47 protein-coding genes, 2 tRNA genes and 5 pseudogenes (1 of these 54 running past the window's edge) are annotated in these 57,671 nt (G+C 44.9%); 33 read left to right on the top strand and 21 right to left on the bottom strand.

Annotated features, from left to right (window positions below):
- Positions 1-92, top strand: partial view of an SDR family oxidoreductase gene (locus V5G28_RS21550; RefSeq protein WP_332990918.1) — the 3' end only. Its footprint begins 763 nt before the window's first position; only the last 92 of its 855 coding nucleotides appear in the window; its start codon lies off the left edge, out of view; the stop codon is at positions 90-92.
- A gap of 191 nt (positions 93-283) precedes the next feature.
- Positions 284-541, top strand: coding sequence for a hypothetical protein (locus tag V5G28_RS21545; RefSeq protein ID WP_096569703.1), 258 nt, complete (start codon positions 284-286; stop codon positions 539-541).
- A gap of 59 nt (positions 542-600) precedes the next feature.
- On the opposite strand, the gene V5G28_RS21540 is transcribed toward V5G28_RS21545, so the two are convergent.
- Together V5G28_RS21540 and mgtE are read right to left on the bottom strand one after the other, a co-directional pair.
- The gene (locus V5G28_RS21540; protein ID WP_332990915.1) at positions 601-762 is read right to left on the bottom strand and encodes a hypothetical protein; all 162 of its coding nucleotides are present in this window, start codon (positions 760-762) and stop codon (positions 601-603) included.
- Positions 763-1,248: 486 nt separating this feature from the next.
- Entirely contained in the window at positions 1,249-2,649 is a 1,401-nt protein-coding gene (mgtE, locus tag V5G28_RS21535; protein WP_332990913.1) for a magnesium transporter, read from the bottom strand.
- 650 nt (positions 2,650-3,299) lie between these two features.
- Between mgtE and V5G28_RS21530 the strand changes: the two genes are divergently transcribed.
- Positions 3,300-4,475 (top strand): PAS domain S-box protein, encoded by a 1,176-nt coding sequence (locus V5G28_RS21530; RefSeq protein ID WP_332990911.1) that lies wholly within the window; start codon positions 3,300-3,302, stop codon positions 4,473-4,475.
- Between the two features lie 77 nt (positions 4,476-4,552).
- Here V5G28_RS21530 and V5G28_RS21525 read toward each other — a convergent pair whose 3' ends face one another.
- Together V5G28_RS21525 and V5G28_RS21520 are read right to left on the bottom strand one after the other, a co-directional pair.
- Entirely contained in the window at positions 4,553-6,100 is a 1,548-nt protein-coding gene (locus tag V5G28_RS21525) for a mercuric reductase (RefSeq protein ID WP_332990909.1), read from the bottom strand.
- A 248-nt stretch (positions 6,101-6,348) separates the two neighbouring features.
- On the bottom strand, positions 6,349-7,053 hold the full coding sequence (locus V5G28_RS21520; RefSeq protein WP_332990906.1) for a TIGR04283 family arsenosugar biosynthesis glycosyltransferase: 705 nt from the start codon (positions 7,051-7,053) through the stop codon (positions 6,349-6,351).
- A gap of 55 nt (positions 7,054-7,108) precedes the next feature.
- On the opposite strand from V5G28_RS21520, the gene ttcA reads away from it, so the two are divergent.
- From ttcA to mtnC, 3 genes and pseudogenes are all read left to right on the top strand, one after another.
- Positions 7,109-7,903: a tRNA 2-thiocytidine(32) synthetase TtcA gene (gene ttcA, locus V5G28_RS21515; RefSeq protein ID WP_332990903.1), complete on the top strand. Its 795-nt coding sequence runs from the start codon at positions 7,109-7,111 to the stop codon at positions 7,901-7,903.
- A 66-nt stretch (positions 7,904-7,969) separates the two neighbouring features.
- Positions 7,970-8,486 (top strand): annotated as a pseudogene (locus tag V5G28_RS21510) (pentapeptide repeat-containing protein).
- Positions 8,487-8,587: 101 nt separating this feature from the next.
- Positions 8,588-9,316 (top strand): acireductone synthase, encoded by a 729-nt coding sequence (gene mtnC, locus V5G28_RS21505; protein ID WP_332990901.1) that lies wholly within the window; start codon positions 8,588-8,590, stop codon positions 9,314-9,316.
- Positions 9,317-9,456: 140 nt separating this feature from the next.
- Here the strand turns inward: mtnC and V5G28_RS21500 are convergent, their stop codons facing one another.
- Positions 9,457-9,603 carry a ribbon-helix-helix protein, CopG family gene (locus V5G28_RS21500; RefSeq protein WP_073630747.1) on the bottom strand — a complete coding sequence of 49 codons (147 nt, stop codon included), beginning with the start codon at positions 9,601-9,603 and terminating at the stop codon, positions 9,457-9,459.
- A 63-nt stretch (positions 9,604-9,666) separates the two neighbouring features.
- Here V5G28_RS21500 and V5G28_RS21495 point away from each other — a divergent pair, with 63 nt between their 5' ends.
- Together V5G28_RS21495 and V5G28_RS21490 are read left to right on the top strand one after the other, a co-directional pair.
- Positions 9,667-10,845 (top strand): RNA-guided endonuclease InsQ/TnpB family protein, encoded by a 1,179-nt coding sequence (locus tag V5G28_RS21495; RefSeq protein ID WP_332991056.1) that lies wholly within the window; start codon positions 9,667-9,669, stop codon positions 10,843-10,845.
- Positions 10,846-11,036: 191 nt separating this feature from the next.
- Positions 11,037-12,272, top strand: a complete 1,236-nt coding sequence (locus tag V5G28_RS21490; RefSeq protein ID WP_332990898.1) for an LL-diaminopimelate aminotransferase — start codon at positions 11,037-11,039, stop codon at positions 12,270-12,272.
- 163 nt (positions 12,273-12,435) lie between these two features.
- Here V5G28_RS21490 and V5G28_RS21485 read toward each other — a convergent pair whose 3' ends face one another.
- From V5G28_RS21485 to V5G28_RS21475, 3 genes are all read right to left on the bottom strand, one after another.
- A complete protein-coding gene (locus V5G28_RS21485; protein WP_332990896.1) occupies positions 12,436-12,666 on the bottom strand; it encodes a hypothetical protein in 231 nt (76 codons plus the stop codon).
- Between the two features lie 679 nt (positions 12,667-13,345).
- The gene (locus tag V5G28_RS21480) at positions 13,346-13,693 is read right to left on the bottom strand and encodes a DUF5615 family PIN-like protein (RefSeq protein ID WP_332990894.1); all 348 of its coding nucleotides are present in this window, start codon (positions 13,691-13,693) and stop codon (positions 13,346-13,348) included.
- 5 nt (positions 13,694-13,698) lie between these two features.
- Positions 13,699-13,971: a DUF433 domain-containing protein gene (locus V5G28_RS21475; protein WP_332990892.1), complete on the bottom strand. Its 273-nt coding sequence runs from the start codon at positions 13,969-13,971 to the stop codon at positions 13,699-13,701.
- Positions 13,972-14,162: 191 nt separating this feature from the next.
- Between V5G28_RS21475 and V5G28_RS21470 the strand changes: the two genes are divergently transcribed.
- Entirely contained in the window at positions 14,163-14,357 is a 195-nt protein-coding gene (locus V5G28_RS21470; protein ID WP_332990890.1) for a DUF2281 domain-containing protein, read from the top strand.
- Positions 14,344-14,586 (top strand): type II toxin-antitoxin system death-on-curing family toxin, encoded by a 243-nt coding sequence (locus V5G28_RS21465; RefSeq protein ID WP_332990888.1) that lies wholly within the window; start codon positions 14,344-14,346, stop codon positions 14,584-14,586. Before V5G28_RS21470 ends, V5G28_RS21465 begins: the two co-directional genes overlap by 14 nt.
- Here V5G28_RS21465 and V5G28_RS21460 read toward each other — a convergent pair.
- Entirely contained in the window at positions 14,563-15,531 is a 969-nt protein-coding gene (locus tag V5G28_RS21460; RefSeq protein ID WP_332990886.1) for an orange carotenoid protein N-terminal domain-containing protein, read from the bottom strand. The two genes, V5G28_RS21465 and V5G28_RS21460, sit on opposite strands and share 24 nt — an antisense overlap.
- A gap of 623 nt (positions 15,532-16,154) precedes the next feature.
- On the opposite strand from V5G28_RS21460, the gene V5G28_RS21455 reads away from it, so the two are divergent.
- On the top strand, positions 16,155-21,830 hold the full coding sequence (locus tag V5G28_RS21455) for a PAS domain S-box protein (protein WP_332990883.1): 5,676 nt from the start codon (positions 16,155-16,157) through the stop codon (positions 21,828-21,830).
- Between the two features lie 35 nt (positions 21,831-21,865).
- Here the strand turns inward: V5G28_RS21455 and V5G28_RS21450 are convergent, their stop codons facing one another.
- A complete protein-coding gene (locus tag V5G28_RS21450; protein WP_332990882.1) occupies positions 21,866-22,084 on the bottom strand; it encodes a hypothetical protein in 219 nt (72 codons plus the stop codon).
- A gap of 581 nt (positions 22,085-22,665) precedes the next feature.
- Between V5G28_RS21450 and V5G28_RS21445 the strand changes: the two genes are divergently transcribed.
- Positions 22,666-22,914: a hypothetical protein gene (locus V5G28_RS21445; RefSeq protein WP_332990880.1), complete on the top strand. Its 249-nt coding sequence runs from the start codon at positions 22,666-22,668 to the stop codon at positions 22,912-22,914.
- On the opposite strand, the gene V5G28_RS21440 is transcribed toward V5G28_RS21445, so the two are convergent.
- Positions 22,901-23,545: a TetR/AcrR family transcriptional regulator gene (locus V5G28_RS21440; RefSeq protein WP_332990878.1), complete on the bottom strand. Its 645-nt coding sequence runs from the start codon at positions 23,543-23,545 to the stop codon at positions 22,901-22,903. The genes V5G28_RS21445 and V5G28_RS21440 overlap by 14 nt on opposite strands.
- A 191-nt stretch (positions 23,546-23,736) precedes the next feature.
- Between V5G28_RS21440 and V5G28_RS21435 the strand changes: the two genes are divergently transcribed.
- From V5G28_RS21435 to V5G28_RS21425, 3 genes are all read left to right on the top strand, one after another.
- Entirely contained in the window at positions 23,737-24,084 is a 348-nt protein-coding gene (locus V5G28_RS21435) for a hypothetical protein (RefSeq protein WP_336231284.1), read from the top strand.
- Positions 24,071-25,078: an efflux RND transporter periplasmic adaptor subunit gene (locus tag V5G28_RS21430; RefSeq protein WP_336231283.1), complete on the top strand. Its 1,008-nt coding sequence runs from the start codon at positions 24,071-24,073 to the stop codon at positions 25,076-25,078. The genes V5G28_RS21435 and V5G28_RS21430 overlap by 14 nt, the downstream gene beginning before the upstream one ends.
- Positions 25,079-25,212: 134 nt before the next feature.
- The gene (locus V5G28_RS21425) at positions 25,213-28,434 is read left to right on the top strand and encodes an efflux RND transporter permease subunit (RefSeq protein WP_332990873.1); all 3,222 of its coding nucleotides are present in this window, start codon (positions 25,213-25,215) and stop codon (positions 28,432-28,434) included.
- A gap of 43 nt (positions 28,435-28,477) precedes the next feature.
- Here V5G28_RS21425 and V5G28_RS21420 read toward each other — a convergent pair whose 3' ends face one another.
- The 4 genes and pseudogenes from V5G28_RS21420 to V5G28_RS36810 form a co-directional block, all read right to left on the bottom strand.
- Positions 28,478-28,666, bottom strand: a complete 189-nt coding sequence (locus V5G28_RS21420; protein WP_332990870.1) for a hypothetical protein — start codon at positions 28,664-28,666, stop codon at positions 28,478-28,480.
- A pseudogene (locus V5G28_RS36815) lies at positions 28,654-28,812 on the bottom strand (cation-transporting P-type ATPase); the annotation flags it as partial. The pseudogene V5G28_RS36815 and the gene V5G28_RS21420, both read right to left, overlap by 13 nt.
- Positions 28,813-29,228: 416 nt before the next feature.
- Positions 29,229-29,777, bottom strand: a complete 549-nt coding sequence (locus V5G28_RS21410) for an ISAs1 family transposase (protein ID WP_332990867.1) — start codon at positions 29,775-29,777, stop codon at positions 29,229-29,231.
- 37 nt (positions 29,778-29,814) lie between these two features.
- Positions 29,815-30,148 (bottom strand): annotated as a pseudogene (locus V5G28_RS36810) (IS701 family transposase); the annotation flags it as partial.
- 521 nt (positions 30,149-30,669) lie between these two features.
- Here V5G28_RS36810 and V5G28_RS21405 point away from each other — a divergent pair.
- From V5G28_RS21405 to egtD, 8 genes are all read left to right on the top strand, one after another.
- Positions 30,670-33,081, top strand: a complete 2,412-nt coding sequence (locus tag V5G28_RS21405) for a sucrose synthase (protein ID WP_332990865.1) — start codon at positions 30,670-30,672, stop codon at positions 33,079-33,081.
- A gap of 29 nt (positions 33,082-33,110) precedes the next feature.
- The gene (gene pgmB, locus V5G28_RS21400; RefSeq protein WP_332990863.1) at positions 33,111-36,017 is read left to right on the top strand and encodes a beta-phosphoglucomutase; all 2,907 of its coding nucleotides are present in this window, start codon (positions 33,111-33,113) and stop codon (positions 36,015-36,017) included.
- Between the two features lie 66 nt (positions 36,018-36,083).
- Positions 36,084-36,287 (top strand): hypothetical protein, encoded by a 204-nt coding sequence (locus V5G28_RS21395; protein ID WP_332990861.1) that lies wholly within the window; start codon positions 36,084-36,086, stop codon positions 36,285-36,287.
- Between the two features lie 315 nt (positions 36,288-36,602).
- Positions 36,603-38,336 (top strand): ABC transporter permease, encoded by a 1,734-nt coding sequence (locus tag V5G28_RS21390; RefSeq protein WP_332990858.1) that lies wholly within the window; start codon positions 36,603-36,605, stop codon positions 38,334-38,336.
- Positions 38,337-38,350: 14 nt separating this feature from the next.
- Positions 38,351-39,712, top strand: a complete 1,362-nt coding sequence (locus tag V5G28_RS21385) for an ABC transporter ATP-binding protein (RefSeq protein WP_332990857.1) — start codon at positions 38,351-38,353, stop codon at positions 39,710-39,712.
- A gap of 821 nt (positions 39,713-40,533) precedes the next feature.
- Entirely contained in the window at positions 40,534-41,322 is a 789-nt protein-coding gene (gene egtC / locus V5G28_RS21380) for an ergothioneine biosynthesis protein EgtC (protein WP_332990855.1), read from the top strand.
- Positions 41,297-42,586 carry an ergothioneine biosynthesis protein EgtB gene (gene egtB, locus V5G28_RS21375; RefSeq protein ID WP_332990853.1) on the top strand — a complete coding sequence of 430 codons (1,290 nt, stop codon included), beginning with the start codon at positions 41,297-41,299 and terminating at the stop codon, positions 42,584-42,586. Before egtC ends, egtB begins: the two co-directional genes overlap by 26 nt.
- A gap of 200 nt (positions 42,587-42,786) precedes the next feature.
- Positions 42,787-43,833, top strand: coding sequence for an L-histidine N(alpha)-methyltransferase (gene egtD / locus V5G28_RS21370; protein WP_332990851.1), 1,047 nt, complete (start codon positions 42,787-42,789; stop codon positions 43,831-43,833).
- A gap of 664 nt (positions 43,834-44,497) precedes the next feature.
- Here the strand turns inward: egtD and V5G28_RS21365 are convergent.
- Complete coding sequence (locus V5G28_RS21365; RefSeq protein WP_336231282.1) at positions 44,498-44,710, bottom strand: hypothetical protein; 213 nt, start codon at positions 44,708-44,710, stop codon at positions 44,498-44,500.
- Positions 44,711-44,727: 17 nt separating this feature from the next.
- Here V5G28_RS21365 and V5G28_RS21360 point away from each other — a divergent pair, with 17 nt between their 5' ends.
- The 5 genes from V5G28_RS21360 to V5G28_RS21340 all read left to right on the top strand — a co-directional run bounded on the left by V5G28_RS21360 (position 44,728) and on the right by V5G28_RS21340 (position 49,105).
- Positions 44,728-45,729, top strand: a complete 1,002-nt coding sequence (locus V5G28_RS21360; protein WP_332990847.1) for a MoxR family ATPase — start codon at positions 44,728-44,730, stop codon at positions 45,727-45,729.
- 704 nt (positions 45,730-46,433) lie between these two features.
- A complete protein-coding gene (locus tag V5G28_RS21355) occupies positions 46,434-47,588 on the top strand; it encodes a vWA domain-containing protein (RefSeq protein ID WP_332990844.1) in 1,155 nt (384 codons plus the stop codon).
- 43 nt (positions 47,589-47,631) lie between these two features.
- Positions 47,632-48,693: a pentapeptide repeat-containing protein gene (locus V5G28_RS21350; RefSeq protein WP_332990842.1), complete on the top strand. Its 1,062-nt coding sequence runs from the start codon at positions 47,632-47,634 to the stop codon at positions 48,691-48,693.
- A gap of 266 nt (positions 48,694-48,959) precedes the next feature.
- Positions 48,960-49,031: transfer RNA gene (locus tag V5G28_RS21345), tRNA-OTHER, on the top strand.
- A 2-nt stretch (positions 49,032-49,033) separates the two neighbouring features.
- Positions 49,034-49,105 (top strand) — tRNA-Val (locus V5G28_RS21340).
- A gap of 13 nt (positions 49,106-49,118) precedes the next feature.
- Here V5G28_RS21340 and V5G28_RS21335 read toward each other — a convergent pair.
- The 3 genes and pseudogenes from V5G28_RS21335 to V5G28_RS21325 form a co-directional block, all read right to left on the bottom strand.
- Positions 49,119-49,340 (bottom strand): type II toxin-antitoxin system HicB family antitoxin, encoded by a 222-nt coding sequence (locus V5G28_RS21335; RefSeq protein ID WP_332990840.1) that lies wholly within the window; start codon positions 49,338-49,340, stop codon positions 49,119-49,121.
- 94 nt (positions 49,341-49,434) lie between these two features.
- Positions 49,435-50,043 (bottom strand): hypothetical protein, encoded by a 609-nt coding sequence (locus V5G28_RS21330; protein WP_332990838.1) that lies wholly within the window; start codon positions 50,041-50,043, stop codon positions 49,435-49,437.
- Positions 50,044-50,239: 196 nt separating this feature from the next.
- A pseudogene (locus V5G28_RS21325) lies at positions 50,240-50,823 on the bottom strand (thylakoid membrane photosystem I accumulation factor).
- A 236-nt stretch (positions 50,824-51,059) separates the two neighbouring features.
- Here V5G28_RS21325 and V5G28_RS21320 point away from each other — a divergent pair.
- From V5G28_RS21320 to V5G28_RS21300, 5 genes and pseudogenes are all read left to right on the top strand, one after another.
- Positions 51,060-52,397, top strand: a complete 1,338-nt coding sequence (locus V5G28_RS21320; protein ID WP_332990835.1) for a Mur ligase family protein — start codon at positions 51,060-51,062, stop codon at positions 52,395-52,397.
- A 17-nt stretch (positions 52,398-52,414) separates the two neighbouring features.
- Entirely contained in the window at positions 52,415-52,996 is a 582-nt protein-coding gene (locus V5G28_RS21315; RefSeq protein WP_332990833.1) for an SH3 domain-containing protein, read from the top strand.
- Positions 52,997-53,033: 37 nt separating this feature from the next.
- Positions 53,034-53,843, top strand: coding sequence for a type 1 glutamine amidotransferase (locus tag V5G28_RS21310; RefSeq protein WP_332990830.1), 810 nt, complete (start codon positions 53,034-53,036; stop codon positions 53,841-53,843).
- 3 nt (positions 53,844-53,846) lie between these two features.
- Positions 53,847-54,439: pseudogene (locus V5G28_RS21305) on the top strand (RNA-guided endonuclease InsQ/TnpB family protein); the annotation flags it as partial.
- 736 nt (positions 54,440-55,175) lie between these two features.
- Entirely contained in the window at positions 55,176-56,738 is a 1,563-nt protein-coding gene (locus V5G28_RS21300) for an OmpA family protein (protein WP_332990828.1), read from the top strand.
- Positions 56,739-56,848: 110 nt separating this feature from the next.
- On the opposite strand, the gene V5G28_RS21295 is transcribed toward V5G28_RS21300, so the two are convergent.
- Both V5G28_RS21295 and V5G28_RS21290 read right to left on the bottom strand, forming a co-directional pair.
- On the bottom strand, positions 56,849-57,118 hold the full coding sequence (locus tag V5G28_RS21295) for a type II toxin-antitoxin system Phd/YefM family antitoxin (protein ID WP_332990826.1): 270 nt from the start codon (positions 57,116-57,118) through the stop codon (positions 56,849-56,851).
- Positions 57,119-57,323: 205 nt separating this feature from the next.
- Positions 57,324-57,671, bottom strand: a 348-nt coding sequence (locus tag V5G28_RS21290) for a helix-turn-helix domain-containing transcriptional regulator (RefSeq protein ID WP_336231281.1), incomplete at its 5' end; no start/stop codon positions are given.

The following is a 57,671-nucleotide window of genomic DNA, read 5'->3' as shown; positions in this document are numbered from 1 at the left end:
CACCCAGCTATGTATTTTTAGCATCAGATGACTCTTCTTATTTCTCTGGTCAAGTTTTACACCCGAACGGTGGTACCGTTGTCAACGGGTAAAAGGTTAAGAGTTGAGATTCAATGAGAAAATGCAAATTATGAATTATAAATTATTTTTTATCTTTATAATTCATAATTTCTATCTCTTGACTTTCATAAACCATTAGGAAGATGAGATAATCTTAAACTTACTGATAAACTTACTGATAATTTAGCAAAGAAAACCCTCATTAAACATAATAACTACAGATATGGCATCTCAAACACCACTCAAAGGCACCGAATTGGTAGATTGTGCAAGAGCGAATGCCAAGCAGGGAATTGAAACTGCTGCTTATCAATGTGGCTATGGAGATGACCTCAACACCTTTGCACAAGAATTACGCATAGCCTGTGAGGAAATGAATTTACAAGTTAAGGAACTCACCGACTTGATTACCGATCAGGACTTGATACTGAATTTGGGGGCTGGGGAAATCGTTGCTCCAGATACGGCATCAAACCTGTGAGAATTAGGAATTAGGAATTATGAATGATAAACAATTTCATAATTCCTCCTCCTAATTTATTATTTGCTCACCATCTTGGTGAAAATATTACGGGTAATAGCTTGTGCGTCACCATTTAAAACAGAGGGACGTAGTTGCGGCGCATTATAATCATCTAAACCTTCAATTTCCCGCCTGGTAGCAGGATTGGTCAACTGCCAATCTGTTGTACCTGGCTTCATATTTTCAATAGTTATAGGATTGCTTGTCTGCCTTGGTTTTGGTAATACAGCCTGATTAGCTTTTGAAAAAGGAATAATAGTGATAGTAAGTATGAAAAGTGCTGGTAATAGGAATCTGATAACCGAGTTTATCTGTTTTCTCAAGAACATTTGACTCACAGTGATTTTATCACTTAAATTGCAACTTATTTATTGCATTGTGTCATTTTTATCTATAAGTCCAAAGAAAGATAATACCAAGCGTAAATAACGATTACGACTTTCTTAGCGCTAAAAGCGATTACCAATAACTTTTTATCTTCTCCTGTCACCAGACGCTACGCACTGGCGTGTCTGCACGACTTACGAGGCGCTACGCGTGAACAGAATCTGTAAATCTAAAATCTAAAATCCACGCATTCGTTAAGAGTTAGAGGTGAAGAATTCAGAATACAAAATTCAGAATTATTGCTACTGAGTTCTGAGTTCTGAGTTCTTCTTCGTAACTCACATCCTTAAAATAACTCGCGCTAAGTTGAAGTAAATCAAAACACCTAATACATCCACTGCTGTGGTAATGAATGGTGCTGACATTAATGCCGGATCTAAACGGAGGATGCGAAACAAAAATGGGAGCGCGGAACCAGAGACAGAAGCTAAAATAGAAATGGCTACAAGACTGATTCCAACTGCGATCGCCACTTCTAAATTCTTTTGCAGCAAGAAAGCCCACACCGTAGCGATCGTCCCCAATATTCCTCCCAGCAATGCACCAGCAAGACCTTCGCGTCCAATAACTTGTAAAGGTCCCATAGCACGAATTTCATCAGTGTTCATCCCGCGAATTACCACTGTGGAAGACTGCGCGCCAACATTACCGCCAGTACCGGTCAGCAAGGGGATAAACGCCGCCAGCGACACGACTTTTGCCAAAATATCCTCTTGTGACCTAATAATAGTTCCCGTCACGGTGTTGGTCACAAGCAAGACCAACAACCATACAACCCGCTTGCGAGCTACTGAGATTAAATCCAACTGAAAATAGTTGTCGCCTCCGGATTGCACACCACCACCCAAGGTGTATATATCCTCAGTGGTTTCTTCTTGCAGGATATCGATAACATCATCAACAGTGACAATACCTACAAGACGCCGTTCTCGATCTACCACAGGCACAGCCAGAAAGTCGTATCGTTGTATGAACCTGGCGACTTCTTCCTGGTCTGTATCGGTATAAAGAAACACCGGATCACGGTTCATAACGTCGCCAATTCTTTGCTCAGGTTGAGACGTCACCAACTCCCGTAGGGACAAAATCCCAGTTAAACGCCTTGCTGCATCCGTGACGTAGAGATAATAAATCATCTCGCTCGCATTAGCTAAGCGGCGAATCCGCTCTAAAGTTTCCGCCACGGTAAAATTTTCTTTCAGCGAAATTAACTCTGGCGTCATGATTCGCCCAGCTGTTCCCGCTTCATAACCCAAAAGTTGAGCCGTGGCTTGGCGTTCGCTTGGGCTTAGTTGTTCCAGCAATCGATTCACAATTTTTGCTGGTAATTCATCAAATAACCTAGCTCGGTCATCTGGCGACATTTTATCGACTATATCAAGGACTTCTTGACTTCTCAATTCCTCGATCAGCCGTTCTTGGACGCTGTAGTCGAGATGTTCATAAACTTCGATTGCTTCTTGTTTGGAAAGCAAGCGAAATGCTAAAGCGTGCATTGCTTCTGGTAACCCTTCAATCGCTTCGGCAATATCTGGAGCCTGTACGGGTACCAGAATCGCTTTTGCTCCCTGCAAGTCCCCAGCTTCCAGCAGCATTTGTAATTGAACTCTGACTAACTCTCGCAATTCCCTGCGCGATACGTCTTGGAAGGTAGAAGTCATACCGTTTGGAGTTTGCATAAGATACAACGAGGGTGATGCGAAATGGTATATTCTACTTAATATGTATAAGGGAGGGCAAGTTACTTATGAATCCCCAGCAGGGAATGAAAGTCAGGAATTGAAATTGAGAGCTGTTTCTGACCTTAGTTTACGAGAAAGTGCAAACGTAAAAAGTAAAACTTGATATTTTTCTGTATATACTTCAATTTTTAGTATTCTCTCACTAGAGATAGAAGAAATATTTTGCTTATGTCTGCTATTATTTTCTGTTGGTTAGATGTATTGTGGATTTAGGAATAATCACTTTCCTTGTCTCCTATAGCTCAACACTTTTTAGAAAAATATTGTCGCTGATTGGATATTACCGAAAACGTTAAAGTGTAAAGTTATATAACAATTCTATTGGTGTTGTGAAATTCTTGTTGTGTAGTACAGAGGGAAACAATCACACCTAACACCTACTGGTCGTTACCAACCAGCTTTTGCCTACTCATAAATTATTTAGAACTGCGCTAGACTGAATTTGATTAGCCTCTAAAAATTAGGCAATTTAATTTTTTTATATTAGTCATTTGGTTCTGTAGGTTTGCTTAATTCGCATTATGTTTATACTTCATTGAGTAGGATATTTTTTTCAATCTTCGTAGGGTTTATCGTAGGAATTTGCAGTGAATATAGACAAATTAGAAATAGACAAATTTACCCAACGCACACAGGGAATGTACAGGCGTTTAACAGATTTATACGAAAATCTGAACACAATGCCTATCATGCCAGATGTGCTCCCTCAAGCTCTTGTCGAACTTGGTAGTGCTTCAGAAATAGTCAGTTTGGCTACAGACGAACTTCATCAGCAGAATGAAGAACTTATACAAACACGAACTTTGCTAGAAGCAGAACGTCAACGCTACCAGGATTTATTCGAGTTTGCACCAGATGCCTACTTAGTAACAGATACCTTAGGTATCATTCGTGAAGCCAACTATATGACGGCGACACTACTGAAAATGTCACACCAGTATCTGGTAGGCAAACCAATAGTGAACTTCGTGGCGCTTCCAGATCGTGCAACTTTTCGCAGCTACCTCAGCCAAATATGCGGATGCACCAAGGTAAAAGAGTTAGTCGTACGCATTCAAAAACGTGATGGCGAGTTATTGGACGCCGCCATGACAGTGGGAGTTATCCGCAATCAGCAAGGTAAGCCAATAGCACTCCGCTGGCTGATACGTGATATTACTGAACGCAAACAAGTAGAATTAGCGCTGTCGAAAAATGACCGCGACCTAACTCAAGACCGCCTCTGGCATAAATATTGCAAAGGAGAATCTATTTCCCTCAACTTAACCACTCTTTGGTATGTGTGTCAAGGTTGTGTCAAGCTGACTACGGTGTGTGAAACAGGCGAGGAAGTCATGGTTGGGTTGGCAGCAGAAGGAATGGTTTTTGGTTCAACTTTGACCATGCTACACACTTACCAAGCAACAGCTCTATCGGAAGTAGAATTAGTGTCAATTGACCTTGCAGAAATTGCTGCTTCACCAAGCCTCAGTCATAGTTTGTTACCAAAAATTAATCAACGATTACGGCAAACAGAATTTTTTTTGGTGATTGCTGGTAGACGACGAGTACAAGACCGCTTTCAGCAATTATTACTCCTTTTAAAACAGGAAATTGGTGAACCAGTAGCAGAGGGAATTCGCCTGAGTGTTCGCTTCACTCATGAAGAACTTGCTAGCGCCTGCTGCACGACCAGGGTAACTATTACACGACTTATGGGCAAGTTACAACAACAAGGTCAAATTTACTTTGATTCCAAACATCACATAATTTTGAAAGATTAGCGACTAGCGACTAGCGACTGGGAAATATTTCCAATTTCTCATCCTCAATCGCCAATCGCAAGAGCATTTTTTGAAAGTTAAGAAAACTTTTTCACCCATGCTAACAGTCGTTTGGTGTTTGGTGTGAGCGCAGTGGAGAGATAGTAAGCATCTGCAGCCTTCCTAATGGCTTCAGCTTGAGTTGGGTAAGGATGAATCACTTGACTCAGCTTGTTCAAGCCAATATTATGAACAATTGCCGTTGTTATCTGTGAAATCATCTCACCTGCATGGCGGGCAACAATGGTAGCGCCTAATATTTTATCAGACCCTTTTGGATGGTGGATTTTGACAAATCCTTCTTCTTCACCATCGGCGATCGCTCGGTCTACATCACTAAATGGTATTTTTATCGTCGCGACATCAATACCCATTTCCTGCGCTTGGTGTTCGTACATTCCAACATGGGCAATCTCGGGATCAGTATAAGTGACCCAAGGCATAACTAAGCTGCTGAGTTTTTGTCGTCCCAAACCAAAAGGAGAAAACAGTGCATTTCTAATTACAATCCGCGCAGCAGCATCAGCAGCATGGGTAAACTTCCAGTTCATGCAGATATCGCCAGCTGCAAAAATCCTAGGATTTGTCGTTTGCAGGTAATCATTCACGATCACACCGTGGCGCTGGTCGTATTCTACCCCGACTGCTTCTAAATTTAGACCTTCCACATTTGGGGCGCGTCCTGTACCTATTAAAATGTCATCTACTGTAACAACATCCTGCTTACCATTACAGGTAAAGTAAACATTTTTGCCCTCGTTAGCCTTTTCCACCTTTTGTATCTGGGAATTCAGCACTAAGCGAATTCCTTCGCGAATCAAGACTTTTTCGACAATCTCCGCTGCGTCAGCATCTTCTTTATTGAGGATATGACTTCCTTTGTGCAAAAGTGTCACCTCACAACCTAAGCGTCGAAAAGCCTGCGCCAATTCCCCGCCAATTGGTCCACCACCAATCACCACCAAGCTTTGGGGCTTTTGGATCAGAGAAAACACTGTTTCATGCGTCAGATAACCCGCTTCTTCAATTCCTGGAATCGAAGGTAACATGGGTCTGGCTCCCGTAGCTATCACCGCTTTTTTAAACCGGAGAGTTTTGTCGCCAACTTCCACGGTATCGTTGCTGACAAACTGAGCGTTCCCTAGAAAGACATCTACCCCCATCTTTTGAAAGCGCACCGCTGAGTCATGGTAGCTGATCCCGGCTCTTATGCGCCGCATCCGTGCCATAACTTCAGGAAAATCAACATCAATATATGGACTTGGCGCTTGAATGCCAAAGTTTTTCGCATTCCACATTTCCCCAACGACCCGAGAAGACCGGATAATAGTCTTTGATGGTACGCAACCAAAATTCAAACAATCCCCACCCATAAGGTGTTTTTCAATCAAGGCAACTTTCAAACCCACACCCACAAGTGCTGCACCTCCAGCCGCCACCAAGCCTGCTGTACCCGCACCAATCACTACCAAGTCGTAATAATCAGCAGGTTGAGGATTGACCCAATTCTGTGGATGTACGTAAGAAACCAATGTCTGGTTATACTCATCCATCGGGCGAACTGTAACTCTTTGGAATTCTGACATTGGTGTACCTCCTTTGAGAATTGAAAATGCAAAATCCTTCTTGACAAGGACGACAATCTTTGCAATTTTTTGTGAGTTAAAAAATTGATAGATATCTTCCAAGCATTTCTCTACTAAGCACCGGAGGATGCAATTTTAATACTTCTATTCCAATTTAAGAATACCTTTTGCAGACAAGATCTCCAATCGCTATATCAAACTAAGAATACGACACTTATATGATGTGCAGCTTAAATCTTTCTTAATTTCTATCGTCGGAACCAGCTTATAATCCGCTTTGGAGAAACACCAAGTAAATAAGCCACAATAATGATTTGATTGGTCAGCGTGGTTTTGAAAACTCCGTTTTTCAGCCATCGACGTGCAGATGTCAAAATAGGTACAGCAATGATGGTAATTCCTCCAGTCCGCCTTAACCGTTGTATCAGTTCAAAGTCCTCCATAATAGCGAGTTCTGGAAACTTACCAATTAGATAAAATATTTCTTTTGTTAAAAAAATGGCTTGATCTCCATAAGGCATTTGCAAAAAACGCGATCGCCAATTCACCCCCCATTCCACCAACCGCAAACTCCATAGCTGTGCGTCTATCCTGAGTGCAAAAGCACCTGCCACAACCCCTCTTTGTTGCAGTGCAGTGCGAACCATAATATCAAACTCAGCAGGTAAGCGGCTATCTGCATGCAGAAACAGCAAAATATTTCCACTTGCAGCCAAAGCACCCACATTCATTTGAGTAGCACGACCACGAGGAGCAGAGATAAGCTTGACACCTAAAGATTCAGCAATTTCCGCAATACCATCATTTGAACCGCCGTCTACCACAATCACTTCCACATTTGTACTTGGTTGAGTGCTGGCAACAGCTTGTTTTATATTATTCACCTCATTAAGAACCGGAATGATAATGGAAATTCTTGCAGTGTCGATATTTTGAGTCCCGATTTCTGACAATATAAAAATTTCTCCTTATATTTGTTCTTAGAATCGTAAAACAGAGGGATATTTCATGGAAGCAACGGAGGTTTTAACTTCCAAAACCTTGAAAAAGCTGGAGGTACACCTGCGTAGTTTGGTAGGAAAAGCTATCAGTGATTACAACATGATTTCCGATGGCGATCGCGTTATGGTATGCCTATCAGGTGGTAAAGATTCTTACACCATGCTCGACATACTACTCAACCTCCAGCGCAAAGCCCCAGTAAACTTCGAGATTCTTGCGGTAAACTTAGACCAGAAACAACCAGGTTTTCCAGAACATCTATTGCCAGAATATTTGGAATCACTGGGAGTACCTTACAGGATAGTAGAAGAAGATACCTACAGCATTGTGACACGCGTAATCCCGGAAGGAAAGACGATGTGTGGTTTATGTTCACGCTTGCGGCGTGCTATTCTTTACCGTATCGCAAGCGAAGAAGGGGCTACGAAAATTGCACTAGGGCATCATCGGGATGATATTGTGGAAACTTTGTTTCTGAATATGTTCCATGCAGGAAAACTCAAAGCCATGCCACCAAAGCTTTTGAGTGACGACAGGCAACACGTAGTCATTCGACCACTAGCATACTGTTCCGAGCATGACATTGAGCAATACGCCAAGCTCAGACAATTTCCGATTATTCCATGCAACCTTTGCGGTTCTCAAGAAAACTTACAACGAGCACAAATCAAGCAAATGCTGCAAGCCTGGGAAAAAGAAAATCCTGGCAGGATTGAGAGTTTATTTAGTAGCCTTCAGAATGTTTGCCCATCCCATCTCGCCGATACCCAGTTATTCGATTTTGCCAGCTTGAGTACTTAGGAGGAGGCTCAATCAAGCCCTAGCGAAGCTAGTATCTGAATTAAAGATGTATTTTGTAAACTATCAATGAAGCGGAAAGTTCAAGCTTGGTTACACTCTATTTGCGGTGTCCTGTTCCTCCTTTGGCTGACTCTTGGCTGGTTGCTCGTAAATACCCCTGCTGTTCTAGCACAGGAAAACACCGTTAACTACACGTTCGCCGACTTACGATATCAAGATTTTCCAATAAAGATTTACACGGAACATACTTTGCAGGTGCAAATATGCAGGAGGCAAACTTTAAAGACAAATTTCAGTGGAACTATTATCACCAAAGCGTCGTTTGTGAAAGCAAACTTAAGCGGAGCAAATATTTGCAGGAACATTTGCTGATCGCGTCATTTTTGCTGAAGCCAATTTAACGAACACCAATTTTACCGATGCTATTCTCACCAGCAGTCGCTTCTTGAAGGCAGTCATTACAGGAGCAGATTTTTCTGGTGCAATCCTTGATACTTACGAAGCGAAGTTGATGTGCGATCGCGCTGATGGAATCAATCCGGTGACAGGCGTCTCAACTCGTGACAGCTTAGGATGTCGCTGAATAGTCAGTTATCAATTATCAGTTATCAGTTGATACTGTTAACTGATAATTGATAACTGTAACTGTTAACTGTTAACTGTTAACTGTTAACTGATTTAGTCATGACTGCACACTATTCCGATACAGCAGAGATTATCCTCCTCGATATTGAAGGCACAACCACCCCGGTTGACTATGTTTTTGGAGTGTTATTTCCGTTTGCCCGTGACCATGTAGCCAATTTTCTCACAACTCAGCAGCAGGAAGTAGAGGTGCAAACCGATTTGCAATGGTTAAGGCAAGAGTACGAAACTAATTTGGCACAAGGGTTATCAGTACCGCATTGGCAAGGAACGGAAGCGACAGCCCCTGTTGCGTACATACACCATTTGATTGCTATTGACCGCAAATCAACAGGGTTAAAATCGTTACAGGGCAAGATTTGGGAGCAAGGGTATCGGGATGGTACATTGCGATCGCAGATCTTTGCAGACGTAAAACCCGCGTTTGAACGCTGGACAAAGGCAGGTAAGCGATTGTTTATTTTCTCCTCTGGCAGTGTCCAAGCGCAACAACTCCTCTTTCGCTATAGCGAGGTGGGAGACTTGACTGGTTTTATCAGTGGTTACTTTGACACCCAAACTGGTTCTAAAAGGGAGGCTCAGAGCTATCACAAAATAGCCGATGCTATAGGAGTAGTGCCAGAAAAAATTCTCTTTATCTCAGACGTAACTGCTGAGTTGAAAGCTGCTCAGGGTGTTAGAATGCAAACGCTCTTTTCCATACGACCAGGAAATCACTCGTCGGAGTCGGAAGGATTTGCAGCGATTCAGAATTTTGATAGCGTTTGAGTCGGTTTGTACTGCTATTTCAAGATTGTCTTTACAGCAATAAAAGCAGAAAGCCCACTCCAACGAGCGTGTGGGACGGACAGTTGCTGTGAGTTCGGGAAACCCTCCTTCAGCACTGTCCTCATGAATGCGTAGCACCTTTAGGTGCAGTCAGATATTATCTTCTCAAGAGAACGAATCCATTCACGAACTAGATCTGTCTTGGTTCGTTTTGTTTTTTCTGCATACTTTTCTAGAATTCTCATTTCATGTTCTGGAACTCTAATGCTTAATCTAATTTCTTTCATATTTGTGTGGCATATATGAACACAAATATGCTAACATATATTTATCGTCAAAAGATCAAAACGATGTTAGTCTTAGAAGCCAAGTTAAAAGGGAAACAAAGTCAATACAATCTATTGGATGAAGCAATTAGAACGGCTTTGTTTGTTCGTAACAAGGCTCTAAGACATTGGATGGATAACAAGGATGTTGGCAAGAATGACCTTCAAAAACTCTGTAGTGTTTTAGCTAAAGAATTTGACTTTGCTGATAAGTTAAATTCTATGACTCGTCAAGCATCTGCTGATAGAGCATGGTTTGCAATATCTCGGTTCTACGATAATTGCAAAAAGCAGAAACCAGGTAAAAAAGGCTATCCAAAATTTAAAAAACGAGGACATTCTGTTGAATATAAAACAACAGGTTGGAAGCTATCAGATGACAGAAAAAACATCACATTCACAGATGGTTTTCAGGCTGGAAGATTTAAGCTTGTTGGTACTTTGTACCTTCCGTTCTACTCTGTTAAGCAGATTAAGCGCGTCAGAATAGTTAAACGGGCGGATGGTTACTATTGTCAATTCTGTGTTGATGTAGAACGTCAAGAACAACATCAGCATAATGGAAAACAAGTAGGAATTGATGTAGGACTTGAGTTTTTCTACACTGATTCTAATGGGAGTACTGTTGAAAATCCTAGAGTCTTGCGTAAAGCTGAGAAAGCTTTAAAACGTAAACAACGCAAAGTCTCTAAATGTAAAAAAGGTTCATCTAATCGTCGGAAAGCTGTAAAGAAGTTAGCTAAGAAGCACCTCAAGGTAAGTAGACAGAGGAAAGATTTTGCTGTTAAGACAGCAAGAACTCTAGTCCAGTCAAACGACTTGGTAGTCTATGAGGACTTGCAGGTAAAGAACATGATAAAAAATAGACGCTTGGCTAAGTCTATCAGCGATGCATCATGGTCACTGTTCACTAGTTGGGTGGACTACTACGCCAAAATATTTGGTACTTGGGCAATAGCAGTTGCACCACACTACACATCGCAAGACTGCTCCAATTGTGGGACACGAGTTAAAAAATCTTTGTCTACTCGTACCCACAAGTGTCATGAATGTGGAACAGTCCTGCATCGTGATCACAATGCAGCAAAACAAATTCTGATCAGAGGAATAAAAAGTACCGTAGGGCATACGGAATCTAAAGCTTGTGGACAGAACAACCTCTGCTTAGGTGAGGAAACTCCTTTAAGTAAGTTGACTGGATGAAGCAAGAATCCCCACGGCTCCACTTCGTTAAAGCCGTGGGAGTGTAAAATGTATCGATGCTATGCATGAGCTGTATCGATGCAATGAATTGCAAGATAGTTAATTGCTAGCTATATTCAATACGTTATTCATCAAATTACACATAGCAATTGCAGTAAGCTGTTTATTTATCGCATTTGTAACAAACGACTATGGCAACGATTAACGACAACTACCTCAAGCTGAAAGCAGGATATTTATTTCCCGAAATTGCGCGACGGGTGAATGCCTTTGCTCAAGCTAACAGTAACGCTAAAATCATTAAGCTTGGGATTGGTGACGTTACAGAACCACTGCCGGAAGCTTGCCGCACAGCTATGATTAAGGCAGTTGAAGAAATGGGCGATCGCGCTACCTTTCAGGGTTATGGTCCAGAGCAAGGTTATGCTTGGTTGCGGGAGAAAATTGCGGCACAAGATTTCCAAGCGCGGGGGTGCGAGGTTGATGCATCTGAAATCTTCATCTCGGACGGTTCCAAATGCGACACGGGCAATATTCTCGACATCTTTGGCAACGACAACATCATCGCTGTTACAGACCCCGTTTATCCGGTGTATGTGGACACAAACGTGATGGCGGGAAATACAGGAGACGCCAACGATAAGGGCGAGTTCGAGGGCTTAGTTTATCTGCCAATTACGGCTGAAAACAACTTCACTGCCGAAATTCCCTCTCAGAAAGTCGATTTAATTTACCTGTGCTTCCCCAATAACCCCACGGGAGCCGTCGCCTCCAAAGAACACCTGAAGGCGTGGGTAGATTATGCCAGAGCAAATGGCTCTATCATTTTCTTTGATGCGGCTTACGAAGCTTACATCACCGATCCAGAAATTCCCCACTCGATCTACGAGATAGAAGGAGCAAGGGACTGTGCGATTGAATTTCGCTCCTTCTCTAAGAATGCAGGCTTTACCGGCACGCGTTGTGCGTTCACCGTAGTACCGAAGAACCTGACAGCAAAAGCAGCCGATGGTTCTGATGTGGAACTGTGGAAGCTGTGGAACCGCCGCCAATCCACCAAATTCAATGGAGTGTCTTACATCGTGCAACGCGGAGCCGAGGCGGTTTACTCTGAGGAAGGAAAATCACAAACTAAGGAATTAGTCAACTTTTATCTTGAAAACGCCAAAATTATCTGTAAGAAACTCACAGATGCAGGATTAGGAGTTTTTGGCGGTGAGAATGCGCCATATGTTTGGGTGAAAACACCCCATGCTCTGTCGAGTTGGGATTTCTTCGATAAGTTGCTGCACACCTGCAATGTTGTAGGTACGCCTGGTTCTGGGTTTGGTGCTGCAGGTGAAGGTTACTTCCGCATTTCGGCTTTTAATAGTCGCGAGAATGTGGAGGAGGCGATGAAGCGAATTACAGACCGCTTTACAACATAGCTTTGATTTCTTAAGAATCTTGGGCGATTGCCCAAGGGGCAGTGGCAAAGCCAATCGCTATTCCAAAGACTAGACACAGATATCCTTTCGCCCCTCCAGGTTTTCTTGAAGGGGCGAAAATCTAAGCTTGTTTGGTTGTTTTCAGTAAAATGACACAACTGAATTATTTTGACATTTGTCGCATTATTTCCCAATAAATACAATCCGTCTCGTCATTTGTTTCTAGAGATTTATACGAGTCATTTAGCCGTCCTTCTTCTGTCTCTAGCCCCAATATTTTGTAGGCAACGTATCGAGCAACCTTTCTTCTCTTGCGTCTACGGTTGGGTGGAGAGTTTGCGCCAACATGAGTTAGTACGAATTGCTTAATTTGGTCGCGTTTTCGTTTTCTCATATTTTTTTAGGTATAACAATTGACTTAATATACTTATTAAGTAATTCCTATAGCTTTTCGCGCTAACCGCACAAAAAACAAAATTTTATACTATTTAGTGAGAGTAATTACTAGCATAATTATTACGTGAGTTCGATGTATCTTGATTTGACCCCTCTCCAAACCTCTCCCCTTGTAGGGGAGAGGCTTAAAACTCTGATTTTTACATTGCTCCTTCCTCTCCTTGTAGGAGAGGGAGGTTGGGTGGGAGAGGTTTATCGAACTCACGTTAATTATTGCTGTTTGAGAAATGGCGATCGCATGATTGCACTGCGCTGAGCGCGATCGCTCTCCCTAGACGTGGGTTTTCACGGGAACTCCTCATATCATGTGTGGTTAAAGATTTATTATTAAGAGCGCACCTTTTCACGGGGTAGGGAGCAGGGGGAGAGAGTGGGGAATGCTCACCCCTACCTAGCTGTAGGTTGTTCAAACATCCCATAATCCAATACAGTTCACTTAGGGCTGAACAATATGAATTTCCAGTGTGTAGAGACGTTGTATGCAATGTAAGATTGCATTGGTTGACGGTAGATCAATTCTCTTAACTGAACCGTATTGTCCCATAATCCTGAAAAACGATGCCTGATACCTTGACAGAGCGATCGCCCCAATGAATGAGTTAAGTTGCGATCACTTATCAGATGTAGCGAACCTGATTTGTCATCTCATCGGCTGTAACTTGATTCAAAATAATTAGCAATCTGCGCAAAATTTCCTGGGGTGGACGACGAACAGCGAAGATAATCCCGTAGTGCTCTTGATTCGCTGCAAAATAAGCTTGTGCCAAAGCTTCAAAATCCACACGATTATGGGACAATAACGTCATACGCTGACTGACTGCATAAGCTAGCTGTTCTTCATCAGTTTTGCCAAGCTGACCCGCTTTTTGTGCAGTGGTTGCTTCAAACCCCCTTGCTCTAAGCAAATCAGCTAATAACACGTTAACATCCTCATCCAGGTAGAAGCTGATAAAAACTCCGCTCATAAGTCTCAAACCAACGGGTCAATCATCTCCTCTGGAATTCGGTTACGCTCAATGTAGCTGTTGATTTCACTTTGGTGATCGAGATAGTAGCTCAAAGCATCAAACACCTGAGCCAGAGTCAGATGGGGTAAACCTTGCGGGATTTCTTCAGGTGCAGCTCCCATCCGCCAGGTTTCCACAATAGCTCTCACGGGTGTGCGTGTTCCTCGAATAATAGGTTCACCACCCAATATGGCATCATCCCTAACAATGTATATATGCTCTGTAGCCTGAACCATGATTAAATCTTTAATTTATTATTTTAATTTATTATGAGTCTTTATTGTGACGCTTTATCACTCATAACTGCACGCCTAACTTCTCAAGCAGTAACACTGTCATAATATTCAAGTGGACGCTCATGTCGTGCAGTAACCCTTGGAAGTTGCAAAATAAAAAAAGCCGTGTTTTGAACGTTTTCAACTTTAGGATGATGACAATCAAAGAACAACTCCTCCAAGAACTTGATCAAGTCCCAGAGTCTGCCTTGCAGGAGGTACTTGAGTTTGTGCGCTCCTTAAAAACTAGCCATAAAAGTGAATTGCACGAGAGTGACACCTGGAAAGCTTATTTGGCTTCTAAGCGAGAACGAGAGGAGGTCTACCGTCGCCTTGCTAGTTCCTAAGTTTCTTACCCTGGATGAAGTCTTAGCTATTCACGCAGATGAAATTTCTAGCTTTGGGGGCAGCTATGGTGTTAGGGATAGTGGTCTACTCGAATCTGCTCTTGCTCAACCCCAGGCTACATTCGCAGGTGAGCTGCTGCATCCTACTATTCATGAGCAAGCAGCAGCCTACCTTTATCACCTAGCCACCGAACAAGCGATCGCTCTACTTAGTAGGACGCAGGTTTAGCAGCTCTTGAGGAGATGCCAGCATATCAATTGCCACGAAGAAAATTTTGCCTTCGGGATTGAGTAAGAACCGCCACGCAATGTTCATACCAACTTGGACACCGAACCAAGGAGTTTGGACTTTGCCTGTGATTTTCAGTTGCTTAGAACCATCTGGTAGAGCCTCGCTTATACCCTGCTCCGGCATAATATTGAGTCCCTGTGCTTCTGCACGCATATAGGCAATGATTGACTCACGACCAATAATCGGCTTCTGGAATGGCGGTTGCACGGCACCATCGGGAGTAAATAAAGCAATAGCAGCCTCAAAATTATCTGCGTTGAGAGCCTCAAAATAGCTCAATACAGCAGGCTCTGTGATGCCCTCAACTGTGATCTGAGTGGGAGCTGGCTGGGTACGCGGAAACATTGGTTCTTTAGCTGCTTTTGAGTACCCACTGGAATTAACCTCAGGCTCAAATCCCATGTTTACTACAGTATTACGCAGTACCGTAATTTGCTGACCTGGATCGAGTTTCTGGATGGCTTCTAGCACGAATTTGACGCCATCACTCATTTGATAGCCAGGCGGGATGGGAGCAACAATGCCCTTTTTCATCAACTCTCCTAACTCAAACCAAAAAGCTAGCTTAGTGTTGACACTAAAGCTGGCATAGGAACGGCTGATCGGAGTGTCAACATAACCAGCAAGATCCCTCATGAGTTGCGTTTGGTCGTTATTAGACATCTGCTTGATTTGGTTTAGCAGTCCTTCTGCTAATTGCAGACGTGCAGCTCCAGGCGCTGCGGGAGTGATTGAACGACCTAGTTCAGTGTAGGCAAACCAGAGTAATGCCAGTTTATCGTCAACGTTCAGTTGATCGAACAGTGCTATTGTGGCAGGAATTGGACTAGGAACTTGAGTGCCAGAGAAAATCTTTTGCGCCGACTCAATAGATAAGGACATCGTCAGAATCTCCTGGTTTATTTATTAACTTGTTGCTTTTAAAATCAGAGCGTAGGAGGTTCAAGTACTAAACAGGCTGGCTCCCCCATCAAGCCGTGTCTAGTCAGAACCTCAGGGATCGTCAACAGCCAGACAAAACCAATTATGGTACTTTGCGTGTACATTGAGTTTTTCTGCAAGCGGAGTGAAGCCAATCTGGGAGCTACATATGCAAGTACATCTGGGTCACAGAGGTGACGCTCACCTTAGTCATGAATGACGTGGCTGCGTGCTCATGAAAACTCCTGACCTGTGGTTTCATCCGGTTTGTAAACTAATGTAACAGTTTATTTAACTTTTGTAAAATTATTAAAAAAATAACAATTGTTGGTACTTGTTCAAAACAACGGTATGGATCTATCGTTGCAGCCTGTGGAGGTTAAGAGGGTACTCAACCTATAAATCAGGAAATTCGGGCCTGCGAGGTTGGAAGCTCCTTGCACCCTACGCTTGCAGTGTAGCAGCGATCGCGTCACCTACTCAAACTTTCCCTTAAGCCAAAACCTCAGTCTTAAGGCAGATCCTTATTAGGGATTAACTCAGATTAAATAGAAAAAACCGTGTATGCATACGGATAAATCTTCATGAAGCGCGACGCCACTGGTAAGTTTGTGAACAATTGGGACTCAGAAACGAAACGACGAGTTAGCCTATCTCTTACCAGTACAGCGTGGCGATCGCTCGATAAGGCGGCTCACACGCGAGGAATTTCTCGTTCGGAAGTGATTGAACACTTTGCCCGCAGTCTGGAAAATGAACAACATCTTGATGCCAATGTTCAGACGGACAATGCTCAAAATGGTTTGCCACAAGAATGCATCATTGAGCAACAGCACACTCAACTCATCGCTGCTCAAGAAGCTGAGCGCAAGGTGGCAATAATCCTTGAAAGCATTACGGATGCCTTTGTTGCCTTTGATTGCAATTGGCGCTACACCTACGTGAATCAAGCGGCGGCTGAAATTTTGCACAAAACGCCAGAACAACTGATTGGAAAACACGTTTGGAACGAGGTGTTTCCCGATCTGGTGGGTGGGGTAGCATATCACGAAATGCATCGAGCAATGGCACAGCAGGTGCCAGTTTCCTGGGAAGAATTTGGGGAGCCTGTTCAGCGTTGGTTAGAAGTGAATGCCTATCCGTCTGCTGAGGGTATAGCGGTTTATTTTCGCGACATTAGTGAGCGCAAGCAGGCTGAGGCAGAACGGGAACGGTTGCTGCAAGAACTGGAAACCGAACGTACTCGGTTTGAAGCGGTTTTGCGACAAATGCCTGCTGGTGTGATGATTGCCGATGCTGCAACTGGCAAATTGGTTCTCGCGAATGAACAAGCCAAAGAGATTGTTGGGTACGGCTATGAACAATTGCTGGAACTGAACGAGTACGATCGCATCGTTTCATACATTCCACTTCGTTGTGATGGTCAGCACTATACTCATGAAGACATGCCCTTGGGGCGATCGCTTCAAACAGGTGAAGTGGTTTCTAATGAAGAAATGGAGCTACACCGGGAAGACGGTAACCGCATTTTCATCAATTTGAACTCAGCACCAATTTTAGATAACCGGGGGCGGATTGTTGCAGCTGTTGTCGTTTTTCAGGATGTCACTGAGCGCAAACTTGTAGAGCAAGCGTTACGTGAAAGTGAATCTCGGCTACGAGGTTTAGTTGATGCGAATCTCATTGGCATTATTCTTGGCGATTTTCAAGGCAATATTTTAGAAGTCAACGACGCTTGGCTAGCTACTTTGGGTTATACACGCCAAGAAGTTTTATCTGGAGCTGTAAACTTCCTTGAAATTACCCCACCGGAATTTCGGCACTTAGACGAGCAAGCAATGGCACAGATGAAGCAAGTCGGTAGCCATACGCCGTTTGAGAAAGAATACATTCGTAAAGACGGGACTCGTGTCCCCGTCTTGATTGGAACTGCCTACCTGGGAGGAGCAGACGATTTAGGAATAGGATTTTTAATTGACTTGACAGAGCGCAAACGATTGGAATCAGAACTGCGACAGCGAGAGCAACAGTTTAAAATGGTGGCGGAAAATGCCCCAGATATTATTAGCCGAATGGATGCAGAGTTTCGCCACCTTTATGTCAGCCCTTCTGTAGAACTGGCGACGGGTATTCCATCAGAGCAATTTATTGGTAAGACTAATGCCGAGCTAGGAATGTCAGAAGACATCAACAGCATTTGGGATGACAGTTTGCGGCAGGTTTTTGGAACAGGTCAGGAACAGATTATTGAATTTCGTTTTCCGACTCCAAAAGGTCTTCGATGGTATCAGGCGCGTATCGTCCCTGAATTTGCAAGTGATGGTTCTGTTGAAACGGTACTGAGTATTGCTCGCGATGTTACCGATTACAAACAGGTTGAGCGGGCATTACGAGAGAGTGAAGAGCGTCTGCGGCTGGCACTTGCAGCAGCACAGATGGTTGGATGGGATATGGATTTAATCACAAATCATGTGGTGTGTTCTCCGAATGCGCTAGAAGTTTGGGGCGTTCAAGAAGGCACGGCAGAAGAGTTTTTTGCGGTTATTCATCCAGATGATCGACAACGGATAATACAAGCGGCGCAACGGGCGATTGCTGGAGAACTGTCCTACAAGCAGGAGTACCGGGTGATTGCTCCAAACGGCATTGTCCGCTGGCTCAACAGCGTGGGACGAGTTTATCTCGATGCGACTGGACGGGGAGTTCGCATAATTGGCGTTTCCGTCGATATTACAGAGCGCAAACAAATTGAAGCACAGCGCGATCGCCTTTTAGAACGAGAACAGGCTGCCCGTCGATCAGCAGAAACTGAACGCAAGCGGTTGCATGATATCCTGATGCAGTTCCCTGCCATGATTGGAATTGTGACAGGTCCGGATCTTGTCTATGAATTTGCTAATCCAACCTATCTGCAAGTGGCTGGGCGGACTCGAGACATTATCGGTAAATCGATGCGCGATGTTTTCCCAGAGCTAGAGGGGCAAATTTACTTTGACGTGGTCGAGGAAGTTTACCGGACGGGAGAAACGTTCATTCGGGATGAGTCGCCCGCTTACTGGGATCGCAACGGCGATGGTGTGTTGGAAGAGGCATTTTTCAACTGCGTCTTTCCGGCTTGGCGGGATGCTGAGGGAACAATTCAAGGAGTTTTGATTTATAACATTGAAGTCACCGAACAAGTACGAGCAAGGCAACAAATTCAGCAACTGCTCGAAAATCTTCAACAGAAGGAGAGACAACAGCAATTCCTGCTTGAATTAAACGACGCGATTCGTGCCATTCAAGATCCGAAAGAAATCATGTGGCAGGTTGTTCGTGCGACAGGACAACACTTCCAAGTGACTCGCTGTACCTACGGTGAAATTGATTCCACGCAGGAATACGTCATCGTCGATCGCGATTTTTGCAATGGTGTCATCAGCGTCGTTGGTAGTCACCACATGGATTCCTTTGGTTCTGAAATCATTGCCCAGTTGAAGCAGGGCAAAACAATCGTTGTCGATGATGTTGATGCAGATCCACGCACGCGCGGATCTGCGGCGGCTGCTTTTGATGCCATTCAAACAAAATCTCTCCTGTGTGTTCCCTTGGTGAAAGAAGGGCGGTTTGTAGCATTGTTTGTATTGCACCATGTTTCCCCTCGTCAATGGACACAAGAGGATGTGGCGCTGATGGAGCGAATTGCTCAAAAAACCTGGCTAGGCGTGGAGCGATCGCGCACAGAAGAGGCACTGCGCGAAAGTGAGGCGCACCTGCAACTGGCGGTGAAAGTTGGACGCATGGGCACATGGGATTGGGATATGCAAACTGGCGCACTGCTTTGGTCGGAAGGACACTTCACGGTGCTAGGTCTGCAACCGAATGAGTGTGAACCCAGTTATGAAGTTTGGGCAAGTCGGGTTCATCCAGATGACTTAACACAAGCCGAAGCAAAATTTCAGCAAGCCATGCAAGGCTTGAAGGAGTATCACCACGAATATCGCCTGCGTTGGTCGGATGGCTCGATTCATTGGGTAGAAGCCAGAGGAAAATTTACTTACGATTCTGAGGGAAATCCTAAACACTCGATTGGTGTTGTTATTGACATCACAGAGCGCAAGCAAGTTGAACAAGAACGGGAACAGTTGCTAGAGCGAGAACGAATTGCCCGTGCTCAAGTCGAAGCCGCGCAACGCCAACTGACAACCATTTTTGAAACTTCTCCGCTGGGAATTGCTTTGTTAGATAGCGAGCAGCGATTTATTGCCATTAATGAAGCATTAGCCCAAATCAACGGATTAACCCGCGAACAACACTTAGGGCATTCAATTGCCGAACTCTTTGGTAAATCCGATCCGCAGATAGTTGAAGTATTTCATCAAATTTACACCACAGGCAATCCCTTTATCTCACCTAGCTTTGCTGTCAACGTTCCCGGACGCAGCGATCGCACTCCCGGTTACTACAACGTTTACTATCTGCCAAGAACGAACTCAAACCATCAGGTAGAAGACGTTTTAGTGTATGTTGTAGACGTGACAGAGCGAGTACGGTTAGAGTATGCCCAACGCTTTCTTTCGGAGGCGAGCGCAGTTCTTGCCTCTTCGCTCGATTACCAAACCACCCTGGAGCGAGTGGCACAGCTTGCAGTACCTGCATTGGCAGATTGGTGTACAGTGCATATGGTTGAAGAAGATGGTTCAATCGAGCAAATTGCAGTAGCTCACACCGACCCTGCCAAACTGCAATGGGCGCACCAAATCAGAGATAAATATCCTCTGAACCCGGATGATCCTCGCGGTGCTGCATTGACATTGCGAACTGGGCAATCAGATTTGTTAGCGGATATTCCAGACGAATTGCTCGTACAAGCAGCCCGTGATCCAGAACATTTAGAAATTTTGCGCCAGGTTGGCTTCAAATCTGTGATGAGTGTGCCACTACGAACCCAAACGCGAATTCTAGGTGTCATTTCCTTTGTTTCAGCCGAGTCTGGACTACAATACGATTCAATCGATTTGCAACTCGCAGAGGAACTGGCTCACCGTGCTTCCTTAGCGATTGATAATGCTCAATTGTACCGGGTCGCTCAACGCGCTCGTGCCAAAGCAGAAGCCGCTAACCGGGTGAAAGACGAATTTTTGGCGGTGCTGTCCCACGAATTGCGAACGCCCCTTAATCCGATTCTGGGTTGGACAAAAATACTGCGAAGTAAGCGGCTAGACCCTACAAAAGTTGACCAAGCCTTAGAAACAATCGAGCGCAACGCCAAGCTGCAAGCGCAACTGATTGAAGACTTGTTAGATGTGTCGCGCATCCTCCAAGGAAAAATGACATTAAATGTTGCGACCGTGAATTTAGCTGCAACAATTGAAGCAGCACTAGAAACGGTACGACTGGCAGCACAAGCCAAGAACATTCAAATTCAGACTACACTCAAGCCAATTTCAGGAACCATTTCAGGCGATGCGAACCGCCTACAACAGGTTGTCTGGAACCTCCTTTCTAATGCCGTGAAGTTCACACCATCTAGAGGACGAGTCGAGGTACTACTGGAGCAAGTTGGCACGTATGCTCAGATTCAAGTCAAAGACACAGGAATTGGCATCAGCCCAGAGTTTTTGCCTTATGTGTTTGAATACTTCCGGCAAGAAGATGGCACAACAACACGAAAATTCGGCGGGTTGGGATTGGGACTGGCGATCGTCCGCCATTTCACTGAACTGCATGGAGGAACCGTTGAGGCAGATAGTCCGGGACAAAATTTAGGGGCAACATTCACCGTCCGGCTACCGTTAAACGTCGCCGAGCAGAAGTTATCTTCTTCTAATGACAGCCAGAAAGAAAGTGTAACAGACCTAACAGGTATTCAGATATTGGTTGTGGATGATGATGCCGATATGCGGGAGTTAGCAGCATTCATCCTGACGCAATCTGGCGCACAAGTGACGACAGCCGCTTCGGGAGCACAGGCATTAACCCTCTTGAATCAGTCTGTTCCCGATCTACTACTGTGTGACATTGGTATGCCAGAAATGGATGGCTATTCCCTGATTCGGCAAATCAGAAAATGGTCAGCCCGACAGGGAGGAAGTATTAAAGCGTTAAGCGAAGCTCTGCCGAAGGCAATCGCCCTCACTGCTTATGCGGGAGAAATAAACCAGCAACAAGCCTTAGCAGCCGGATTTCAGATGCATATCTCCAAGCCTGTTGAACCAGAGATGTTAGTGCAGGCAATTGTCCAATTGCTTCATCCCCTTGGGCGGGGCAAATCAGTGTAATTGTGCCTGTTGGTATTCGTCATTGCTGTAACCTTTCACTCAAGGGACTCTTGATAAAAGGTTTGCAGCAAATTTTCTAATTTCTCTTCAGGACAACATTCTATCAACGCTTCAAAAACCTCTAGCAATTTTGCTGCACTGTCTCCTAATATTGGACTCAATCCCCAAACATCCTGCACCCAGTCCTCAGGACTTGCATCTTCAAAAATAAGACGCTGTAAAAGCTGCTTGGCTTCTATTTTAGAAATCGGCATAAGTTTTATTGTTTTTAGAAAAAAATCAATCAGGAGGTTGCTGATAAGTAATGAGCATTAGTAGTATAAAGCTTACAGAGCTTAACTTTAGCAAGTTTTTCAATAGTGACAGTTTTGTGAAATTGCAATAACATTACCAAGATTTGCAGCCGGAGTGTACTGCGTGGGTGTGAGTAGTTTTTGAAAGCAGTTTTGGTAAAATTTGGGCAGCATTTTCATTTGATAGGTCTTGTTGACAATACTTGACCTATCTTTTTCTACCCTAAAAGCGTCACACCGTTCTACAGTCATGCTTTGCGATCGCCTGCGGCGCTGCGCTCTGCGCCATCGCCTGTCACCCCGTCAGGAATGTGGGCTTAACTAAGTGCCATTCCCCCTTGACACTTTTCTGTCATATTTAATCCTTAAAATGCCCTTAAGAATAGCGCGAGAGGTTATGGCTCATGGAGGGTAGCCCTACATGGGTTCAAATCGAAAACTTAGGAGAGCCAAAACAATGCTTGCAAAACCGTCAGAGGTTCCTGGAATAGCAGAATCTGAGGCTGTGGTAGCAGATTTACTGCACGGTAGTGTTGGAGAGAGTGGCGCTGTCTTTATCCGCTTGCTCGCTGCGATCGCTACTCTATACTCAACCAATGCCACAAATTTTACAGGTGCTAGCACGAACTACACTGTGGGCTGCAACTTTCCACGATTCACCTTTCTCGAACGCTGGAGCAATCGTGCCAATCGGACGCAGGAAGGTTCCACTCGTTACTGCTGGAGCCTCCCGGAGGAAGTTTCAGCTTTTCTTGCGCTCCAACGAGCTTACCCCATCTATTCAGAATTAGGACTTCGTTCTAAATTCGCCGCAGTTGCAGGTTGTGCGCTGATGCCATTGATGACGAAATCGGCTAGCCGATTAACGAACTCTGCATCAAGAGGAGCATGGCCGACTAGCAAGCGGCAGTAGATCGGTCCGTAGAGGGCATCCAAAACAACATCGAGGTCGTCTAGATCGCTGCGAAGTTCCCCTCGTGCGATACCCCGCTCTAGAACTTGCTTAGCTTCTATACGCCGTATCGATAGCCATCGGGAACGAAAGGCTTCAGCTAATTCCGGGTCAGTCTGACCTTCAGCAATCAAAGCGGCAATGGTACGACCCGTCTGACTTGCAAAGAGTTCGACCACACGATGCATCTGATGACGAATGTCTTCGCGAACTGAACCCGTGTCTGGAAATAGAATTCTCGGCTCGTTGGCAGCAAGAAAGCCGTCCATCACAACGGCAGCCTTTGTTGACCACCAGCGGTACAACGTAGCTTTGCTGACTTTGGCTTTACTGGCAATGGCTTCCATTGTTAGGGCTGCAAACCCATCTCGATCGAGTAACTCATGCGCCGCTTGCAAAATCCGACGGCGAGCAGCCTCACTGCGGGGACGACCGGGTGGACGGGGAGCTGAAGCGGTTGATGAAACCATTTTTGACTCCTGTATTGACTCTACAGCAAACTTCTTCTATGTTGAATTATATACGAAACGTTTAGTTTCTAAATTAAGACAGAAGTTTTCTCCATTCAGCTCAATCGCTCGACAGGCAAAAGATTTCCGCCCCATTGACAATGCAAAGGGGCATTCCTCATAAACCTCTGAGCTTTTTGACGTGGTAAATCATGAACACCATTGAAACCCAAACCTCTGTTCTGGAAAACGATACACAGCCTTCATCAGAAACGTCATTGCAGCCACCTAGCCCAAAAAGACGCTGGTTGTGGCTGTTACTGACCTTGGTACTAGCAGGCGGAGGCTTTGGACTCTGGCGCGTACTCGCTCCCAACAGTAATGCGCCCCAACCCGCAGCGGCTCAAGCCCCTCCCCCGCGCCCCGTCTCGACGGTAGCCCTGGCAACAGGCAATGGAACCCGACGCATCAATCTGTTAGGTCAGGTCGAAGCGAGCGAACGGGCAACGATTCGCACCCAAACGGGGGGTTGTTCAGCAAGTGTTGGTGCAACCGGGTGATCGCGTTACGGCTGGCACGACAATTGCAATTCTGGACAATGCCGACCAGCAGTTAGCGCTGGCAGAGGCACAAGCTCGTCTGGCGCAAGAACGAAGCAATTTGGATCGCTTGCAAGTCGGTACCCGTCCTGAAATCATTGCCCAACGTCGGTCAGAATTGAGTGCCACCCAGGCGCGAGAACAAGAAGCTCAAGACAACCTCCAACGGACATCCGGTTTAGTCGCACAAGGCGCACTGGCTCAACGGACGTTAGTAGAAGCCAGAGCCGCCCTGGATGCCGCCCGTGGAGAACGCTTGCGTGCGGCGGCGGCTCTGGCAGAGGTGCAGGCAGGTCCGACCCGAGAAGAAATCGCTGCCCAACGCGGGGTCGTGGCAGCCGCTCAAGCCGCCGTGAACCAGGCAGAACTAGCACTCCAGCGTACCCGCGTCACTGCGCCATCGGACGGTATCGTGCAGTCGCGGCAGGTCAGCGTTGGCGACTACCTGGAGAGGAATACTCCCGTAGTGACGTTGGTCGATGGAGCAACGCTGGATGTGTTTTTGGAATTACCTGAAGAACTCAGCAGCCAAGTAACCCCCGGTCTCCCCGTGACGCTGACGACTCGCGCCGTACCCGAATGGCAGGGACGCGCTACGGTGACGGGTGTCGTTCCTGCTGCCAATACCACCTCGCGACGGCAGATGGTGCGGGTGCGCTTGAATAACCCAGACAGGCGTTTGCTACCTGGAATGGCGGTTCAAGGGGAATTGCAACTGCGATCGAACACTCCCAGCTTCGTCGTGTCTCGCGATGCACTAGTCCAGCGCGGCGATCGCTGGCTGATTTACACCGTTGCTAATGGCAGAGCTAGACAGTTTGAAGTGGAGCTAGTGGCTGACATGGGTCGAGAAATGGCGATTTACCACGAACAATTGCAAGCAGGACAACCTGTTGTGGTGCGGGGTGGAGATCTTTTATCCGATGGTGCCTCAGTTCAAGTTACGCAGCCTTAAGAAGGCAGGAGGCAGAAGTACGAAGGCAGAAGGATTGATAAATTTTACAATCTTCCCTTCTGCCCTCTGCCCTCTGCCTTTCTTCGGTAATACCAATTTCCTTAGATAGGCGGTTTCCAACTTCTAGGTTTACTATGAATTTCATTGAAACAGCCGTTCGGTGGCGGCACGGTACTTTTGTTTTATTCTGCCTGCTAGCAGTATTCGGAATTTTCTCGCTCTTGAGCCTGCCGTTGGAACTGCAACCGGGAGGCGATCGCCCTGAAATTACCATTACCACGACCTACCCAGGCGCAGGTCCATCCGAGGTGGAAGACCTGATTACCCGCCCGATTGAGGAGCAAATGGAAGAAGTTCTGGGGGTGCAGGAAATCAGCAGTACTTCCCGTTCCGGACGCAGCATCATCACCTTGGAGTTCACCTGGGATAGTGATGTCAACCAGCGACTGGTCGATGTACTCAACCGATTGCAACAAGTCGAAAGCCTCCCACCAGAGGCTAATGAGTCGAATGTAGAACTGGTCGGTGGTAACAATTCGCCGATGATGTGGATTGTCCTGACACCGAAGGAGGGCTTCAACAGCGACCCCAATCGCTACCGCGATTTAGTCGAAGACATCATTTTGCCGAGGTTGCGCCGAGTTGAAGGCGTTGGACAGTTCATAATTCCCGGCGGACAGGAACGGGAAGTGGAGGTTCGAGTTGACCCTCAAGCCCTCTCAGACCGTAACCTGACTATCGAGGATGCCGTGCGGGTTCTGCGGGAGAATAACCGCGATATCCGAGGCGGTCCGTTAGAGTTGGGTAGGCGGGAGTATCAGGTTCGGACTGTCAGCCGAGCGCAGGAACTCCGACAGATTGAAGGATTTGTCCTGCGACGAGACTCATCCGGCACAGTCTACCTGCGGGATGTTGCCCAAGTGCAGATGGGTCGCAAGCCGCGAGACAGTGCGCTTGTGTTCAACGGTACTCCTACAGTTGCGATCGGTGTAATTCGTCAAATTGGAGCGAATGTACCGGAAGTTGCTCGGGGATTGCGGGCAGCGATTAGAGATTTAGAAGCCCAATTTGATCGCGCGGGCGAAGGAATTCGCTTTGTCTACAACTACGACGAAAGCGAGTACATCAACCAGGCGGTAGCACTGGTGCAGGGCAACCTGGTCAGCGGTGCGTTACTGGCAACAGCAGTACTGATATTGTTTCTCGGCTCCATGCGGACGGTGGCGGTGGTGGCGCTGACCATTCCCACGACACTGATTACAGTGTTTATCGTCATGGCGTTCTTGGGACGGACGCTCAACATCATCAGCTTAGCAGGGCTGGCGTTTGCGGTGGGTATGGTGGTGGACAACGCGATCGTGGTGATTGAGAATATCTTTACCCACATGCAGCAGGGCAAGAATGCTCTGCAAGCGGCAATTGATGGCACTCAAGAAGTGTGGGCAGCCATGCTCGGTTCCACCCTGACTAACGTAGTGGTGTTTGTTCCGCTCGTGATGGTGCGGGGCGAGGCGGGACAGTTGTTTGCTGATATGGCAATCGCGCTTTCCTGCTCCTCCCTGTTTTCCCTGTTTGCCGCTATCACCTTAGTTCCGATGCTCTCCGGGCTATTCCTCGATCGCTCTGAAGCTCTGCAAATGATGGAAGGGGGCGAGTACCGAGGGGGCAATTGGTTGGAACGCTCCGTAGCGCGAACGTCAGCAATCTTTCGACTGTTTCAGGGCAAATTAGAGGCAGTCCTAGCTTCTACTGTTAGTTGGTCGTTAGGACGGCGGCGATTTGGGCGCAGGCTATTTGTCCTGTCCATTCCAATTATCCTGCTGGTCGTTAGCATTATTTTGTTACCTCCTGCTGATTACCTGCCTGAAGGAAACCGCAACTTAGTGCTTTGGCGGATGGAACCCCTTCCCGGAACCAGTATCCCAGAGGCAATTCGCCAGTCGGAGCCAGCTAGGGACTTTTTGAGAGCGCAACCGGAGGTTGATCGAGTGATGTATGTCGATCGCCCGGGTGCATTACGCGGGGTTGCGACAATCCTCAAGCCAGAATTTGCCACCAGTAACGGGCTTGCTGACATGGTAGAACGGATGCGGGGAGTGAGCAATAAGTTTGCAGGCTATCGCTTCATGGTTCCCAGTCGTGTCTCCATCTTCCGCGATCCGGGGAAGGAGTTTGAGATTGACATTGTCGGTACGGAGTTGGAGCGGTTAAGCGAGTTGGAGCAGCAGATTACTCAAAAGCTGCGAGCGTTGCCTGGTGTCCGCAATGTCCGGTCGAACTTCGTCATGGGAGCCGGGGAACTTCGGGTGATTCCCAACCGGGAGCGACTGGCAGAAGTGGGGTTATCGGAAGCGGAAATGGGGGCAATGGTGGAAGCGGCGCTAGGGGGTCGCCTTGCTTCAGACTTCATCGAAGGGAAGGAAGAACTGGATGTCTCGGTGGAGTTGAAGAATACCTTCGTGGAAACGCCAGAGCAGTTGCGCCAACTCCCACTTTACATCAATCGAGGACAGCTAACAGCCGAGCAGGTATCTGCTCCTGGAATGTCAGCCATGCAAGTGCAGCTTAATGACGTAGCAGAGGTGCGTGAAACGACGGGTCCGGAGGTGATTAACCATGTAGACTTAGAGCGCTCCGTTACTCTGACGGTTTCCCTAGCACCCGATGCTCCGTTGGGTGCCTTGGTGCAGCGAACGGAAACAGAAATTCTGGCTCCGGTGCAAGCCAGCTTGCCTGTGGGATATCGTCTGGAACTCGCTGGCTCCGCAGACCGATTGGCAGAAACCGTATCCCAGTTGGCATCTGCCTTCTTGCTATCTCTGTTGATTACCTACCTGCTGTTAGTCGCGCTGTATCGCTCCTTCGTTTACCCGTTTGTGATTATGGCAACTGTGCCAATGGGAATGAGCGGCGCACTGTTGAGTCTAGTGGTTGCCAATCGGATTCCCGGCTTAATCGTACCCCTCGACATGATTACCGCATTGGGATTCGTCATCCTGACGGGTGTGGTGGTGAACAATGCCATTCTGCTGGTAGACCGAGCGTTGCAACTCCAGCAAGAAGGGCAAGAGTACGATGCGTCGCTGTATAATGCAACGCGCGATCGCCTGCGAGCCATCTTTATGTCAGCCGGAACCAGCGTACTGGGGATGTTGCCCTTGGCAGTGGTACCGGGGCAAGGAGCAGAGCTGTATCAGGGATTGGGGATTGTCCTTACAGGCGGTCTGGCGTTCTCCACAATTCTCACCCCAACAGTAGTACCAGCATTGATGGGACTCTTGCGTGATTTTTCGGGTCGTAAGCCGTCGAAACTGAATAGAAGCAAAGATTCTGCCGAGCCAGCAATAGTAAAGTGAGCGGTTGAAGGGAAGGCAGAGGACCCCAAGTTTTGAATAGCATTCAAGCGCTTGATAATGACCTTCTGCTTTGCGATCGCCCTGCACAAACCGCAGTAATCCGTTCACCATCACCAGCAGCATCAGCACAATGCTTGTCTCGATATTCTTGGTTAGGTAGGAGACAATCGCCAGGGCAACTAGGACAAAGATGATAGAGTTCTTGAAAGAATTTAGTAGTAGGAAATACCACAATGCTTGTTTCTCGTGGGTCACTTCATTGAAGCCATACTCCTTGAGGCGATCGCAAGCTTCTGCTTCAGTCAACCCTTTACGTCTAGTATTAAGAGATACCAATAATTTACCTAATTCGGTGTTGGCTTCTTCCACCACAGGCATTGATAGCCGTAGAAGCTGAGGTTTCTCCTGGCATGGCTTAAACAGTAAAGGTAACGAAACTTGCATCGCTTCACCTCAATAACAACTTAAAATTTTTTGTCGAAACGCAGTTTTGCAAACCAAATTCCATACAGTGAATAGTTATCAGTCAGAAGGCAAGACTGATAACTATTCACTGTTTAATTTGTACTGATTTTGTCCATTTTGAATGCTAAAGTTTTACATTTAAGCAGAACAAATCTGCATGATTTATGATGCTGATTTTCCACCTTAAAGAATCATAAATCAGCCTGATTCATGCATTACTGTTGTAATATCAATTCCGTATGAAGATGCGCCTTAATACCCCCCCTATAATCCTTTCAAAGCAGGGTGGTTTCATACAAAGAAAGAAAAAACTTTGTGAAGTTGGTTGGCTAAAGCACGTTGGGCTTGAGGAATAGTCCGAAAACCGAGAAACCGAGCGATTGCCCAAGGGGCAGTGCGCAGAGCGCAATCGTAATGAAAAAGTTGTGTAATAGTACCCAATTAACAGGAGCATTGCCACCACGGCGTAGTGGAAAGTCTTCACAAAAGGTAACATCTCGTACCCAATGTAATCGGTTTTCAATTCCCCAATGTCCAATTGTGTCAGCAAGAAACTCTTGGGCACACAGACACTGACTACTAATGTAAAACTGGCGTTCTCTGAAAGGCTGACCATCACGTTGACCACACCGCTCAACAACAATTATTGTTTTGAGTCCTGCCCATTGTTTGTGTAGATTTTCCGGAACCGCGAAGACCTTGCACTCACGTTGTACTAGCCGGGAATGAATATTCTCTACTATTGTGGCGCTACTGAGTGGAGTGTCTTGTTGTGATTGGGTTTGAGCCATCTTGTAGAGTTTGGGTTGATTTTCTTTTAATCCAATTAAGTAGTCATTGCCACCATCAATGATGAGTGATACAGTTTTTTTTGGCATGCAAAGCATCAAGGGTGAAAACAACTTGTTGACCACATATTTCATGATTTACATATACACAATTTACTAGCCCAAAACCTTGAATGACACCATGCTCGTTGCCACTATATTGTCGTTTACTTGCCTCTATTTCTATAGCGTATCGTTTATCAATTACTGTGTCATCAAAAACTAACTACGCGCTATCATTTATTTCTATTAAATCTTTAACATTATCCCAAAGAAGACGAGGCGTTAATTTTTCGTTCTTTAAATAACGGTTAATTTTATCATGACTGATTTGCTCGCTTCTGCTCCGCCAAATTTGTGATAGTATAATTGATTTGACTACTTAGTAAGTATTGGCAGTAATTAAGTTTGCTAAATCTCATTACCGTCAGCAACATTTATCTAATATACCCTCTACTTATTTTCTCATGACTAGTTCAATAGTGCTTCACTAATGCAATTTCTATTGTGAATCAAAGCTTTCGCCTAGAACAATATAATAATACATATGTACTACAAAATGGCGCTCGCATTGTGCCAGTTGCGTAAGTCCTGTTCATTTTTCTTTCTTTGTATGAAACCACCCTGCCGATTCCGTTCCTACACCGGGGGACTTCTCGCGAGGATTGTTAAATGCTTTCTAGCTAGCAAAGATAGAAAAAAGTAGCATATATGACATTTTTATTAGAACTTTTCAGGATTTTTACTGGATAAGAGATGGTTTCTGATTGTAAACAGATACCTAAAACCTTTCTGTAGAAGCTGATCCCTAAGGTGGATATGCGCTAAGGTAGGGGGTAAATGATTTTCTGTTGGAACCGTTCTACGAGAACAGAGTGAGTTATTTTGTAGGTTAAGTGGAGAACAATGAGGTCTTGGTCTAGCTAATGTTCAGGAATTTGCTATGCATGAACTTGTTCAAACTGTCCTAAACAGTGATGAAAAAACTGCTCTGCGTCAGGTAATCGATGCTCTGAGTGCCTTAGAGAAAAGGTACTTTCTAAGAAACGAGATTTCGCAAGCTTTTGCTGACTACTGTCAGCATTCTCAAAAGCCAGCCTACTTTTTCCACTCTTCCTCTATAGGAAAACTCATACACTATACTCACGAAATTATTTTAGAAGAGGAATATACTTGGTTTATTCTGCGACCAAGGATTGGTAGCCAAGAAGTTTGGCGGCTGGGAGGAAACATGAGTGGCTTTGAGGCGATGACGCCACAAGCTTTGTTAGATGCGCGCGATCGCCTCGTTAACCGCTTTCAACCGCAAATTTTAGAAATAGACTTCAGTCCATTTTACCACGGTTACCCCAGAATTAGCGACCCGAGAAACATTGGTCAAGGTCTCGGCTTCCTCAACCGTTACCTGTGCACTCAAGTGTTGACTGACCCGCAATACTGGTTAGAGTTATTATTTGATGTTCTTCACCGACGTTCCTACAATGGCGTCCCCTTGCTCCTGGGCGATCGCATTGTCTCAGTTATCCAGCTAGCGAAACAAGTCAAGCAAGCCCTGAGTTTCCTCAACGAACGTCCCCCCAACGAACCCTACGAGAAATTTCGCTTAGACCTCCAAGAACTTGGCTTTGAAGCGGGTTGGGGTAACACTGCATCGCGGGTGCGTGAAACCTTAGAACTCCTCGACCGACTGATTGTTACTCCAGAACCAGCCATTCTAGAAGCGTTTGTTTCCCGCGTTCCGTCAGTCTTTCGCGTTGTCCTCGTTTCCATACACGGCTGGATTTCCCAAGAAGGTGCCCTAGGAAGACCTGAAACAACCGGTCAAGTGATCTACGTTCTTGAGCAAGCCCGTAACTTAGAAAATAAACTGCAAGAAGAAATCAAACTTGCTGGACTAGACGTGCTTGGTATTAAACCCCAAGTCATTATTCTTACGCGCCTGATTCCCAACTGCGAAGGCACACTGTGTAACCTGCGCATCGAAAAAGTTGACTCAACAGAAAATGCCTGGATTTTGCGCGTTCCTTTTGCTGAGTTTAATCCGAATGTCACGCAAAACTGGATTTCTAAATATGAGATTTGGCCGTATCTAGAAACATTTGCCCTTGATGCAGAAAAAGAACTCTTAGCTCAATTTGGGGATCGTCCCGACTTAATAATTGGCAACTACAGTGATGGTAACTTAGTTGCCTTTCTGCTGGCGCGCCGTCTGAAAGTCACCCAGTGCAACATTGCTCACTCGTTAGAAAAACCCAAAAATTTATTCAGCAACTTGTACTGGCAGAATTTAGAAGAAAAATACCATTTTTCAGCACAATACACTGCCGACATCATCGGCATGAACGCTGCGGACTTCATCATCACATCGACCTACCAGGAAATTGTAGGGACACCGGATACAGTGGGTCAGTATGAGTCTTACAAATGTTTTACTATGCCCGAGCTGTATCATGTGGTCGATGGGATTGACCTATTTAGTCCTAAGTTCAATACAGTAGCGCCAGGGGTGAATGAAAAGATTTTCTTCTCTTATAACCAGATACAAGACCGAGACATTACTGTTAGCAGAAGAGTCCAAGACCTACTCTTTACCAGCGAAGACCCCCAAATTCTAGGACAGCTAGAGAATCAAAGCAAGCGACCCATATTCGCGGTTGGTGCTATGACTCCTCTTGATAACCTTGCAGGTTTGGCGGAATGCTTTGGCAAAAGTCAACAATTGCAAGAGCGTTGCAACTTAATTATTCTCACTGATAAGCTGCATCCGCACGAAGCGGTAAATTCAGAAGAAGCAGGAGAAATCGAAAGACTCCACAAGATCATCAATGAGTATAATCTTCATGGTCACATCCGTTGGGTAGGAATACACCTCCCCATAACTGACCTTGGAGAAGCATACCGTGTTATTGCGGATTTTGCGGGAATATTCGTCCATTTTGCCAGGTTTGAAGCCTTCGGACGCACTATTCTCGAAGCTATGAGTTCCGGGTTGCCAACTTTCGCCACTCAATTTGGCGGTTCCTTAGAAATTATCGAAGATGGAGAAAATGGTTTTCATCTTAATCCAACAGATTTAGAAGGAACAGCCAAGAAGATATTGAACTTTGTTGACCAGTGCAATGCTTATTTAGAACACTGGGATAAAATATCAGAGTGGGCAATTCAGCACATCCGTAACAAATATAACTGGCAGTTACACAGCAAGCAGTTGTTATTGTTAGCGAAAATCTATAGCTTTTGGAACTTTGTCAATCAAGAAAGCGGCGAAGCCAGATCTCGTTATCTGGAAAGTTTATTCCATTTGCTCTACAAACCTAGGGCTGAAAAAATCTTAGAACAACACATGCAAAGGTAACGCTTTCATCTCAAAAACCCTGGTTTGTTATGGATAAAAAAGATTATTCCCACCACTTCATTTATACAGATTGGACACTCATTGAAACCCAGCTTAACCCCAACAAGATTCACCACAGAGAAACCGTTTTCACAATTGGCAACGGTTACTTGGGAACACGGGGTGGTTTTGAGGAAGGTTTTCGTAATGACTTACCAGCAACCTTGATTCATGGGGTCTATGATAATGTTCCTCTTGTATACACCGAACTTGCTAACTGTCCTGACTGGCTACCGCTGGTTATCATAGTTGATGGGGAACGCTTCCGGATGGAACGCGGTGAAATATTGAGCTATGAGCGGCAGCTTGACCTACATCGAGGTATTCTCAGCCGTAAGGTACGTTGGCGAAGCCCAAACAGGAAAACAATAGACCTCTACTTTGAACGCTTTGCCAGTCGGGCGGATGAGCATGTGTTGGGGCTGCGCTGTCAACTAACGCCAGTAGATTTTGACGGTTTCATTGAAGTTCAAGCGAGCATCAACGGATATCCAGAAAATCAAGGTTTCAACCACTGGGAATTGATCGATCAGGGCAAGTTCGACCAAGGAACATGGCTGCACCTCCAGACTCGTAACACCCGCATCGCCTTGGGGATGGCTGTGGGAATGACAGTATCCGGAACTGATGCCCCAATACAAGTCACTAGTCCACCAGGCTATCCTACTTTGACGACCACATTCCTGGCTTCGTCAGGACAAACCATAACGCTGGATAAGCTGGTGACAGTTTTTACATCGCGAGATGTGAACAATCCAGTTCAAACAGCTTGTGAAAAACTTGCTCAACTGCCTGAATATCCGGTGCTGATAGATGCTCATGTACAAGCATGGGATCAAGCTTGGCACAAAAGCGACATCTTGATTGAAGGGGATACGAAAGCTCAACTTGCCGTCCGGTACAGTATCTTTCAATTGCTAATCAGTGCCCCACTGTATGATGACAAAGTCAGTATCCCTGCGAAAACACTTTCGGGTTTTGGCTATAGAGGTCATGTGTTCTGGGATACAGAGATTTTTATTCTGCCCTTTTTCACTTACACTCAACCAAAACTCGCTCGCAACTTGCTCTCTTACCGCTACCATACGTTAAATGGAGCGAGACGCAAGGCATCTCACTACGGGTACAAAGGGGCAATGTATGCTTGGGAAAGCGCCGATACTGGTGATGAAGTGACACCGCGCTGGTTGCCCCCTAATGATTTTTACGGAGAAGACATTAGGATTTGGTGCCGCGATCGCGAAATCCACATTAGCGCTGATATCACTTACGCGGTTTGGAACTATTGGCAAGCTACGGGCGACGACGAGTGGATGCGAGACTGCGGCGCGGAAATTATTCTCGATACCGCTGTGTTCTGGGGGAGTCGCGTTGAGTATGACACCAAGGACGAACGGTATGAAATTCGTGGGGTGATTGGAGCAGATGAGTACCACGAACTCGCAGACAACAGCGTGTTTACGAATCGCATGGTGCAATGGCACTTAGAGAAAGCGATCGCCGTGTATGACTGGCTGCATAACACCTACCCCGACCGCCTCAGCACATTACAGCAGAAACTGCAACTCACTTCAGGACGGCTTTCCCGTTGGCAAGACATCATCACCAATATATGGATTTCCTACGATTCATCTACAGGGCTGATCGAGCAGTTCGAGGGATTTTTCAAGTTAGAAGATATCAACTTGGCTGACTATGAACCACGCACCCGCTCAATGCAAGCCATTCTAGGCATTGAGGCAGGAAACAAGCGCCAAGTTCTCAAACAGCCAGATGTGTTGATGCTTCTGTATTTGATGCGGCAATCGCAGGAATTTCCCTACACCCAAGAAATACTACAGACAAACTGGGACTACTACGCACCGCGTACGGACATTACTTATGGTTCGTCATTGGGACCAGCGATTCACGCCATCTTAGCCTCAGATTTGGGCAAATCAAAAGAGGCTTACGAACGGTTTATGCAAGCCGCATTGGTAGATATAGAAGATGTTCGTGGCAACGCTGACGACGGAATTCACGGGGCTAGTGCTGGTGGTGTTTGGCAAGCCGTGGTTCTGGGCTTTGGTGGTGTCCAACTTGCAGAAAGTGGACCCGTAGCAACGCCACAACTGCCTCCTGGCTGGAAACGTTTGCAGTTCAAGCTGCATTGGCGCGGCGAGTGGCACGAGTTTGACCTACGTCCTGGGCAAGATCACCTAACGCCTCTGGATATTCGGGGAGTTATCTTCGATTTAGATGGTGTGATAACAGATACCGCAGAATATCACTACTTAGGCTGGCAGAAGCTGGCAGATGAAGAGGGATTACCCTTTAGTCGCGAAGCAAACGAAGCGCTGCGGGGTGTATCTCGTCGCGGCTCTGTGCTGAAAATAATTGGTAAAAACCAATACTCAGAACCGCAGATCCAGGAGATGATGGAGCGCAAGAACCGCTACTATGTGGATTTTATCCAAACAGTCACACCAAAGGATTTATTACCTGGGGCAATTGCGTTGTTAGATGAGTTAAAGCAAGCTGGTATCAAGATAGCGCTTGGCTCTGCGAGCAAAAATGCTCGTACAGTGATAGAGAAACTGGGAATTGCTGATTATTTTGATGTGATTGCTGACGGTTATAGCGTGACGCAATCCAAGCCTGCACCCGACTTATTTCTCTACGCAGCCGAACAGTTAGGACTTCAACCTGAGCAATGTGTCGTTGTCGAAGATGCAGCATCAGGTATTGAGGCGGCGCTTGCGGCTCACATGTGGGCTGTAGGACTTGGTCCGGCGGAACGAGTGGGAGCCGCTCACGTTATCTTACCTAGTCTCGCGGGCGTTCACTGGACAGAACTACGAGAGAAATTGACAGCAGTAAGCGCTGAGTTATCAGTTCATCTTAATCAGTCAAGTTAGGGGACTATAGCAGAACTCAGGAGTCAGGAATCAGAATTTAGGAGTTGGGTTGTAGAGACGTTGCATGTGAGTCCAGCGCTCTTGGTAGGGTTTCCCGACAGCAGGCGACTGGCGTTCGCCTTCTGGCGTGCCGAAGGCATACCCGAAGGGCAACGTCTCTACAGGATTTGGATGATATACAAATTAATCAAAACTCATGTGGCAAAGCAAGGTTGCAAATTGCGATACGTTTTGAACTTTGAATTAAGCGAAGGGGTTGGGGTGAGGTAAAGCAAGAATTATAAGTAATCAACCTGACTTGATATAGCGCTTCTCGTTTGAATGAAGTAATTATTTATCTGTGTCCACCCCCCTCAAGAGGGGGGAAGACAGAGGAAAAACTTTTATTTATTGTCCATCTGTGGTTATTATTTCTTGATGTATTGCACTCAACACAAAGAGCGGCTATGTTAACCCTGTCCTCCAAGTCTCCCAAGTCCCCCTTGTCAAAATAGCTTGGTTATGAGGATAAGAAAGTAGACAGAATTTATAACTTTGATGTTTAAAATGAGACTGTCTACCATTTGGGGAAAACTTGAATAATCTATGCTCAAGCGAACCTTCCCATCCCCAGAAGCACTGCGACGGTTCCCTTTCGGTCTACCTGATATTGCTCTGATTCTTGGCACATTGGTGTTAATAGGGTTGATTGCGCGTGTGGGTGCGGGAACTCTCGTCAGTTTTGTGCCGCCCGATGTCGTGCCTGATGTTAGCTTAAACCCGCGTCATCTGCCGTACTATGCTGCGCGTTCAACTCTGCGGATGTTTATCGCGCTATTTTGGTCCACGGTGTTTACTTTAATCTATGGCTACGTTGCTGCTAAAAGCCGCCGTGCAGAACGAGTTTTAGTTCCACTCCTCGATATCTTACAATCAGTTCCGGTTCTGGGTTTTTTGTCCATTACGGTGACAGGGTTCATTGCCTTGTTTCCTGGGAGTCTACTGGGATTAGAAGCAGCGTCGATTTTTGCTATTTTCACCAGTCAAGTTTGGAACATGACATTTTCGTTTTACCAGTCGCTGAGAATGGTGCCAAACGAACTCGATGAGGCAGCAAGGCTCTATCAGCTTTCACTCTGGCAGCGGTTCACAAAGCTGGAAGTGCCGACAGCAATGATTGGGCTAATTTGGAACGCAATGATGAGTTTTGGGGGCGGGTGGTTCTTTGTTGCTGCCAGTGAAGCTATTAGTGTGCTGAACCAAAAGTACACATTACCAGGGCTTGGCTCTTACGTGGCAGGAGCGATCGCCTCTGAGAACTTGCCTGCATTGGGTTGGGCATTCCTGACCATCGCTGTAGTGATTTTGCTGGTAGATCAACTGTTCTGGCGACCGCTAATTGCTTGGTCGGATAAGTTCCGCCTAGAACAGAGTTCGGCAGCAGAGGCTCCGAATTCCTGGCTGTTTAATTTGTTCAAAGCAGCTCGACTTCCCCGTTTAATTGGGCGGGCGCTGACTCCAGTAGGAGAAACTATCAACAGTGTTCTGTCTTCACTAACCCCACAGCGTTCGCCGCTTCCTGTGGATAAGAATCAGCAAGTAGTAGGCGATCGCCTTTACAATTTCGGGTTGTTGTTCCTGATTGGCGCACTGGTAGTTGCTGGATTACACTTTATTTTTACAACGGTAGGACTAGGTGAAGTATTCAGAACTTTTGTGCTAGGGTTATTCACCTTGGGACGCGTAGTCGTGCTGCTGGTGGTGGCAACGCTGATTTGGACACCGATTGGTGTGGCGATCGGGTTCAATCCGCGACTATCACGCCTGTTGCAACCCGTAGTGCAATTCTTAGCATCGTTTCCAGCAAATTTCATTTTTCCCTTCGCGACTCTCTTCTTCATTCGTTCCCACATCAGCATCAATTGGGGTAGCATCTTCTTGATGTCTCTTGGTGCCCAATGGTACATCCTGTTTAACTCGATTTCTGGAGCAATGAGCATTCCAACTGATCTGCGCGAGATGGCAGCAGATATTGGTCTGCGTGGTTGGCGGTTGTGGCGCAAGTTAATTATCCCTGGTATTTTCTCTGCTTGGGTCACAGGCGGCATTACTGCTAGTGGTGGAGCGTGGAACGCCAGCATAATTGCTGAGGTTGTTGCTTGGGGGCAGACTACCCTCACTGCAAGTGGTTTGGGAGCCTACATTGCTAAGGCAACTGAAGTAGGCGACTGGCCACGCATCACCTTGGGGATTGGAATGATGAGTCTGTATGTGGTTGGGCTAAACCGAGTGTTGTGGCGACAACTGTATCAACTTGCAGAAAAAAAATATCATCTATAAGGAAAGCAGCAAGCATGACAACAACTACGCGGGTAACTAATGAAGTACTGATTGCCGTCGAACAGGTTAATAAAAGTTTCCCACTGCCAGAAGGCAAAGGAGAGTTTAGAGTTCTGCGCAACATCAATGTAACGGTTCGTGCAGGTGAAGTTGTAGCGTTGCTGGGACGTAGTGGTAGTGGGAAAAGCACCTTATTGCGGATTATGGCAGGCTTGATTCCACCAAGTGAAGGGCGCGTCATTAGCAATGGGAAACGTCTGCAAGGAGCTAATCAAGATGTTGCAATGGTCTTTCAGAGCTTTGCACTGCTACCTTGGCTGACGGTACAGGAAAACGTTGAACTAGGGCTGGACGCGCAAGGCGTGAGGCGGGAGCAGCGACGACAACGGGCACTCAAGGCAATTGACTTGGTGGGCTTGGATGGTTTTGAAAGTGCCTATCCCAAAGAGTTATCCGGTGGTATGAGGCAACGGGTTGGCTTTGCACGGGCATTTGTTCTGGAACCGCAAGTGCTGTTTATGGATGAGCCATTCAGTGCGCTGGATGTTCTGACATCTGAGAACCTACGGGGTGAAATCGACGACTTGTGGAATGCTGGAACCTTTCCGTCCAAAAGTATTTTGATTGTCACCCATAACATTGAGGAAGCCGTATTTCTTGCAGATCGAGTGATTATTCTGGGATCGAATCCGGGGCGCATTCGTGGTGAACTTGTCATTGATTTGCCACGCCCCCACGATCGCACGAACGCCCGCTTCAAAGCGTTGGTAGACTATATCTACACAGTCATGACCAACCCAGAAGCCGAAGTCACCGGAGAAGTCGCTGTGGCAGCCCCCACACCCGTACAAGCATCCAAATCGCCTTATGCTCAGTCGCTGCCGCATGTACGAGTTGGTGGTATAAGTGGTCTACTAGAACTGATTGTGGAGAAACCAGAAGGCAAGGAAGATATTCCCCGCTTGGCAGAACGAATTCAGCTAGAAGTGGATGATCTCCTGCCAATTCTTGATGGTGCTGTGATGCTTGGCTTTGCAGAAGTCACACAAGGGGATGTTAAGCTTACCGAAATTGGGCGCGACTTTGCCACCACAACTATTTTGCGAAGTAAAGACCTGTTCCGGCAGCAAGTACTGCAACGTGTGCCTATGTTGGTCAGTATACTACAGACACTGCGAGAAAAACAAAATGGGTCAATGCGAGCAGATTTCTTTCTAGATTTACTAGATGAACATTTTCCGCACGCAGAAGCTGAGCGACAATTTGCTACAGCAGTTGATTGGGGACGCTACGCAGAGCTGTTTGAATACGATGCTAGCGAAGAACGGCTTTATTTACCAGAGCCAGTGGCGGCACAAACTAGAGAAGAACTCTGAAAAATTTGCAGCACTGCAATTGTTGGCGTTAGGTGGCGAATGAGTTATGTGTGAATTACCCCGACTTGCCTTCGGCGCTCAGTCGGGGTTTCAAATTAATTCATGAATTTTCTTAGACGTACTCTTATAGAATCCTAAATCATAAGCCCTACGCGCACGCTACTTTGAACATGAGAAACAAGATCCCCGAGAACTTTTACGAAGTCGGGGATTTGTGGTTTTCAATTCTCACAAATCTGCGGAGGATTGCTATAGAATCCAAATATTCTATTCTAAAGAATAATTTTATTGATAGATTTAGCAATTTTCAAATTAAAACTTATGAGTTATTAGTGAGTTGTCAAACAGTACTACTAACTACTAACTTTCCCAGATTTTATTTGCAATTTGCATATATTTTGCACTCAAGATACTTGTCATAATTGCTGTTTTTCATTTTAAATTTCTCCTCGTTGCGAATTTTGAATTGGTCACCCACTTCCTCTTCCACAACTACACAAAGGTATGACGCTAAAATCATTTAACTATAGCAATCCTCCGCAGATTTGTGAAAATTACTTTTTAACGAACCGCAAAGGCGCAAAGAACGCGAAGTAAATAAAGAAGAAAGAATTTTACATTCGCGTAGCGTACCCGTTCGCCGCAGGCGTGCCGCAGGCATAGGGCTTATGATTTAGGGCTGCTATATATGTAAAGTATTGATAGGTAGAATTTTTGCACTATAAGGAGGTAATCCACTACCATAGCAGAAATTCATCTCCTATTCAGAAAATTCTCATCTTCAAAGCTTAATCTCTACAGCATGGAGCGCAAAAACCTTTATGTGCCGATTACTTGCTTACCTTGGTTCACCTGTTTCTCTAGAGCCTCTCCTGTACAAGCCTGAACACTCGCTTGTCGTTCAAAGCTATCAACCCCGCGAAATGCTCTCTGGAGTGGTGAATGCTGATGGCTTCGGTGTTGGTTGGTATCATCTTCAAAAGGATATCGAACCATTTACCTACAAAAGTACACTACCTATTTGGAATGACATTAACCTGCCAAGCCTCAGCCGCTACATTGAGTCAAGGTGTATGCTCGCTTATGTTCGTAGTGCAACAGCAGGTCAAGCACTCGATTTTAGTAATTGTCAGCCTTTTGAGTACCAACGTCTACTATTTACTCATAATGGTAGAATCGATAAGTTTCGACAGACACTATACAGACCAATACGCAGCCAGTTAAGCGATGAAATTTACCAGTGGATAAAGGGAACGACAGATTCAGAACATATTTTTGCTTTGCTGCTAAGCCAGTGGCAAGCTAACCCTGATAAAAGTTTAGAGCAGGTTTTACAAATAACGTTGCTTAAGCTTCAAGAATTAGCACAAAGTTATCAAACCCATGTCTTCGCTAATGTAATCATCAGTGATGGACATCGCCTTATTGCTTCTCGTTTTAGCACAAAATCACCTGCTCCCTCTCTGTACTGGACAGTTGATCATCCCACTTTCCCCAAGTCCGTAATCATTGCATCGGAACCGCTCTCTACTGGAAATTGGATTCCTTGCTCTGAAAATAGCATCATCAGTATTGGAGAAGACTGTGATATCCAAATTGCACAAATCTAGTTTAAAAGAAACATTTTTTCGTGCTTTTTCCCAATGTCGTGCCAAAACTCTGGCGTTATTTGACGGGATTGACGAAGCTACTTTTTGCTGTCAACCTCATGCCGACTTTAGCCCCATTGGATGGCATTTGGGGCATATTGCTTACACCGAGTCTTTATGGTTGCTAGAACGCAGTGCAGGTTTACCGTGTTTGTTCCCGCGATACCGCAAGCTCTTTGCAGCAGATGGTTTACCCAAAAAAGAGCGCGTCAAATTGCCAAATCTAGAGGAAATTCGTTATTACCTAGACACAGTCAGAGAAAAAGTTTGGCATTACTTGGAAGTAGCGGATGTAGAGCAACAAGAGCCTCTTTGGCGCTTTATACTTCAGCACGAAAGTCAACACAGCGAGATTATTTCTTTTGTTTTGGAATTGAGTAAGCAGGAGAGAGGAGAAAAGGACAAGGAAAAAGAGGAGCAACAGAGGGAGAGAGTCAGACACGGAGGGAAACTTCCCTCATTCCCTCACTCTCCCCATGATCTGAGCGAGATGATTCAAATTCCAGCAGGCGAATTTGAGATGGGTGATGATTCAGTTGATGCTTTGGATAACGAACAACCGCTGCACAGAGTCTATTTAGAGACTTACTCGATTGACCGCTACCCTGTTACTTGTGCGCAATATCAAGTATTTATGACAGCGGGAGGCTATCAAAATCCTGGTTGGTGGTCTAAAGCTGGCTGGGAATGGTTGCAAACTGAGCAAGTCACACAACCGCTCTACTGGTGCGAAAATCCCATGTCGAATAATCATCCAGTCTGTGGTGTTAGTTGGTACGAAGCAGAAGCCTACTCACGGTTTGTAGGTAAGCGGTTACCCACAGAAGCCGAATGGGAAAAAGCAGCGAGTTGGGATGCACAAGCTCATTGTCGTCGTATTTATCCTTGGGGAAATGAAGAACCAACGCTCAAGCATTGTAACCATGATAATTTCATAAGAAAAACAACGCCTGTAGATGCCTTTTCTATTGGGCAAAGCCCCTATGGTTTGTATGATGCTTTGGGAAATATCTGGGAGTGGACGAGTTCCTGGTTTGATGGCTACCCAGGTTTCCAAAGTTATCCTTACGTAGGGTACTCGCAAGTTTATTTTGACCAACAGCACCGTGTTTTAAAAGGTGGTAGTTGGGCAACTCGTCCTTGGACGCTGCGTTGTAGTTTTCGCAACTGGTATCATCCCTGCGTGCGCCAAATTTTAGCAGGTTTTCGCTGTGCTGCTGATTAGGCAATAGTTTGTAGTAGGGCTTAAGTGCTACTACAAACCCAATCCCTGTCAATTTTATGCAAAAATCCCAAAAGATAACAGTTACGCCTAATTAATCTTGCTCAGGCGTGATGTTATCGGGTATGGCTGTGTGTTTCACTGGCTCAGGTTGGAGGTTTGCACCCAAAAGCAACCGATCACACCAAGCAAACGGAGGTTGAATGTCAATATCTAAAGCTGCCAGCAACAAGGTAAGTTCTCAAAATACCGTGGAAACGCGCTTAAAAATTAAGCGTTTGTTGGAACCAACTAAAGTTGTTTCTCCTAGTGCTGGAAGTGATGTCGTTAAGGGATTAACTCAAAAACCCAAGTCGTTACCCCCGCGTTACTTCTACGACAACCTGGGTTCTGAGCTATTTGAGCAAATCTGTGAGTTACCAGAATATTACTTGACGCGAACGGAAACGTCAATTTTGCAACAGTACGCCCCGGAAATTGCTCAAATCACAGGTTCTTGCGAACTCGTGGAACTTGGCAGCGGGAGTTCTACCAAAACGCGCATTTTACTAGATGCGTATCATCAATTTGGCTACTTTCTGCACTATGTACCAATTGATGTCAGTGCAGGAATGTTGGAAAGCAGCGCTCTTGCGCTCCTGGGAGATTATCCTACATTACAAGTTCAAGCTCTGGCGGGAACTTACGAAATGGCACTGGCACAACTTGAACCTACTTCATTACCTACTAGGATGATTTGTTTTATCGGAAGTAGTTTGGGTAATTTGAATCCGCAAGAGTGTGATGTATTTTTCTCTCAAATTACAGATGCCCTGCAAGTGGGGGAGTTTTTCTTATTGGGGGTAGACTTGCAAAAGCCAAAACATTTGTTGTCAGCTGCCTATAATGACAGCCAAGGAGTGACTGCGGCGTTTAATCTCAATATGTTGCAGCATTTAAATCAGCTGTTTGAGGGCAATTTTGACACCACACAATTTGAACATTGGGCGTTTTACAACGAAACGGAAAACCAAATTGAGATGCATCTTAGGAGTTTGCTCCGGCAAACCGTTCAATTACATGCCCTGAACCTGACTGTTCATTTTGAAGCGGGCGAAACTATCCTCACTGAAATTTCGCGCAAATTTGACTTGAATGTTATCCAACAGGAGTTAAAAGCAAAGGGTTTAGTACCACAAAGAGTGTGGACTGATTCAAATCAATGGTTTGCTTTGTTACTGTGTCAAATGCAACCATCAACAGCAGTTTAACGGTGAGATGTAGTCAACTGATATAGCAATCATAAATCATAAGCTCTACGAGCACGCTACGGGGAGGCACTGCAGCACGCTCTGCGCTTACGTGAGAAACAAGAACCCCGACAACTTTTACGAAGTCGGGGTTCTGTGGCTTTCAATTCTCACAAATCAAATAAGATTGCTATATCTGGCATGATTATCATTTGTTGTCCCTGATTGCCAGTGATTTCAATCAATAGCAAATAGCTCAAGTCCTTTAAAGAGGAATAAACGCTTTAATACACGAATAAATCAGTCTATTTTGATGGACTTGAGCTATTTACTTAGAGTCAAAAGCCCGGGCGTGCAAGGGCGGTCATTCTGAAGAGCACAGGCTTTGAATAGATTTCGTGTCAAGTTTAAACTCTAAAAATCCAATTTCTCTATAAAACTGGTTTGTGTCTTTATACTTACATTATGAATAGTTGAGTTTAGCATAGTCAAATAGAATGACTATGTTAAATTTGTAATGGGTGCGTTATATGCAAAAAAAGCTGTTTAACTTGAGTTAAACAGCATTACCAAGAGTCAACTATCACCACTCAGCCTCAGCCATATTCTTATCGTTGAATAAGAGGCAGTGGAACAAAAGAATTCTGGAATTCGCCTGTAAGAACTTGCTGCACATAGCATAGACTTAGCTCAATCCGTTGCCAGCAATCAAGCGCTCCTCCAGAACTGCTGCCAAGTTCTTGTAAGTAGCAGCGATGATATTACCATGTGTAATGTCACGGCTAACCCCAATACCTGACAAAAGTATTGTTGAAATTAGGAGAAAAATTTCTAATGATTTAAGTGTCAAATCACACCTTGGTAGGGTCAAAAGTCCTGCCAGCTTGGTTTCATTCATCCAAAATTCAAAATCCCATGACACCAGCAGACCTCAAAGCCTACCTTAACAATCTGTTGAGCCAGAACCTGCTTCTCAGCACAATGATTTGGGGACCTCCTGGTATTGGTAAATCCAGCATCGTCGCGCAACTGGCTCGCAAACATCAAATTGACTTCATAGACGTGCGTCTCTCCCAACTGGCTCCCACTGACTTAAGGGGTTTGCCAGTGCCTGAGGACGGTGTGTCTAAGTGGTATCCACCGGAATTTCTGCCTTGTTCTGGCAGAGGGATTTTGTTTTTAGATGAACTAAATATGGCTCCTCCAGCAATGCAGGGTGTAGCTCAACAGCTGATTCTTGACCGCCGCGTTGGATCTTACACCCTACCAGAAGGTTGGTTCGTTTGGGCAGCAGGCAACCGTAAAGAAGACCGAGCGGCTGTATTTGATATGCCTTCTCCACTTGCGAATCGCTTTTTACATTTGCATGTTGAGCCGGACTTTCAAAGTTTCAAATCTTACGCTCTTTCCGCGAAAATTCACGAGCAAGTCATTGCTTTTCTTTCTTTCCGTACTACCCTACTACACAAACTTGATCCGCAGCAGCCTGCTTGGCCCTCTCCTCGCTCGTGGGAGATGGCAAGTCAGCTGCATACAGTTGGACTAGATATTGCTCCTGCTGTGGGAATAGCAACAGCTGCTGAGTTTAATGCTTACATCAAACTTTATGACAACCTGCCTAATTTAACTCAAATTTTTACAGGCAGAGGTGATGCCATCAAATTTCCGTCTGAACCTTCTGCGCGCTATGCCACAACTATTGGTTTAGCAATACGAGCGGCAGATGCTAACCAAGCTTACAATGCCTTTACTTGGATTTCTCAAGTAGCAGCAATGGAATGGGTACAGTTATTTGCTACAGACTTGTTTCGCACTATGCGAAGTAAAAAACAAATCGGTGCTTTGGCACAATTGGTACAAAAAGACCAGAATCTTCAAAAGTTTATTAAGGATTTTCAAGAGTTAATGGGTTTGTAGAATTTAGAATGCTGTTAATAGCAGGTAGAATATCTTGTTTGAGTAGATTTGTGCCAGTCTAAAAACTGTCTCTTGATAATTAACAGTTATCAGTTATCAGTTATCAGTTATCAGTTATCAGTTATCAGTTTCATGACGCTCGTTTAAGTTCCCCACGATACGTCCTTGCTGACTGTTCACCGTTCACAGATTTAACTACTGATTCCACACCGCAGCAATTAACTTGTTTCATTTTCAGTTACTGAGTAATAAAAATGGAATTTTTAATTTATATCATTAGTTGTACATGAAAAAACTAGGCAAGTATTTTTCTTGCCTAAAAACAAGAAAGTCATCTTGATAAATTGTTATGATTCTTGGAGAGTATGATGACAAAACAAAATTTTGCAGCAATGACTCGAAAAGAGTTACTGAATTTTCTGCTCGTATTTCTACATAATCAAGGATTTTATGCATACATAGTACAAAGTGGGCGCTAAATCTGCTACAAAATTTTATTCAGCATCACAATCAATATAGCAATCCGTTAAGGAGTTGTAAGATTATACTTTTCGCTTTTTCTTTCATCCCTTGGCGTCCTGTACGCTGAAGAGCGCGTCTACGTTTGAGATAGAACAGCTATAGATGAGTTGAAATATTTTCCCCAATTGTTGGAGGAATTCCGTCAAGAGTGAGAAAAAGCTCTTAAAATTAGGGATAGAAAGATGAAATTAGCAACAGAAACAAATAAGATTATTAGTGCCTCTATGCTGCGGGTGCGAATGAAGTCACCTTTTTTGGCAACTTTGGCGCTGTTTGCTCGCGTCATTTCGACTGAAAAAATTGCTACTGCAGCTACCGATGGAGAGGACATATTTATCAATCCCGATTTTGTGGCATCTCTTCCATCATCCCAAGTCGATGGTTTATTGTTACACGAAGTCTTACACGCTGCTCTGCTTCATATCCTCCGTCGTGGTGCTAGGGAACAAATGCAGTGGAACATTGCCGCAGATATTGTTGTCAATGGAATGATTGCTCAACAACATGGTTTTGAACTACCTGCGGGTGCTTTACGTGACCCAAAGCTAGAAAATTTGAGCGTCGAGGAGATTTATGAATTACTGCTGAAACAGAATAGGCGTTGTCTGAAGTGTGAAACAGACTTATTATATGAGCCATTGTATGGAACTTCTGCATCTAATGAATGTGGTGGTATTCTAGACCAGGCAAAACAAGCAGCTTTGGAAGCTTACTGGCGTAACGCCATGCAACAGGCGATCGCCGTAGCGCGGTCTAGCAACAGTCAGGGTAGCATACCAGCAGGATGGCAACGAGAACTGGGAGCGTTAAACCAAACGCAGCTCAACTGGCGTTCCTACCTATGGCGTTACTTAGTGCAAACACCAACAGATTTCACAGGCTTTGACCGCCGCTTTATTGGTCAACGGCTTTACCTAGAAGCGCTTGAAGGTGAAACGGTGCAGGTATTCGTGGCTGTAGATACAAGTGGTTCTGTAGGCGACCATGAGCTACGACTTTTCCTTAGCGAAGTTACAGGAATTATCGATGCTTACCCGCACTTAAAATGCCAACTTTATTATGCAGCAGCAGATGTCTACGGACCCTACAACCTGGCAATAAACAGCCAACTCCCGAAACCAATCGGCGGTGGCGGGACATCTTTTGTCCCCTTTTTTGAAACAGTTAGCGAGCAAGCTGACTGGCATAGCAGTGGTGTCTGTGTTTACCTCACGGATGGATACGGGACTTTTCCCCAACAACGTCCTGCTTTTCCTGTTTTGTGGGTAGTGACTCCCGGTGGGTTGGACTTAGAAGCATTTCCCTTTGGAGAAACCGTAAGGCTTTTAAGCTGTTAGCAATTCCCTATTTTCCCTTGCCCGCTCCCCTTCATAGAACGCAATGTCAGAAAAACCGAATTTTGTTTCTCAGTCTGAACTCCTTTCCATACTGGCTCAAGGTGTAGCGACTTGGAATGAGTTTAGGACGAGGAGTGTATATCCTGAGAGGATATATCTCAACCTAAGCAAGGTAAACCTGAGCGGCGCAAACCTCACAAAAGTGAACTTCAGAGAGGTGAATCTCAGTTGGGCAGACTTGAGAGGAGTGGATCTGAGTCAGGCTAAACTTTACAAAGCAAATCTCACTCATGCCAACTTAAGTGGTGCAAATTTATCTGGCGCAAATCTCAATGGCGCTATCTTGACTGGAGTTGTTCTGCAAGGAGCGAACCTTGATGGAGTGAACCTCAGCAGGACTGACTTGAGTGAATTTGATTTCAGTGAAACTCAGTTGCAAAAGGTGAATTTTTGCAAAGCCAACCTTAGTAGAGTCAACTTTAGGAAAGCGAACCTCAGCAAATCTCACTTAATCAAAGCCAACCTGCAACAAGTAGACTTTAGCGAAGCTGATTTAACTGGTGTCAACCTCAAAGGGTCTAATCTCGATAGAGCAAACCTGAGTGGGCTCAACCTTAGCCAGTTGAACTTGAGCCGAGCAGATTTACACGGCGCAAATCTCAAGGGTGCTAATCTCACAGCAGCCAACTTGAGTGGAGCAAACTTGTACAGAGCAAAACTCAACGGGTCAAAACTCAGCAAAGCTAATCTCATTCAGGCAAACTTACTAGATGCTGACTTAACTGGAACTGACTTGACAGGAGTGAATCTGAAAAACTCTGATCTGAGCGAATATAACCTTAGTGGATTTAATCTGAGTGGAATTAACTTAAGTGGTGCGAATCTGAGAAACGCCAATCTGAGTGAGGCGAACCTTATTGGAGCTGACTTAAGCGGAGCAAACCTATGGAATGCTAATCTCAGGAATGCTAATCTCTTAGGAACTGACTTGAGCAGGGCGGATCTTAGGTATGCCAACCTCTTAGGAGCAAATATCTTAGGAGCTGATCTGACTGCCGCAATTCTCCGGAGAGTGACAATGCCTAATGGTACAGTATATAACTGAGTGCCGGAGCGCGTTCTCCTCTAGGGTTGGAGAGGTTCCCTCGGTTGTAGGGACTGGCGTTGGGTTTCCCGCCTTGTAAGCCCTATTTCCTAAGCCCTGCGGGCATACTTCGTATAAGCGCTACGCGCACGCTTTGCGCTTACGGACATACTACGCGTGGTCGTAGGACGGACTAAGTAATCGTAACTATAACTAATAGCTGATGACCAAAAGGCAGATTTATCAATATATTATTTACTATTAACCAATCCAAAGTTCTTTCTTTTGGCGGTGTAGCTTAATGGCAAAGCACGTGTCTGCCAACACGAATGATAACCGTTTGATTCGGTTCACTGCCAACAGCAACGTAGTTCAAACAGGAGAATTCCTCGGTATACACCAGGAGATGCGGGTGCAAATCCCGTCGTTGCTTTGCGATCGCACACTTAGGCACTGTTCATTAATACCTCGACTTCATGAGCGATGCTTGTAGGTTTGCGAATAGATAATCCGTCTTCCTGCATTCCTTCAATATGAAATTCAATTGCTTCGGCAATTAAAGCTTGGACGTCCTCTATGCTTTCACCTACAGCCACCCAACCTGGTAAATCAGGGACATAAGCGCCGTAGCTGGTTTCTCCCTTTTCAATGACAACTAAATAACGCATCAGGCTTCATCCAATTGAGCTTAATAACTTCAGGTACTTTGATGCTACTTTTCTGCACAGTTGAAAATTATGTTACAGATAGAGTGCATTTCACTCAACCAATTGGACGATTACCTGGATTCACTGCATGAATCGACTCACTGCCTGAGATTGGAAAGCCTCGTTTATAACAGGCCTCATCTGGTTTCCCCCATCCTAAATGTAATATTATTTCCAAGAAGTTCGTATTTTCCCACTTCCATAAACTTGTCCATTCTGTTCTGTGAGCAATTCTATCTACATCAGCTTTTATAATTTGTTGATACGTTTTACCATGACTAAAACTTAAGTACAAGTCCATACCCACAGTGACTTCATTCCAAAATTCCAATATGGAATTTTTCGCCGCTTTTAATGTTTCTATGTCACTGGATAAAGCAATTAACTGAGCATCTACCTCTGGATAGCGCAAAGTTTTACCTTTAACAGTAACTTCACGCCAGACAATACCTGAAACTTGATGTTCCCTTTGGTATTCGTGAATGGTAGCTTTAAAATCTTGGTATGCCGTGAACTTTTGCAGTCCATCGGTTCTGATAAACTGGTCTATCAGAGGATTGCCAGAGACAGTGACTGCTAACTTGAGGCGTTTTCCTGTAAGGCAAGCTTCGCGTTCAGACCGCAGAATTTGGATTAGTTGCTCGGTAGTGTAAACTTTTGACATCAGAGGACACTCTATTCGTCATTAGTCATTAGTCAATAGTCATTATTTATTGAGTTACTTCTTCCTGACTTCCCATCTCCTCAGTTCTCAATAATTTTTAAATATTGTTCGTACAAATTATCCTTTAGAATTCATCGCTGTGTGGTATCTAATAAGACTAAATAACAGGGCAGACAAAATTTGTCTGCCCCACTAGTTACTTAGCTAACTCACTACTAAACTCATTGAACGATCGCCGCTTCAATTGCACGGATTCGGTACGAGGTAATAAATCAAACACTTCTCGAAACCTGTCGTCTATTTCCTCATAGGGAACTTGACCTTTTTTATTCAAAACAACCTCACCTGACTGATTGAACACGACAACTTGGGAACAGCCCCAGAGTAGTAATAACCGGGTTCCGTGGTGCTATAGGTTTGTTTGGCAGGGATAGTATCCACATTAACAGGTATAACTTCTGCTGCCCGACCGTAAAATTCTTGTACTGTTGAAATGACAATAGCATATTTCTTACTATCGCTGCTGTCATCTACATAGAAAGCCAAAAAGGTGGGTCTATGCTCCGCTAAAGCCTTTGCTAGCGTTGTTTTGGGAGGAACCAGTGAACCGTTACCCGCATAAACCACAAAAAGATTGCCGTCATATCTGTCATCATTAATACCAGCAAAGGCTGATTGCATATCTACAAATGACAGGCAACTAAGCAGCAGGAATATCGAGAAAAACCGCCGCCAGTTTGGAATGAGATTCTGTAAAAAGCGCCACTTTATGCAATTCATCAAAACGAACCTTCTCACGTCTATTTTTTTCTAAGTTTGTGCTGAATTTAGCAAACTGGGGTGGAAATAAGGGGACAAGGAGACAAGGAATAATGAGTCAACTAAAATGTCACCTGTACTCTATTATCTGTCATCGCCTCGACTGGCTATTTTGGCAACGATTCGCGAAAATACATGATTAAATTTGAAACTTAGAGTTACAAAGTAGTAACACTCAAGCATACTAGGGTACTGATGTGGGAAACAAAATTCAACTGATAGACAGGATACGATTGGCTTTTGCTGTGTCAGTCGCAAAAAGCGTCACTTTCGGAGTGCGATCGCTGCGCTTGGGTGCAGCTAGTGTTTTACCAGGTTCTCTGGCGCGTCGCATTGAACCCCGACTGTTGCAGTTATTAACTCAGCAAGTGAAGAACGGGGTGATTTTGATTGCTGGTACCAATGGTAAAACGACCACATCGCTACTTCTTGTCACGATTCTAGAACGCAAAGGGTATCGCGTTGCTCACAACTCTACAGGCGCGAATCTAGAAAACGGCTTAATGACTGCACTGTTGGAAAATACCAACTTAGTAGGCAAGCTGAATGTTGATTACGCTATTTTAGAAGTCGATGAAAATATCTTACCGAGGATTTTGACACCGATTCAGCCTCGGATTATTCTGTGCTTAAACCTGTTCCGCGACCAACTCGATAGGTATGGGGAAGTTGACACAATTAGCAAGCGCTGGACAAAAATTATTTCTACGCTTCCACCAGAAACAGTTGTTATTCCTAATGCTGATGACCCAACTTTATCTTATCTTGGTCAGCAGTTACCCCAACGGGTATTATTCTTTGGCTTAAATGAGCCAGAAAATTATCTAGATGAAATTCCTCACGCCGTTGATTCAATATTTTGTCCCAATTGCGGACACTCTTTAGATTACAAAGGTGTTTACTTGTCTCATTTAGGAGATTTCCAATGTCCTAAATGCGGCTTTAGTCGAAGTGAACCTAAGCTTGAGAGCAGCGAATTTCCCCAAATTCTTGTGGGTTTATACAACAAATATAATACTTTGGCAGCCGCTACTGCTGCTCGCGAGTTAGGAGTTGATGAAGCAACTATCCTGGATACGATTAACAATTTCCAAGCTGCATTTGGTCGTGCTGAAGACTTAGAAATTAACGGCAAACGGGTACGAATTTTATTGTCAAAAAATCCGGTAGGGACGAATGAAACAATTCGTGTCGTGACTCAAAGTCATGATAAAACGACACTGCTTGTATTGAATGACCGGACACCCGATGGCACTGATGTATCCTGGATTTGGGATGTAGATACAGAGAAATTGGTGGAACGGGGAGGGACTTTAGTTGTCAGTGGCGATCGCCTCTATGACATGGCGCTGCGTCTACGCTACAGCGAAAAAACTCCTGATAGTCATTTTAATTTAATTGTCGAAGAAGATTTACGGCAGGCAATTGCAACTGCCCTAGAACACACACCAGAAAATGAAACATTACACATTCTTCCTACTTATTCAGCCATGCTAGAAGTGCGAGAAGTCCTGACTGGTCGGAAGATTTTGTAATTAGAGGAAAAAGTGCCATGAAGCACATAGCTTTTGTCTCTACGGTGTTGGCTAGCTTTACAGCTTGCCAATTTTCTCAAAAAGTACCTACTTCTTATGCGCTCACAAAAGCCCAACCTATCTTATTAGCACAGAGAACACCTGCAAAACAGGTATCTTGTCGATTTGATGCATACATTATTGATAAAGATCCCCAAGGTTTGAATGTGCGTTCTAGTCCTGGTTCCAACCAGCCCGTCATTGCTAAGATCCCCACAAACACTGAAGGTGTGATTGCGACTGTTAGCGCTTGTCAAGGCGATTGGGTACAAATAAGTCAAGCCGAAACTATAGGAGGAAAAGCTGTATTTTCGGGTAAAAAAGGATGGGTTTATGCTCCCTTGTTAGGGACTAGCACTCGCGGCTATGGTAGCAAGGGCGGCGTTTTTGTTCATGCTAGCCCTAGTAACCAAAGCCGCAAGTTAGGAAAAATTCCTGCAACGACTGAGGTGAAGCTTTTGGGCGGGAATGGACAATGGGCGTTTGTTGAATACAAAAACTTGAAAGGATGGTTAGCACCAGAAGAGCAATGTGGCAATCCTGTGACTACCTGTCCCTAAAGAAAAATCATAAGTGAGAAGTTAGGAGTTAAGAGATATGAGTGATCAACAGTATGAGTTAACAATTGGGTGGCTGTATCCAAAGCTGATGAGTACTTACGGTGACAGAGGTAATGTCATCTGTATAGAACGCCGTAGTCAGTGGCGAGGATACGATGTTAAAGTCTTACCTTTAGATCAAAGTGGTACAGTGACTGATATTCGTTCGGTAGATGTGATTGTCGGTGGTGGCGCACAAGATCGTCAGCAAGAAATAGTTATGCGCGATTTGCAAGGAGCAAAGGCGGAAGCAATACGCGAGAAGATTGAAAATGGAACTCCAGGAGTGTTTACCTGTGGTTCACCTCAGTTGTTGGGACACTATTATGAACCAGCTTTTGGACAGCGGATTGAAGGCTTGGGGATATTAGATTTGGTGTCCGTGCATCCTGGGGAAAATGTCCGTCGCTGTATTGGCAATTTGGTCATAGAAGTGACAGCGACTCGTCTGGCGCGGGACTTGGAAGAGATGACGGGTAGCAAACCATATTTGATTGGTTTTGAAAATCACGGCGGACGCACCAAGCTGGGAAAAGTGGAAGCACTGGGGCGTGTAGCGTACGGGTTGGGTAACAATGGCGAAGATGGGACAGAAGGAGCATTTTATCAGAATGCCATAGCTACCTATTCCCACGGTCCTCTGTTACCGAAAAATCCCTTTGTCGCTGACTGGCTGATTCAAACAGCGTTGCGACTGAAGTATCAACAGCCTATCACTCTATCATCGCTGGATGATCCCCTTGCTATGCAAGCGCGGGAGGCTATGTTTAAGCGGTTGAAGGTTAATGTCCCAACTCTTGTGCAATGAGAGGGATTTGACTTCGGGTTAAAGACGTTTCTCACTTGCTCTGATGGCTCTAGTATTGAATCACCGCAATTCTTCAAGCAGTCTCTCAACGCCATTAAGAAAGCTAGCAGACAGCATTCCAAAAAGTTGAAAGGGTCAGCTAACCGAGAACGGGCAAGAAAAAATCTGGTACGCAAGTACGAGGAAATTTCTAATGCTAGACGTGATAGGTGAGTGGAAGTTAGCCCACGACCTAACTAGTAGGTTCGATGTGCTGTGCTTTGAAACCTTGAACCTTAAAGGAATGCAACGCCTTTGGGGACGCAAAATATCAGACCTAGCTTTTGGGGAATTTCTACAAATTTTAGAGTGGATTGCCAAAAAGAAAGGCAAGCAGGTCATATTTATAGATCAATGGTATCCGTCTAGCAAAACTTGTTCTAGTTGTGGACACGTTCTAGAAAAGCTGGATTTGTCCGTCAGAGAGTGGCGTTGTCCGTCCTGTGAGTTGGTGAATGGGAGGGACGAGAACGCAGCTAAAAATATTTGTGCAGTTGGGGCAACAAAAACGCTGGGTTAGGCGATGTAGACGGGCTGCGCCTGCAATTGCTGTTTGAGCCTAGAATCCCTGCCCTACAAGGGCAGGGAGTATGTCAAGATTATTACTTTTTTGCCAAAACGGGTAATACCATTTTACGAAAAGGATGATACAAATCGGTAGTGTAGAGACGCGCTGAATGAAAGCGTCTTTACAGAATTTCAATGTATCGCGATTAACGTGAAATGGTATAACCCACGCCAGTTGCTTCAACGGGGGGAACCCCCAAGGGCGCACTGGCTCCCCTTCTCAAAGTCCTCCTTTTTAAGGAGGATTTAGGAGGATCTAAAATTTTGGGTAGCTCAGCCACCACTTTTAAAACATCCTCTAAGGTACGAAAAGTAACGAAAAATCATGAAAAACGTACTAAGAACTAATGACTAATGACTTCGATTTCCCCCCGGCTTTTTATGAAACTGCAACGTTGTGATAGTTTCATAGCCGGGGGATGAGTTAAAAAATCCTCATTATTTTCTCATTTTCTATATGTATTTTTAACTTAAAACTTGTAATTGACACGAACTCATGCATCTTAAAAAAGAGTTGAAAGCGAAGATTGGACTCAAACTACATAATCAATTTTTTGGCGTAAGTTCTGGCTAAGATTATCAAGTAAATTCTTACGGTATTACCTTAAGTACAGAAGCATCTTTGTCCCAAGCCAAATCATTTGTATAAAATAAAGTTTTTATTTTTTTTGGCTCCAATTTTTAAGTTTTTTTTGCAATTTGTCTGAATATTCAAGATTTTTGGGTATGAGTAAATCTGATAATCCGGTTGCATGGTTTTTGGGTGTTGGCATAACGTTTGGTCTGCTGGCCTGGGTTACTTTTGCGTTGACAGAGCAACTAAGTTCCAAATTGATTAAAGGTGTAGAAAATCAAATAGAAAATAAATCCGAGAAAGTTTTATTTACCATTTTGGGAGACACCTTCAGTGGTTACAGTACTTTCCGTAGTGCAGCGTTTCAGACCGCAGTGGAACAAGTTGGTTTAAGCCTGCGTTATGAAGATGAGTTCGATCAGGCTAAAAGAACTCAGCGTTTGAATAAGGGAGAAGCTGACTTACTGGTAACGACTCTAGATCAGTTTCTTAAACAAAAGCCCGAGGGAAAAATTGTCGGGTTGATTGACCGCACTGTAGGTGCAGATGCAGTTGTTTTAAATACTAAAAAGTATCCCAATCTGAAGTCGCTGATGGATCTGACTCCGTTGGTACTGCAAGTACAAGAAAAGGGACAGCAGTTAGGAATTACCTTTGCTGGTGAGACACCCAGCGAGTACCTGTTGGAACTGATTGTAAGTAGCAAATTTGAGGCGTTTAAGCTGTCAAACTTCCAAATAACTAAAGTGCAAGATGCTTCTGATGCTTGGAAGCTATTGCAAGATCCCAATCAAAATATAGCAGTAGCCGTTATTTGGGAACCTTTTGTCACCCAAGCGCGGCAGAAAGGGTACAAGGTTATATTATCTAGCAAAGATGCACCGCAAGCAATTGTAGATGTGGTTGTTGCTTCCAACCGTCTCATCGAGTCTCAACCAGAGAAGATTTCAGAATTACTCGGAGTTTACTACCGCCACATAGATGTCAGTGTCCGCACCCCGAACCAGTTGCAGGCACAAATTGCTGCGGATGGCAAACTATCTGCAAGTGACGCAGCAGCAGTTTTGCAGGGTATAGAGTTTTTTACCTCTGTTGAAGCCCAAAAGTGGTTCGTAGATGGAACTCTAGATAAGCGAATTCGCTCTACAGCAGCGGTGCTGACGCTGACAGGCAAACTGAATCAGGTTCCCCAAAACCCCAAGGATTTGTATACCTCTGAATTCATTGCTAAGGCGACAACTAATAAGCAAAAGCTGATTGACTTGGTGCGTGCTGATAACCTGGAACTAACACAGAAACTGGAAAGCAAAACAGAGAAAACTTTTGCTTCTACTGTCGATGCTGACAAGATTAAAACTGCTCCTGGTATCGGTAACTTACAAGTACAAGGAGAAATCAAATTTGCAACTAACTCCTCAGAACTCACAGATGAGGGTAAGCAAACGCTGAATAAGCTGGCTGAAAGGATTGCAGAATTCAACGAGAAAACTGTTGCTGTCAGGGTGATTGGTCATACTTCTAAGTTTGGCGATGTTAACATTGACCAAACCATTAGTGAACAACGAGTACAGGCGGTAGCTAACTATCTGCGATCGCGGGGTCTCAAGCATAAAATTGTAGCTGTAAGAGAAGGCTCTAGCAAAGCACTACCTAGCGTTGCTGCTAAAGACGAACGCAACCAACCTACAGCAATTCACCTAGTTCGCGTCAATTAGGAGAGTGAAAAAAAGTAGGGTGTCAATCCCGCTAACGCAGCAATCCACTAAGGCAAGGAGCTATTTTAGGCTGCAAACCATTCAGAAAATCGAGAAGGGTTGCTAAACCATCAAGCTTCGCCATTAGCTAACCGCTCCAGTGCAGCAGTGAAAGCCTCTGTACCAACCATTTTTGATTGACTTAGGGCAACTTCAGCAGCTTGACCTAAAACCATATCCTCTAATTCTCTGAGCCGATCAATCAATTGCTGGTAGCTCTCAGCCGACATAATCACATGGCTAGGTCGTGATTGCTTTGTCAGTAAAACTGGCTCAATAGCAGCCTTATCAAAAACCTCACTGTCTTTGTTGCGAGCATCTGTGAGAGTGTAGGTCTGCATAGTCTGAGTTAATATTGATTATGACTATTTTGTACATTTTCTCTATTATGACTATTTTGTATATTTTGTCTATATTGATTTTAGTAGATTAATTGCACCGCCAAATCTTGATAATTCGTGCTGCTACTTTTACCAGTGAATCATAAACATTTTCGGGTATTTCTAACTTTAAAATATGATTCATTGTCTTGATTGTGACAATATACTACTTGAGACTAACTACTAGCTTGAATCCCAAGGAATCCAGTAGCGCCACCAAGCTGTAAATTTCAGCACCGCTGCTTTGCGATAAGATACTACTCAAGTTTTCCCAGCTCAAGTTTGCCTGATCTGAGAGATTGTTTGTTCTCAATCGTGCATCGATAACATCTTTTAGCGCTGATGCTAATAATTCAGGTTCAGGATTTTCTGCTTCTAGAATTGCCTCAATATAAGCAGCAGCCTCTTCAGAGTCTTTGAGAGATTCTATCAGATAGTCCTGATAGCTATCACTGGTCGCTATTTTCACTCTCTTCATAGTCTGCCCAATACTCCTGAGCCTTACGAATATCTT

The organism is Scytonema sp. PRP1, assembly GCF_036697665.2.
GTDB classification, from domain to species: domain Bacteria; phylum Cyanobacteriota; class Cyanobacteriia; order Cyanobacteriales; family Nostocaceae; genus Kalymmatonema; species Kalymmatonema gypsitolerans.
This window is presented reverse-complemented; position numbering and strand designations above follow the sequence as displayed.

Bases quoted from the DNA above. Each gene is read 5' to 3' on its own strand.
- V5G28_RS21545 (WP_096569703.1), top strand. From the start codon at position 284: ATGGCATCTCAAACACCACTCAAAGGCACCGAATTGGTAGATTGTGCA.
- V5G28_RS21540 (WP_332990915.1), bottom strand. From the start codon at position 762: ATGAAGCCAGGTACAACAGATTGGCAGTTGACCAATCCTGCTACCAGG.
- mgtE (WP_332990913.1), bottom strand. From the start codon at position 2,649: ATGCAAACTCCAAACGGTATGACTTCTACCTTCCAAGACGTATCGCGC.
- V5G28_RS21525 (WP_332990909.1), bottom strand. From the start codon at position 6,100: ATGTCAGAATTCCAAAGAGTTACAGTTCGCCCGATGGATGAGTATAAC.
- ttcA (WP_332990903.1), top strand. From the start codon at position 7,109: ATGGAAGCAACGGAGGTTTTAACTTCCAAAACCTTGAAAAAGCTGGAG.
- mtnC (WP_332990901.1), top strand. From the start codon at position 8,588: ATGACTGCACACTATTCCGATACAGCAGAGATTATCCTCCTCGATATT.
- V5G28_RS21500 (WP_073630747.1), bottom strand. From the start codon at position 9,603: ATGAAAGAAATTAGATTAAGCATTAGAGTTCCAGAACATGAAATGAGA.
- V5G28_RS21495 (WP_332991056.1), top strand. From the start codon at position 9,667: ATGTTAGTCTTAGAAGCCAAGTTAAAAGGGAAACAAAGTCAATACAAT.
- V5G28_RS21490 (WP_332990898.1), top strand. From the start codon at position 11,037: ATGGCAACGATTAACGACAACTACCTCAAGCTGAAAGCAGGATATTTA.
- V5G28_RS21485 (WP_332990896.1), bottom strand. From the start codon at position 12,666: ATGAGAAAACGAAAACGCGACCAAATTAAGCAATTCGTACTAACTCAT.
- V5G28_RS21480 (WP_332990894.1), bottom strand. From the start codon at position 13,693: ATGAGCGGAGTTTTTATCAGCTTCTACCTGGATGAGGATGTTAACGTG.
- V5G28_RS21475 (WP_332990892.1), bottom strand. From the start codon at position 13,971: ATGGTTCAGGCTACAGAGCATATATACATTGTTAGGGATGATGCCATA.
- V5G28_RS21470 (WP_332990890.1), top strand. From the start codon at position 14,163: ATGATGACAATCAAAGAACAACTCCTCCAAGAACTTGATCAAGTCCCA.
- V5G28_RS21460 (WP_332990886.1), bottom strand. From the start codon at position 15,531: ATGTCCTTATCTATTGAGTCGGCGCAAAAGATTTTCTCTGGCACTCAA.
- V5G28_RS21455 (WP_332990883.1), top strand. From the start codon at position 16,155: ATGAAGCGCGACGCCACTGGTAAGTTTGTGAACAATTGGGACTCAGAA.
- V5G28_RS21450 (WP_332990882.1), bottom strand. From the start codon at position 22,084: ATGCCGATTTCTAAAATAGAAGCCAAGCAGCTTTTACAGCGTCTTATT.
- V5G28_RS21440 (WP_332990878.1), bottom strand. From the start codon at position 23,545: ATGGTTTCATCAACCGCTTCAGCTCCCCGTCCACCCGGTCGTCCCCGC.
- V5G28_RS21435 (WP_336231284.1), top strand. From the start codon at position 23,737: ATGAACACCATTGAAACCCAAACCTCTGTTCTGGAAAACGATACACAG.
- V5G28_RS21425 (WP_332990873.1), top strand. From the start codon at position 25,213: ATGAATTTCATTGAAACAGCCGTTCGGTGGCGGCACGGTACTTTTGTT.
- V5G28_RS21410 (WP_332990867.1), bottom strand. From the start codon at position 29,777: ATGCCAAAAAAAACTGTATCACTCATCATTGATGGTGGCAATGACTAC.
- V5G28_RS21405 (WP_332990865.1), top strand. From the start codon at position 30,670: ATGCATGAACTTGTTCAAACTGTCCTAAACAGTGATGAAAAAACTGCT.
- pgmB (WP_332990863.1), top strand. From the start codon at position 33,111: ATGGATAAAAAAGATTATTCCCACCACTTCATTTATACAGATTGGACA.
- V5G28_RS21390 (WP_332990858.1), top strand. From the start codon at position 36,603: ATGCTCAAGCGAACCTTCCCATCCCCAGAAGCACTGCGACGGTTCCCT.
- V5G28_RS21385 (WP_332990857.1), top strand. From the start codon at position 38,351: ATGACAACAACTACGCGGGTAACTAATGAAGTACTGATTGCCGTCGAA.
- egtC (WP_332990855.1), top strand. From the start codon at position 40,534: ATGTGCCGATTACTTGCTTACCTTGGTTCACCTGTTTCTCTAGAGCCT.
- egtD (WP_332990851.1), top strand. From the start codon at position 42,787: ATGTCAATATCTAAAGCTGCCAGCAACAAGGTAAGTTCTCAAAATACC.
- V5G28_RS21365 (WP_336231282.1), bottom strand. From the start codon at position 44,710: ATGAATGAAACCAAGCTGGCAGGACTTTTGACCCTACCAAGGTGTGAT.
- V5G28_RS21360 (WP_332990847.1), top strand. From the start codon at position 44,728: ATGACACCAGCAGACCTCAAAGCCTACCTTAACAATCTGTTGAGCCAG.
- V5G28_RS21355 (WP_332990844.1), top strand. From the start codon at position 46,434: ATGAAATTAGCAACAGAAACAAATAAGATTATTAGTGCCTCTATGCTG.
- V5G28_RS21350 (WP_332990842.1), top strand. From the start codon at position 47,632: ATGTCAGAAAAACCGAATTTTGTTTCTCAGTCTGAACTCCTTTCCATA.
- V5G28_RS21335 (WP_332990840.1), bottom strand. From the start codon at position 49,340: ATGCGTTATTTAGTTGTCATTGAAAAGGGAGAAACCAGCTACGGCGCT.
- V5G28_RS21330 (WP_332990838.1), bottom strand. From the start codon at position 50,043: ATGTCAAAAGTTTACACTACCGAGCAACTAATCCAAATTCTGCGGTCT.
- V5G28_RS21315 (WP_332990833.1), top strand. From the start codon at position 52,415: ATGAAGCACATAGCTTTTGTCTCTACGGTGTTGGCTAGCTTTACAGCT.
- V5G28_RS21310 (WP_332990830.1), top strand. From the start codon at position 53,034: ATGAGTGATCAACAGTATGAGTTAACAATTGGGTGGCTGTATCCAAAG.
- V5G28_RS21300 (WP_332990828.1), top strand. From the start codon at position 55,176: ATGAGTAAATCTGATAATCCGGTTGCATGGTTTTTGGGTGTTGGCATA.
- V5G28_RS21295 (WP_332990826.1), bottom strand. From the start codon at position 57,118: ATGCAGACCTACACTCTCACAGATGCTCGCAACAAAGACAGTGAGGTT.